Source organism: Prolixibacter denitrificans, from assembly GCF_003014495.1.
Lineage (GTDB): Bacteria > Bacteroidota > Bacteroidia > Bacteroidales > Prolixibacteraceae > Prolixibacter > Prolixibacter denitrificans.
In genome coordinates, this window is sequence record NZ_PYGC01000012.1 from 1 (window position 1) to 57,671 (window position 57,671).

At 45.9% G+C, this 57,671-nt stretch carries 45 protein-coding genes (1 of these 45 running past the window's edge); 8 read left to right on the forward strand and 37 right to left on the reverse strand.

What is annotated here, in order from left to right; translation table 11 throughout:
* Positions 1 to 1,182: 1,182 nt before the first annotated feature.
* The 7 genes from CLV93_RS17285 to CLV93_RS17310 all read right to left on the reverse strand — a co-directional run bounded on the left by CLV93_RS17285 (position 1,183) and on the right by CLV93_RS17310 (position 9,800).
* Positions 1,183 to 2,196: an aldo/keto reductase gene (locus CLV93_RS17285; protein WP_106543477.1), complete on the reverse strand. Its 1,014-nt coding sequence runs from the start codon at positions 2,194 to 2,196 to the stop codon at positions 1,183 to 1,185.
* Between the two features lie 1,586 nt (positions 2,197 to 3,782).
* Positions 3,783 to 5,546: an ABC transporter ATP-binding protein gene (locus CLV93_RS17290; RefSeq protein WP_106543478.1), complete on the reverse strand. Its 1,764-nt coding sequence runs from the start codon at positions 5,544 to 5,546 to the stop codon at positions 3,783 to 3,785.
* A 126-nt stretch (positions 5,547 to 5,672) separates the two neighbouring features.
* The gene (locus tag CLV93_RS17295) at positions 5,673 to 7,433 is read right to left on the reverse strand and encodes an ABC transporter ATP-binding protein (protein WP_106543563.1); all 1,761 of its coding nucleotides are present in this window, start codon (positions 7,431 to 7,433) and stop codon (positions 5,673 to 5,675) included.
* A gap of 135 nt (positions 7,434 to 7,568) precedes the next feature.
* A complete protein-coding gene (locus CLV93_RS20295; RefSeq protein WP_153637043.1) occupies positions 7,569 to 7,724 on the reverse strand; it encodes a hypothetical protein in 156 nt (51 codons plus the stop codon).
* 20 nt (positions 7,725 to 7,744) lie between these two features.
* Positions 7,745 to 8,113 (reverse strand): hypothetical protein, encoded by a 369-nt coding sequence (locus tag CLV93_RS17300; RefSeq protein ID WP_106543479.1) that lies wholly within the window; start codon positions 8,111 to 8,113, stop codon positions 7,745 to 7,747.
* 12 nt (positions 8,114 to 8,125) lie between these two features.
* Positions 8,126 to 8,680: an RNA polymerase sigma factor gene (locus CLV93_RS17305; protein ID WP_106543480.1), complete on the reverse strand. Its 555-nt coding sequence runs from the start codon at positions 8,678 to 8,680 to the stop codon at positions 8,126 to 8,128.
* Between the two features lie 550 nt (positions 8,681 to 9,230).
* The gene (locus tag CLV93_RS17310; RefSeq protein ID WP_106543481.1) at positions 9,231 to 9,800 is read right to left on the reverse strand and encodes a hypothetical protein; all 570 of its coding nucleotides are present in this window, start codon (positions 9,798 to 9,800) and stop codon (positions 9,231 to 9,233) included.
* Between the two features lie 216 nt (positions 9,801 to 10,016).
* Here CLV93_RS17310 and CLV93_RS17315 point away from each other — a divergent pair, with 216 nt between their 5' ends.
* The 3 genes from CLV93_RS17315 (at position 10,017) to CLV93_RS17325 (ending at position 13,966) form a co-directional block, all read left to right on the forward strand.
* On the forward strand, positions 10,017 to 10,895 hold the full coding sequence (locus CLV93_RS17315) for a LytTR family DNA-binding domain-containing protein (protein WP_106543482.1): 879 nt from the start codon (positions 10,017 to 10,019) through the stop codon (positions 10,893 to 10,895).
* Positions 10,896 to 11,016: 121 nt separating this feature from the next.
* Positions 11,017 to 12,495, forward strand: a complete 1,479-nt coding sequence (locus CLV93_RS17320; RefSeq protein WP_106543483.1) for a B12-binding domain-containing radical SAM protein — start codon at positions 11,017 to 11,019, stop codon at positions 12,493 to 12,495.
* Positions 12,496 to 12,637: 142 nt separating this feature from the next.
* Entirely contained in the window at positions 12,638 to 13,966 is a 1,329-nt protein-coding gene (locus CLV93_RS17325) for an NAD(P)/FAD-dependent oxidoreductase (protein ID WP_106543484.1), read from the forward strand.
* A 41-nt stretch (positions 13,967 to 14,007) separates the two neighbouring features.
* Here the strand turns inward: CLV93_RS17325 and CLV93_RS17330 are convergent, their stop codons facing one another.
* Positions 14,008 to 14,685 (reverse strand): MarC family protein, encoded by a 678-nt coding sequence (locus tag CLV93_RS17330; RefSeq protein WP_211297897.1) that lies wholly within the window; start codon positions 14,683 to 14,685, stop codon positions 14,008 to 14,010.
* A 72-nt stretch (positions 14,686 to 14,757) separates the two neighbouring features.
* Here CLV93_RS17330 and CLV93_RS17335 point away from each other — a divergent pair, with 72 nt between their 5' ends.
* Positions 14,758 to 15,204, forward strand: coding sequence for a DMT family transporter (locus CLV93_RS17335; protein WP_106543485.1), 447 nt, complete (start codon positions 14,758 to 14,760; stop codon positions 15,202 to 15,204).
* A 232-nt stretch (positions 15,205 to 15,436) separates the two neighbouring features.
* Here CLV93_RS17335 and alr read toward each other — a convergent pair whose 3' ends face one another.
* The 14 genes from alr to CLV93_RS17405 all read right to left on the reverse strand — a co-directional run bounded on the left by alr (position 15,437) and on the right by CLV93_RS17405 (position 33,515).
* Positions 15,437 to 16,594 carry an alanine racemase gene (gene alr, locus CLV93_RS17340; protein WP_106543486.1) on the reverse strand — a complete coding sequence of 386 codons (1,158 nt, stop codon included), beginning with the start codon at positions 16,592 to 16,594 and terminating at the stop codon, positions 15,437 to 15,439.
* Positions 16,595 to 16,597: 3 nt separating this feature from the next.
* Positions 16,598 to 17,740: an amidohydrolase gene (locus CLV93_RS17345; RefSeq protein WP_106543487.1), complete on the reverse strand. Its 1,143-nt coding sequence runs from the start codon at positions 17,738 to 17,740 to the stop codon at positions 16,598 to 16,600.
* A 186-nt stretch (positions 17,741 to 17,926) separates the two neighbouring features.
* Positions 17,927 to 18,994, reverse strand: a complete 1,068-nt coding sequence (locus tag CLV93_RS17350) for an SDR family oxidoreductase (protein ID WP_106543488.1) — start codon at positions 18,992 to 18,994, stop codon at positions 17,927 to 17,929.
* Between the two features lie 108 nt (positions 18,995 to 19,102).
* Positions 19,103 to 19,966, reverse strand: a complete 864-nt coding sequence (locus CLV93_RS17355) for a pyruvate, water dikinase regulatory protein (RefSeq protein ID WP_106543489.1) — start codon at positions 19,964 to 19,966, stop codon at positions 19,103 to 19,105.
* Positions 19,967 to 20,152: 186 nt separating this feature from the next.
* Positions 20,153 to 22,081 (reverse strand): S9 family peptidase, encoded by a 1,929-nt coding sequence (locus CLV93_RS17360; RefSeq protein WP_106543490.1) that lies wholly within the window; start codon positions 22,079 to 22,081, stop codon positions 20,153 to 20,155.
* Positions 22,082 to 22,336: 255 nt separating this feature from the next.
* A complete protein-coding gene (locus tag CLV93_RS17365) occupies positions 22,337 to 22,858 on the reverse strand; it encodes a GNAT family N-acetyltransferase (RefSeq protein ID WP_106543491.1) in 522 nt (173 codons plus the stop codon).
* Entirely contained in the window at positions 22,855 to 23,160 is a 306-nt protein-coding gene (locus CLV93_RS17370) for a putative quinol monooxygenase (protein WP_106543492.1), read from the reverse strand. Before CLV93_RS17370 ends, CLV93_RS17365 begins: the two co-directional genes overlap by 4 nt.
* 168 nt (positions 23,161 to 23,328) lie before the next feature.
* The gene (locus CLV93_RS17375) at positions 23,329 to 23,880 is read right to left on the reverse strand and encodes a hypothetical protein (protein WP_146142060.1); all 552 of its coding nucleotides are present in this window, start codon (positions 23,878 to 23,880) and stop codon (positions 23,329 to 23,331) included.
* A gap of 364 nt (positions 23,881 to 24,244) precedes the next feature.
* On the reverse strand, positions 24,245 to 26,776 hold the full coding sequence (locus tag CLV93_RS17380; protein WP_106543494.1) for a TonB-dependent receptor: 2,532 nt from the start codon (positions 26,774 to 26,776) through the stop codon (positions 24,245 to 24,247).
* Between the two features lie 3 nt (positions 26,777 to 26,779).
* Positions 26,780 to 27,649 carry a FecR family protein gene (locus CLV93_RS17385; protein WP_106543495.1) on the reverse strand — a complete coding sequence of 290 codons (870 nt, stop codon included), beginning with the start codon at positions 27,647 to 27,649 and terminating at the stop codon, positions 26,780 to 26,782.
* Positions 27,650 to 28,141: an RNA polymerase sigma factor gene (locus CLV93_RS17390; protein ID WP_106543496.1), complete on the reverse strand. Its 492-nt coding sequence runs from the start codon at positions 28,139 to 28,141 to the stop codon at positions 27,650 to 27,652.
* A gap of 148 nt (positions 28,142 to 28,289) precedes the next feature.
* Entirely contained in the window at positions 28,290 to 29,231 is a 942-nt protein-coding gene (locus tag CLV93_RS17395; protein WP_146142061.1) for a KH domain-containing protein, read from the reverse strand.
* 130 nt (positions 29,232 to 29,361) lie between these two features.
* On the reverse strand, positions 29,362 to 30,552 hold the full coding sequence (locus tag CLV93_RS17400) for a hybrid sensor histidine kinase/response regulator (protein ID WP_106543498.1): 1,191 nt from the start codon (positions 30,550 to 30,552) through the stop codon (positions 29,362 to 29,364).
* Complete coding sequence (locus tag CLV93_RS17405) at positions 30,549 to 33,515, reverse strand: PAS domain-containing hybrid sensor histidine kinase/response regulator (RefSeq protein ID WP_106543499.1); 2,967 nt, start codon at positions 33,513 to 33,515, stop codon at positions 30,549 to 30,551. The genes CLV93_RS17400 and CLV93_RS17405 overlap by 4 nt, the downstream gene beginning before the upstream one ends.
* A 345-nt stretch (positions 33,516 to 33,860) precedes the next feature.
* Between CLV93_RS17405 and CLV93_RS17410 the strand changes: the two genes are divergently transcribed.
* The 3 genes from CLV93_RS17410 to CLV93_RS17420 all read left to right on the forward strand — a co-directional run bounded on the left by CLV93_RS17410 (position 33,861) and on the right by CLV93_RS17420 (position 37,968).
* Entirely contained in the window at positions 33,861 to 34,622 is a 762-nt protein-coding gene (locus CLV93_RS17410) for an MBL fold metallo-hydrolase (RefSeq protein WP_106543500.1), read from the forward strand.
* Positions 34,623 to 34,740: 118 nt separating this feature from the next.
* Positions 34,741 to 36,345: a fumarate hydratase gene (locus CLV93_RS17415; protein ID WP_106543501.1), complete on the forward strand. Its 1,605-nt coding sequence runs from the start codon at positions 34,741 to 34,743 to the stop codon at positions 36,343 to 36,345.
* A 243-nt stretch (positions 36,346 to 36,588) separates the two neighbouring features.
* Positions 36,589 to 37,968, forward strand: a complete 1,380-nt coding sequence (locus CLV93_RS17420; protein WP_106543502.1) for an MFS transporter — start codon at positions 36,589 to 36,591, stop codon at positions 37,966 to 37,968.
* A 110-nt stretch (positions 37,969 to 38,078) separates the two neighbouring features.
* Here CLV93_RS17420 and trhO read toward each other — a convergent pair whose 3' ends face one another.
* The 6 genes from trhO to CLV93_RS17450 form a co-directional block, all read right to left on the reverse strand.
* On the reverse strand, positions 38,079 to 39,140 hold the full coding sequence (gene trhO, locus CLV93_RS17425; protein WP_106543503.1) for an oxygen-dependent tRNA uridine(34) hydroxylase TrhO: 1,062 nt from the start codon (positions 39,138 to 39,140) through the stop codon (positions 38,079 to 38,081).
* Positions 39,141 to 39,304: 164 nt separating this feature from the next.
* Positions 39,305 to 40,648, reverse strand: a complete 1,344-nt coding sequence (locus CLV93_RS17430) for a TolC family protein (RefSeq protein WP_106543504.1) — start codon at positions 40,646 to 40,648, stop codon at positions 39,305 to 39,307.
* The gene (locus CLV93_RS17435) at positions 40,641 to 42,272 is read right to left on the reverse strand and encodes a DHA2 family efflux MFS transporter permease subunit (RefSeq protein WP_106543505.1); all 1,632 of its coding nucleotides are present in this window, start codon (positions 42,270 to 42,272) and stop codon (positions 40,641 to 40,643) included. Before CLV93_RS17435 ends, CLV93_RS17430 begins: the two co-directional genes overlap by 8 nt.
* Complete coding sequence (locus CLV93_RS17440; RefSeq protein ID WP_106543506.1) at positions 42,269 to 43,282, reverse strand: HlyD family secretion protein; 1,014 nt, start codon at positions 43,280 to 43,282, stop codon at positions 42,269 to 42,271. Before CLV93_RS17440 ends, CLV93_RS17435 begins: the two co-directional genes overlap by 4 nt.
* Positions 43,283 to 43,301: 19 nt before the next feature.
* A complete protein-coding gene (locus CLV93_RS17445) occupies positions 43,302 to 43,922 on the reverse strand; it encodes a TetR/AcrR family transcriptional regulator (RefSeq protein WP_106543507.1) in 621 nt (206 codons plus the stop codon).
* Positions 43,923 to 44,218: 296 nt separating this feature from the next.
* Positions 44,219 to 44,947, reverse strand: a complete 729-nt coding sequence (locus tag CLV93_RS17450; RefSeq protein ID WP_106543508.1) for a sulfite exporter TauE/SafE family protein — start codon at positions 44,945 to 44,947, stop codon at positions 44,219 to 44,221.
* Positions 44,948 to 45,486: 539 nt separating this feature from the next.
* Between CLV93_RS17450 and CLV93_RS17455 the strand changes: the two genes are divergently transcribed.
* Entirely contained in the window at positions 45,487 to 46,515 is a 1,029-nt protein-coding gene (locus tag CLV93_RS17455) for a YeiH family protein (protein WP_106543509.1), read from the forward strand.
* Positions 46,516 to 46,697: 182 nt separating this feature from the next.
* Here the strand turns inward: CLV93_RS17455 and CLV93_RS17460 are convergent, their stop codons facing one another.
* From CLV93_RS17460 to CLV93_RS17500, 9 genes are all read right to left on the reverse strand, one after another.
* Positions 46,698 to 47,591, reverse strand: coding sequence for a LysR family transcriptional regulator (locus tag CLV93_RS17460; RefSeq protein WP_106543510.1), 894 nt, complete (start codon positions 47,589 to 47,591; stop codon positions 46,698 to 46,700).
* A gap of 212 nt (positions 47,592 to 47,803) precedes the next feature.
* Positions 47,804 to 48,682 (reverse strand): glycine betaine ABC transporter substrate-binding protein, encoded by an 879-nt coding sequence (locus CLV93_RS17465; RefSeq protein WP_106543511.1) that lies wholly within the window; start codon positions 48,680 to 48,682, stop codon positions 47,804 to 47,806.
* Positions 48,683 to 48,691: 9 nt separating this feature from the next.
* Positions 48,692 to 49,507, reverse strand: coding sequence for an ABC transporter permease (locus CLV93_RS17470; protein WP_106543512.1), 816 nt, complete (start codon positions 49,505 to 49,507; stop codon positions 48,692 to 48,694).
* Positions 49,504 to 50,730 carry a quaternary amine ABC transporter ATP-binding protein gene (locus tag CLV93_RS17475; RefSeq protein WP_106543513.1) on the reverse strand — a complete coding sequence of 409 codons (1,227 nt, stop codon included), beginning with the start codon at positions 50,728 to 50,730 and terminating at the stop codon, positions 49,504 to 49,506. Before CLV93_RS17475 ends, CLV93_RS17470 begins: the two co-directional genes overlap by 4 nt.
* Before the next feature lie 10 nt (positions 50,731 to 50,740).
* Positions 50,741 to 51,889 (reverse strand): hypothetical protein, encoded by a 1,149-nt coding sequence (locus tag CLV93_RS17480; RefSeq protein ID WP_211297898.1) that lies wholly within the window; start codon positions 51,887 to 51,889, stop codon positions 50,741 to 50,743.
* 349 nt (positions 51,890 to 52,238) lie between these two features.
* Complete coding sequence (locus CLV93_RS17485; protein ID WP_106543514.1) at positions 52,239 to 52,721, reverse strand: MarR family winged helix-turn-helix transcriptional regulator; 483 nt, start codon at positions 52,719 to 52,721, stop codon at positions 52,239 to 52,241.
* A gap of 191 nt (positions 52,722 to 52,912) precedes the next feature.
* The gene (locus CLV93_RS17490) at positions 52,913 to 54,214 is read right to left on the reverse strand and encodes a carboxypeptidase-like regulatory domain-containing protein (protein ID WP_106543515.1); all 1,302 of its coding nucleotides are present in this window, start codon (positions 54,212 to 54,214) and stop codon (positions 52,913 to 52,915) included.
* A gap of 286 nt (positions 54,215 to 54,500) precedes the next feature.
* Entirely contained in the window at positions 54,501 to 56,666 is a 2,166-nt protein-coding gene (locus CLV93_RS17495; RefSeq protein ID WP_106543516.1) for a glycoside hydrolase family 3 C-terminal domain-containing protein, read from the reverse strand.
* A gap of 195 nt (positions 56,667 to 56,861) precedes the next feature.
* Positions 56,862 to 57,671, reverse strand: the 3' portion of a protein-coding gene (locus tag CLV93_RS17500) for an alpha-L-fucosidase (RefSeq protein WP_106543517.1). It continues 732 nt past the right edge of the window; only the last 810 of its 1,542 coding nucleotides appear in the window; its start codon lies off the right edge, out of view; it ends in the stop codon at positions 56,862 to 56,864.

Sequence of the window (57,671 nt, forward strand, 5' to 3'; positions counted from 1 at the left end):
ACTTCGTTAACGACTTGTTTTATAAACCTCTCGCTATACATACTAAATCCTGCCATAAGTTTACTTTTTGTGTAAACCTATTTCAGGACAAGACAGTGTCCTCCTCTGGAGGAGGTGGCCGCAGGCCGGAAGAGGATTGAGTATAAGTCTCAGATTAAACCAGATTCTGTGAGCTTTTTATCCATCCGATGGTTTTGATAATTGCTGTTATTCCGGAAATACCGCAGATAGTTATCATTGATATGGCCCATATTATTGGTTCCCGCGTGGTATTGTCGATGATTGATAAAAACGGTAGGAATATATTGACGAGCGTGATAATTATTCCAAATACCAATGTGATAATTTTGTAGATCTTCGAATTCACAATTAAGGGAATAGTAACGGGGACAAATGAAATTACCATCCATAGTGAGATCGTGTTTAATATTCCAAGAGTCATTTCTCCCGGAGCAATCATTAACCTTGTTTTATACAGCAAGAATCCAATTAATTGAATTAAGAATAGCAATGAAATATCAATCCGACTAGGTTTGGCATTGTTCATTTTGGTCTTGTTTAGTTAAGCGATTTAAATTTAAAAAAAGCGGCGAGGATTTTATTTACAGAATTGAATGTTCTTCAACCCAATTAATTGGTAAGGCTGTTGGGTGGCCTTGGATATTTATTCGGTGCAATGTCGTTGGCAAGCTGTCCTCCTCAGGAGGAGGTGGCCGACAGGCCGGAGGAGGATTTGTCCTGACCCTATTTATACCCAATTCAGGGTTTGTATTTGTGGCGCAGGAGCGTTGGTGTTTCAATGATGGCCTGAATGTGCGCCTCTGCTTTGTCGCGCGTATCCTGCCCCGGGGTTATCACCCCGGGCTACAATTATATCAGCCCTTCGGGCTTTGAATGGGGAACCGGAAATAATCCCGACGGGATGGCAGGATTGTAGAAAAGGAATCGGTTCATCGGAGAAAGTGCTCGCGGGGTAGATTTGATAAGAATGGTGTGGTTGTTTCGAGCGAAACAGAGTGAACGTCGATAAGAATCGAACAATAGTAACGACAGAAACAATAGAAACAATCGAAACGAGATAAACCGCGAAGCGAAACCAAATAAAACCCCGCCCGGGCGGAACCAGACGGGGATGAGATATATATAATCGTTTGGATATTGCGATTATGCAGAAGCGGCGGGTTATTTCCGGTCGGCTCCCTGGCGCTCGAGCATCCAGCCGGGATATTCGGGTGCCAGCTGGCTCACTTCGTCGAGTTGGGCGAGCTCGTCGTCGGATAGCTGTACGTTCACCGATGCGAGGTTGTCGGCCAGCTGCTGCGGTTTGTTGGCGCCCACAATCACGGTAGTGACGGCGGGTTGATGTAACAGCCAGGCAAGGGCAATCTGTGCCACGGTCACATCCTTGGCTGCGGCGATTTCGCGCATCACATCGATGATGTCGAAGGCTTTGTCCTTGTTCACCGGCGGGAAATCGAAGCTGGCACGTCGCCCTTCGCCCGATTCCACATCGCGGCCGTATTTACCGCTCAGCAAACCTCCGGCCAGCGGACTCCAGACCATCAATCCCAGTTTCTGGTCGAGGAGGAGTGGCACCAGTTCGCGCTCGAGGTCGCGTCCGGCAATGGTGTAATAGGCCTGCAGCGAAACAAACTTGCTGAGGTGCTCGCGGGCTGAGATGCCCAACGCTTTCATGATTTGCCATGCGGCGAGGTTGCTGCACCCGATGTGGCGCACCTTACCGGCTTTCACCAGCGAGTCAAGTGCGTCGAGGGTTTCTTCGAGCGGTGTCAATGCGTCGAAGCCGTGAATCTGGTACAGGTCGATGTAATCCATGTTGAGCCGTTGGAGGCTCTCGTCGGCCTGCTGCAGGATGTGTTTCCGGGATAAACCGGAATCGTTGGGACCTTCGCCCATCTTGCCGCGCACCTTGGTGGCAACCACCAGGTCGCTGCGGTTCAGTCCCAAATCGCGGATGGCTTGTCCGGTCATCTGCTCGCTGAGGCCTTCGCTGTACACGTTGGCTGTGTCGATGAAGTTAATGCCGCCGTCGACGGCCTGCTTCACCAGTGAGTTAACCTGGTCCTGTGGCAGGGTCCCGATGGCTGTCCACATGCCGCGTCCGCCAAAGGTCATCGTGCCGAGGCACAGTTCCGATACTTTTAATCCGGTATTTCCTAATAAGTTGTACTTCATGATACGTCTTTTTTGTTAGTTATCTTTTCAGCGTGGAATGCTGTTTTGGTGCTGTTCATTGGTGTAAACTGCCGGAAGGGCCGAAAGGTTGAATGAGGCAGGGATTGTTTTGATTCTTTAACGTTTTGGTTGTTCTTTTGGTGAAACTAAAGAGGACCGGTGCGATGTTGTACTGTGGAGGCGGGATTGAGATACAGATTACGCGAATTAAAGCTAATTACGCTAATTGTGCTTCGAGGTTGCTTTGAAGAAAGGATTCACACAGATTTGCTCCACTGATGGACACGGATTTTCTACTCTTAAACGGGATGTTTAATCAGCCCCAGCGGGGTGTAATCATAGTAGCCCGGGACAAGGAGGGCCGACGCCACCCCGGGATGAGAATGTGTGCGCATGAAGTGCTCGCGAGATAGATTTGATTGAAATGGTGGGTCTGTTTCGAGCGCAATGGTGGTGGAGTTCATTGCAGATCTTTTTGTTGGCGCTGACGTTGAGAATTTCGTCGGCGTGTAGGGTCAGGACATGTCCTGACCGCATTGGTACCCAAATCCGGGTTTGTATTTGCGGCGCAGGAGCGTTGGTGTTTCAATGATGGCCGGTGGGTGCGCCTCTGGTTTGTCGCGTGTATCCTGCCCCTTGGGGCGGCGTCATCCCGACATACGTCGCGGATTCCTTCCCCCAAGCTATGGGATTACAGGCCTTCAGCCTGACGGGCCGGTTTATTTCAGCCCAATGGCAACGCCCCACGACGTTGGTCGGGACAAGCTTGGGTAATGAGGTGATAGGTTGCCAGGCGCTCGCGAGATGGTTTTGATTGAAATGGTGGGTCTGTTTCGAGCGCAATGGTGGTGGTGTTCATTGCGGATCTTTTTGTTGGCGCCGACGTTGAGAATTTCGTCGGCGTGTAGGGTCAGGACATGTCCTGACCGCATTGGTACCCAAATCCGGGTTTGTATTTGCGGCGCAGGAGCGTTGGTGTTTCAATGATGGCCGGTGGGTGCGCCTCTGGTTTGTCGCGTATTTCTTGCCCCGGGGTTATCACCCCTGGCTACAATCATATCAGCCCTTCGGGCTTTGAATGGCGAACCGTTATCATCGGGTTGTTTGTGTGTGTGGTGCCTTCGTAAAATGAGGTCCATAATTTGGATTCTTAGCCATCATATGGGTATCGAAATAATCCCGTATATCTTTTAGCCCCCTCAATCCCCCACCCGGGGGACTTTGGGCCAGTGGTTGTGATGTGGGTTCGTGTTGTGTTGTTGCAACGAAATATTTATTAACCGATTCGCTTTGATGTGATTTTAGGGAAGACCTTCAGCCTGACGAATGTAGTAACTGCAAAGTGCAAACCTGACTATTGGATACAGCGCGGCCACTATATATCGTGGCCCTACAGCATTGGTGCAACCTGAAACTTTTTAATTTTACGCAAAGGCCATAAAGATTCTCGCTGAGAAGACAAAGAGTGCACATTTCATCGAAGCCGAACAACAGAAACGACAGAAACGACAGAAACAACAGAAACTATAGTAACGGCGAAGCCTAACCTGAAACCTGAAACCGCGCAGCGTAACCTGAAACTTCGCTCAGCTTGCCATTTTGCCTTCCTTCAGCATTTGTACGGCATCGGCGAGAGAGCCGGCGCGGGTGACTTCCCCGGAGTTGACGAAGTAAATCTCGTCGGCATTGGCAATGGTGTTCAAGCGGTGCGCGATGATTACCTTCGTGGTATGTGACGGCAGCTTTTGCAGGATTTCATCGAGGAGCTGTTCGGTCACCGTATCGATGTTGGCCGTGGCTTCGTCGAGGATGAGCAGGTCGGGTTGCCGCAACACGGCGCGCATGAAGGCGATGAGCTGCTTTTGTCCCAGACTGATGCCGTCACCGGAAACGTCGACTTTGGTCTCGAGCCCCTGGTCGAAGCGTTCCAGCAGTGATTCCAGTCCCGCGTCGTGGATGAGCCTGGTCAGTTCATCGTCCTTGTATTCCCGGTAGGCTTCGTTGCCATACAGAATGTTATCGCGAATGGTACCGCTGAAGAGGAAGGGTTCCTGCAGGATAAACCCAATTTTCCGGGTCCGTTCTTCAGGTGTGTAGGCTCCGATGTTTTTTCCGTCAAGACAAACCGTTCCACTGGTCGGATCGTAGAGGCGCGAAATGAGCGACGCCGTGGTGGTTTTTCCGCCACCGGTCGGTCCCACAAATGCGTACGTTTTCCCCTTCTCCAAATCGAAATTGATGTGGTGCAGTACTTCGGTTCCGTTCGGGTAAGTAAACGATACATCCCGGAAGGAGAGGAGTGCATTGGATTCAACGTTGGTTTCGGCTTCGAGCAGCGGCATGTTATTCTCCATGTTCAGGATTTTCCGGATACGGTCCCATGCCGCCAGTGCCACCTGGAAGCTGGCCCACAACGAAGCGAGTTGCCGCAACGGGTTGTAGAAGTTGGTGATGTATGCCAGGAAGCTGATGAGCAAACCGATGGTGAAGTGATTCGTTGCTATCAGGTAGATGCCGAAGGTGAGTACCACCAGCTGACCGATGTTGGAGAAGAAGGTGTAAACCGGCATGAACAGGTTGTTGGCAATACCTGCCTTCACAGATGTGTTGTAATTGTCCAGGTTAGCCTTGTCGAAGCGTTTCCGGAAATAGTCGCGGCGGTTGAAGGCCACAATCACCTTGAAATTGTTGAGACTTTCCTGCACTTCGGAGCTAAGGTTCCCCACGCTTTTCAGGTTAACGGCATTGCGCTTCTTCACCCACGGCGACGCAAAACGGATGATGAGCCAGATGATAACTGCCGGTGCGAGGGCTGCAGCTCCCAGCTCGAGGTTGATGGAGAGCAGGAAAATGCCGGCACCAATCATGATGAGGATGGAGCGGACAAATTGCATCAGCGACTGCGAGAAGAACTGGTTCACCTTGTCGGTGTCGTTGTTCAGACGCGATATGAGATCACCGGCTTTGTTCTGGTTGAAGAAATCGTAAGGCAGTTCCTGTATCTTGTTGAAGAGGGCGTTGCGCAGCGTGAAGAGCATGCGTTGCCCAACGGTTCCCATTAGCTTGGTTTGCAGATAGCCGGCAAAGAGCGAGATGATGTACATGACCAGCAAAATGCCGCTGAAAACGAGTACGCCGTGAAACTGCTTCGTCTGCACGTACGTGTCGATGGTGTGCCCGATGAGCAGCGGTCCCAGCAGGGTGAGGGCTGCGGCCACCTGCATGGCGATGAACGCGGTGATGAGCGTGCGTTTCTCTTCGACCATGTGAGCCACCAACGACTTCAGCGAGGCAAACGTTGATTTCTTTTTTCCGGTTTCGTCGGAGGATGTATAGAGGTTGTAATCCATGTAGTCTTTTTCTGTATGTTTTCTTTTACTCACCCCATCCTGACGGTGTCAGGATTTCCCCTCTCTACGAGTAAAGAGGGGCAGGGCCGTCAGTTTATTGTCGCGGCAGCGCCATGAATGAGCGTTTTATGATGATGTTGTTGTTTCATAGTGGCTGGTGCTTTTTTGCGACTGGTATATCTGCATGTACTCCGGTGAGGTTTCCAGTAGTGTTTCGTGTTTCCCGGCTGCGACGACTTCGCCTTCCATCAGGAGAATGATTTGCTCGTAATGTTTGACTGGCGCGATTTTCTGGGTAACCGAAATCAGCGTCAAATCGGGGTAATTATTCAGTACGTTTCCGATGATTTTCTGTTCGGTTTGCTGGTCAACCCTGGCGGTGAAGTCGTCGAGCAGCAGGATTTTCGGATTCAGCGCCAGTGCCCGGGCCAGCATGATGCGTTGCTTTTGTCCGCCGGAAAGGCTGGTTCCCCGTTCGGAAACTAATGTATCCAGTTTCTTCGGTAGCGTTTGAACAAACTCTTTCAGCTCGGCTGTTTCGATGGCTTTCTCCAGCGATTCGTCGTTCACGGTGTCGCTGAAGGCAATGTTTTCGCGTAAGCTCAGATTGAACATCACACTGTCCTGGAAGACAAAACCGATTTGGTTATGGAACGTTTCTTTCCGGTAATCTTCCAACGGAATATCGTCGAACAAGACTGTCCCTTCGTTGGGATGAATCAATCCCGTCAGGAGATACAGCAGTTGCGTTTTCCCGGCGGCTGTCGGGCCGATGATGGCGGTCTGCGAACCGGCTGTGATGTTTAGCGAAACATTTTTCAGGGCCGGCTTTCCTTCGTAGGATACGGTAACATTCTGCAGCTCGATATTGCCTTTCACCGGCTTTTCAATCGTTCCCTTGTCGACCGTTTCCGGGGCTTTCATCACTTTGTCAATTCGTTCGTAGGACGCAGTAGCCCTTGCAATCACATTGCTCATAAACCCAATCACGATGATGGGAAAGATGAGAATGGCTACATAACTGTTAAAGGCGGCAAAATTTCCCAGCGTCATACTTCCGTTGATGACGTAGTGGCCACCGAGTGCAAGAATGGTCAGGGTCGCTAAATTCGCCACGAAAGTGATGACCGGAATAAGGGTCGCAAACAGCGTCAGGATGGAGATACCCAAATCCTTTGCTTCGGTATTCGCCGAAAGGAATTTCCGGTATTCGGCCTGCTGTGCATTCACCACGCGAATGATAGCGGCTCCCAGAATGCTTTCATTGATGACCTTGTTGAGCCAGTCGACTACTTCCCGGCTGCGCCGGAACAATACCCGTACCCGTTTCAATACCATGTAAAAGGCAAAGCCGATGATGGGAATCATGGTAATGACCGGCAGGGCGAGTTTCCAGTCGATGGTGAGGAGGAGCACACAGGTTCCGATGATGACAAACACCGAGGAAACGATGGAAGCCACAGCCTGAGCCACGAATGTTTTCACTGAATCCATGTCGGATGTGAGATTCGTGAGCAGCTTTGACGGATTGCTTTCGCGGATAAAAGTAAAACTCTGCCGCGATATCTTGTCGGAGAGTTTTTTTCGCAGGTCGCGTGCTACCTTTTCCGAAGCGTACGTCTGGACAACTGCCTGCAGGTAGGTGAAGAAGAAGATGGCCAGCGTGGCAGCCAGAAACTCGATGGCTATGGTTCTGAAGACGTAGTGCCCGCTGTTGAACGTATCGATACCGTGTGAAATGATTTTCGGGATGATCAGGTTGGCTCCGTTTCCCAGCAGGGCAAAGAGTACCAGAAAAATGACCATTGTCCGGTACGGTTTTAGCAAAGCAAACAGGTTGACTTTCTTTTTGGGAGCCGTCTTATCTTGTTTTGTTCTTTTACGCATATCAGGAATCTCTTCGGTTGGCAAAGGAAACCTAAAAATCTGGTTTTCACGTTTCCTTATCGATAAATTAAGCCCTGAACAGGGGTGACAACCGAAATGTAATCTATAAGAATACGGCTGACAGGAAATTTTGTTTTACACCGGCAGAAAAAAGAATGACCAGTTGACTTCCAGGCTTTCCTGTGTCAGAATAAAGGTCAGGAAGGCGAAACTAAAGATGGTGGTGTGTTTCGTCGTTTCGCCTTCGTTGACCGGTGCGTTGAATTGTTTTCTAAAAATCATTCGTTCCATTTCCGGACATGTTACAGTGACTATTCCGCTTTATCTTTCTCTGATGACTTTTCTTTTTCGGGGCAGGGCCCCCAGTGGTGATAACGGCTGTGTATCCGGCGGAAATAACGTTCCCGTTCTTCGGGTGTCATCTCAGCCACCTTTTCCCGTAGTTTATTACGCCAACTGTGACTGGGCCAGCCTCCGTGGGGACGGAATCCGCCAAAGAACAGACGGGCGAGAATCTGTAGTCCGGCAGCCTGCCAGAAAGTGATTTCCGGTAAATTAAAAATGTCGGGCATCAAAGCGTTCCAAAGTAACATGGCGACGGCGCTCACTACAGCCAGCATCACAATAAAGAGTGGTGCAAACATGAACTTTCTTCTTCGGTATGACATGGTAGGCATCATGATCGTATGTTTTTAATCGTTTATTAATTCGTCGTATAAAATTTGTAATCGTTCTCTCAAATAGACCACAGCATAGCGTTTCCGCGATATCCAGGTATTGACCGGTTCACCGGTTTCTTGGGAAATTTCTTTGAAAGACTTTCCTTCGAATTCGGTCCACCGGAACACATCCCGCTGTTCGGGTGGAAGATCTTCCAGTGCATCTTCCAGTTCCTCCCAAACCAACGTCCGGATGTACTCATTCTCGGGCGAATCCTGATCGTCGGCCAGTATGGCTCCGAACTCTTCCACTACCTGTTCTTCCTCGTCGTCGGAATAGAACTCGGCGAACAGGTCCGGTTGCTTTTTCCGGTAACGGTCGGTAATCCGGTTCCGGGTAACGGTAAACAACCATGCTGTCAGTTGTTCGATCGGTTTCATCAACCGGTCGGCTTCAGCTAACTGGTAAAAAACTTCCTGAAGAATATCCTCAGCGTCCTCCGCATTTTCCACCCGCTTCCGGATGAAACCCGTCAGCCGGCTGCTGTATGATTTGACGATTTCAGATATATTCAGTTTTTGAGCCACGCGCGTTGCTTTGTTTTTTACTGTTGCTTTCTATTGGGATAGACGGATGAGGAGAATGGATATTTTAACGAAAACGTTTTTTTTCAGGTTACATGTTTCAGGTTTAGCTTTGAGGTTGCTATTGTTCCTGTTGTTGGAAAAAGACATCAGACTCCAGACATTAGACCCCGACGCACGGTCGGGATTTCGCTTTGCTCAACCTTAGATGATATAGAGTGGTCTTTCGATTGTTCATTACGAATTGTTTTCAGTGTGCGCCGGTGCCGTAGGGCCACGATATATCGTGGCTGCACAGACGAGACCTGACCATAGATTTTTGACTTGAAAATTACTACTGTTCGGCTTCGATGGTCGTTTTCTCTTCGTGAACTTTGTGGTTAGAGAAAAAAGGTTCCACGTCAAGGGCGCCAAGGTTTTTCGCAAAGCTCGCAGAGAACCCACGATGGCTATCGGGGCGGCGCTAATCCAGCCTTTGCCGTAACCTCGAAGCGCGATTCTCTCCCGATATTTCGGGACTCAATTTTTCACCCTCAATTGGTTTTTCTTCCTGTTATGGTTTGATGTCGAAAAGGTTAACGCCGGCCATGGTGAGCAAATGAGCCACCAGGTTGAGAATGGCTATCACCGCCAGGGTCGTCATCCAGAAGTGAGGGTTCGATTTCCAGCGCTTATGATACAACCATCCGCTAATGGTGGCAGTGATGATGGCCGTCAACCAGACTATGCCAATTTCCGGTTGGTTTTTTCCTATGATAAAGTCGGGAATAGGACGATCCGGATGACTCACTTCCATGTACAGGATATTGAAAATCCAGCTAAACACGACGAGGATAATCCCTAGCAGTACGCCGTCAGAGAACGGAGTGAGCGTATGCAGTCGCTTGAAATAGAGGTTTCGCGCCAGGATTAATATCAGTACAATGTTGAGAAGGTTGATGAGTGAGTAGTAGGTGACCAGGTCGCCGTTAGCCATGTACGACAAACCATGAATTTCGATGGTTGGGAAAACTTTCCAGAGTTCACAGGCAGTCACTCCGGCAATCAGGTTCACGATAATGGCTACACCTGTCATAAACAGGAGTTTCTTTCCGATACGAGAATTGGAAAAATGCTTACTCATCCGTTGGTCGTTGTTTGATTAGCAGCCCCTTATTTTGCCCTCATTTCATCATGTTTCAGCGTTTATCCGCTTACCGTAGCTAAAGTTACTTTTTTACCTGAACAGGAACAAATAATTCCTTTTGTTGATGGACGGTTTAAAAGTGGATTTTTAAACGCTTTCAAAAGCGTTCTCAAAGTCGTATATTTAATTGAATGAGCCATTTATTACCCTGCTATGCTTGACTACCTGAACAAACCGTATCCGTTTAACGACGATTTTAAGCATAACCTGCGCATCATCCTCGGCATTAGTCTGGTTGTATTTCTTTTCCTGTTATTGTACAAACCGCTCGATTTGTCGGCTCTCGATCTGTACGACAAAGTATATCTGTTGTTGGGATTTGCTTTGGTGACACTCTTCTCCTTGGGCATTAACCTGCTGGTGTTACCGGCTGTTTTTCCGGGTATTTTCCTTTCGGGTAAATGGAAACTTAAACATGAGATCCTCTGGAACCTATGGATGTTGCTGACCATCACGGTAGGTTACTTTTTTTATGCCCGGTTAACCGGTTTGTATGAACTGAACTTTTCCACGCTTATCCGGATTTTGCTGTTCGGGATCATTCCCGTGTCGTTGCTCATTGTCATTAACCAAAACCGGCGCCTGAAAATGACCATTCACTCGGTTGACGCTTTCTCTGAGGGGGTGAAGAACTCAGAGGATGTGATGATTAATTTTCCATCGAAATACAAAAGGGGGAATGCACAGGTGAACGCCCGGGATTTGGTGATGATCCATTCGGCTCAAAACTACATTGAGATATACTGGAAAGAAGGAGACGAGTTACAGAAGGTGATGGTGCGAAACACGTTGGGAAACGCCATGAAACAGGTGAAGCGATTCCCGCATATCATCCGATGCCACCGAACCTGCATTGTGAACATGAAGTATGTAACCCGGATGCGAAGCAGTCAGCATGGGTATCACATCCATTTGGACGGGGTTGCAGATGAGTTGCATGTTTCCCGATCGTTTGCTCCGCTTTTCCGCGAAATCTACGGCAAACTCCACGAACCGGAACTTTTCCAGGCCGGTTCATCCCTAAAGCGGTAGACCGGACACTTATCCCTGCCATTCGTCCCTGCCCACTTGAAGCCTTTCCCGTTTATCCCTAACTTCACAGAGGTTGGTTTTCGATCTCCTTTTATTTCCCGACAGGTAATTCCATTATCCAATGAAAGTACTATTAGTCAATCCGCAATGTGCCGACACATTCTGGAGCTTTAAGTATGCGCTCCGGTTTATTTCCCGAAAGGTGGCCAATCCGCCTTTGGGTTTACTGACGGTTTCAGCCTTGCTACCCGGGGCCTGGGAGAAGCGTGTGGTGGATATGAACGGTACTTCCTTGCGGGAAGACGATGTTGGTTGGGCCGATTTGGTATTTATCGGAGCTATGGATATTCAGCGTCATTCGGTGAAACATGTCATCCGGATGTGTCAGAAACAGAATAAGAAAATGGTTGCTGGCGGGCCGCTTTTTACCAGCGAACCCGAAGAGTGGGACATGATTGATTTCCTGGTGCTGAACGAAGCTGAAATTACGTTGCCATGGTTTCTGAACGATTGGGAACAGGGAACTCCAAAGCATTTGTACCAGACTGACGAGTTTCCTTCACTTGCACTTTCGCCGGTTCCCGATTATTACCTTTTGAACCTGAAGAAATATGCCACGCTGAGTCTGCAGTATTCGCGGGGCTGTCCGTTTGATTGTGAGTTCTGCGACATCACCGCTCTATTTGGACGAAAAGTACGTACCAAATCGGCGGAGCAGGTCCTGACAGAACTCGAAAGCCTTTATTCGCTTGGCTACCGGGGTAACATTTTTTTCGTGGATGATAACTTTATTGGGAATAAAGCCAAGCTGAAGAGAGAACTTCTTCCGAAGCTGATTGCATGGACGAAAGAACGGAATTATCCTTTCCGTTTCAATACCGAAGCAAGTATAAATCTGGCAGATGATGAAGAGTTGATGAGCTTAATGGTTCAGGCCGGATTTGAAAGTGTGTTCGTGGGAATTGAAACACCTGAGCAGGAGAGCCTGGCCGGATGTAACAAGATGCAGAATACCGCGCGGAACATGGTGGAGGATATCCGGAAAATGCAGCGTTTCGGACTGCAGGTTTCCGGTGGGTTTATTGTCGGTTTCGATCAGGATTCTCCTTCTGTTTTTCAGCGGCAAATCGAATTCATTCAGCAAAGTGGCATTGTGACGGCCATGGTCGGCTTGTTGAACGCGCAAAAGAAAACCAAACTATATCAGCGGCTCAAAGATGAGGAGCGCTTGCTGGATGTGAGTTCAGGAAACAATACGGACTTCAGCATGAATTTTATCCCCCGGATGAACCTCGATTTTCTGTTGGATGGCTACCGTCAGGTGCTGAAGGAAATATACAGTTACAAACCCTATTATCAACGGGTCCGCCACTTTTTGAGGAATTATAAGACAGGGCTGCACACCCGCCGGAAGATGACTTTTGCCAATGTAAAGGCGTTAATCCGTTCCATGTTTGTTTTGGGTGTGTTGAAACAAGGTCAGTTCTATTATTGGAGGCTCTTTGTCTGGACCATTTTTCATTGCCCTGAAAATTTCGCGGAGGCAATTACTCTTGCTATCTATGGTTATCATTTCCGCAAGATTTATTCTATCGCGTGACTACATCAATCCTTGCTCATTTCCCGTATAAAGCCGCGGGAACGTTAAATACATCTTAAAAATCGGATAGTCTTCGGGAATTTTCGCACTCGCTTTGTTGGTATTAAGTGAAGACACAAAACAAAAAATAATTCGACAAAATATGAGTGCAAATATTCCAAGCTACGACGGTAAGCGGTTGGTTATTCTGGGCGGTGGTTTTGCAGGGCTTACACTTGCGCGGAAACTGGCTAAAAGTAATTTACAGATCGTATTGGTCAACAAGCACAATTATCATCAGTTTCAACCTTTGTTCTATCAGGTGGCGACAGCGGGTCTGGAACCCAGTGCCATTGCTTTCCCGTTAAGGAAGGTTTTTCAGGACAATCAGAACGTTCATTTTCGCAAAGCGGAAATAGAGAGCGTTGACTTCGATGAGAAGGTGGTGCATACCAGCGTTGGAACCATTCATTACGATTACCTCGTGAATGCAATGGGAGCCGGAAGTAATTTCTTTGGTAATAAAGAGATTCAAAAGCGTGCCTGGGGCCTGAAGAGCATACCGGAATCACTGGCATTGCGTAACCACATCCTGATGAACTTTGAGCGGGCTTCCAGCATCGATGATGAAAAGAAGCGGCAGGAGTTGCTAACGATTGTGATTGTCGGTGGCGGTCCCACAGGTGTGGAAGTGGCCGGTGCATTGGCCGAAATGCGTAAATGGATTATTCCGCGCGACTATCATGAGATTGACCACCGGAAAGTGAAAATTGCGGTGGTAGAGGCTTCCGGTAAATTGCTGGGACACATGACTGAGAAATCGCACAAGGCTGCTGAGGATTTTCTGAAGTCGCTGGAAGTCGAAGTGTATAACGGCATTGCCGTGAAATCGTATGACGGCGAAGAGGTGACCTTGTCGAACGGTGAGAAGTTGCCCTGTAGTACGTTGGTTTGGGCAGCCGGTGTAAAAGGCATGCCGGTGGAAGGTATCCCGGAGGAACTGATTGACAAACGCGATCGCGTGATGGTTGATGAGTTTAGCCGGATTAAGGGATTTGAGCATGAATTTGCCATTGGTGACCTGGCTGCGATGGAAACGAAGGATTATCCGCACGGCCATCCGCAGGTGGCACAGGTGGCTATTCAGCAGGCACGGTTGCTGGCCAAAAACCTTTTACGATTGGAAAAAGGGGAAAAGCTCAAACCCTTCCGCTATAACGATAAGGGAACCATGGCTACCATTGGCCGCAACAAAGCCGTTGTCGACCTGCCCCAGTTTAGCTTCAAAGGATTCTGGGCATGGCTGGTTTGGATGATTGTCCACCTGATGTCGATTGTGGGCGTGAAAAACCGGCTCATTATTTTCATCAACTGGGTGTGGAACTACATCTTCTACGACCAGTCGCTGCGGTTGATTATTTCGCCTGCCAAACGGCCCAAGCACAAAGACGTGCCGGCCGGGCGTCAATTAGAGACATCTTCTTCGAAATAAAATAAATTCCCGGGAAACCGGGATTTTTTTTGCCTTGAATTTTAGGATGCACCACCCAGGTGAAAAGCAATCCGGACTCCTTCTGTCACCATGTTGGCCCCGATAATTCCAAGGATTAGTCCCATAATTTTACTCATCACCACGATGATTTTGTGGCCCACCAGTCGTAAGATGTAATCACTGTACACAAATGCGAGATAGGTGAGAAGAATCATCACACCAAAAATGACAGACGTGATGATCATGTGCCAGATGTTGCTTTGCGTGACGTAGTTCATGGCGGTTACGATGGTTCCCGGTCCTGCCAGAATAGGAATCGCCAGTGGCGAGATGGCCATCCCTTCGTCGATAACAATCTTATCGGAATGATGGATCGTTGATTTTTTGGACTGCAGCATCTCGAAACCGACATAAAAGACCAGAATGCCGCCGGCAATTTTGAATCCGGGAATCGTTAGGCCAAATGCCATGAAAATGTATTTCCCGATGATGATAAAAGCCAGCACGATGATGAGTGCCGTGAATGTTGCTGATTTCGCAATCCGTTTCCGGGTCGGGAAATCGGCCTCGTCCGTCAGGCTGAGGAAAATCGGGATGTTGGTGATGGGATTCATGATGGCAAAAAATCCCATAAATACGGTGAGCGAGAAGCTGAGAAGATGATTCATATTGTTATTTTTAACCGAATAGTTATAGCCATTGAACAATTTATTCTGCATCTGGTTGGTTTAACCAGCCGTTTTTGATGGTTGAAACATATATTGAAGTATTCAGAAATAATTGCTAAACGAATGAATAAACTGCTGATAATCTTTTTAGTGATGATTGTGGGAAGCCTGGTTGCCTGGCAGGGAGCCATTAATGCCCAGCTGGGAAAAATGCTGTCGCATCCGTTGCAGGCCGCGTTTATATCCTTTCTTGGAGGAACGCTCGCGTTGGCTGCTGCTCTGATGTTAATGCAGGTTGGTTTTCCGTCTTTCCAGGTCATCAAAGGTGTCCCGCCATACCTGATGATTGGCGGCTTGCTGGGAGCCATATTTGTTACCAGCGTTATCCTGTTCGTCCCGAAAATTGGTGTGGCCAACGTGTTGATAGCCGCAGTGGCCGGGCAGCTTATTCTGTCGCTCATTATCGATAACTATGGTTTGCTGGGCGTGCCCAAACAGCATATTTCAGTAAGTCGGATTGCCGGAACGTTGCTGGTAATCGCCGGACTGTATCTGGTGAATCAGAAGTAGCCTTGTGTCTTTGGTACATTCGATTCTCTTGTTACGGATAAGTATTTTTCAATGTTCTGAATAGCTTGGTTTCAGCGGGTTTTAAAAGGCCGGAATTTTATGCTTATAGAATTTTTTTTTCACGGCATAAAAAAAAATTCTATAAGCATAGGATCCTAATCCTTTGCGCATCGGATTTAATTATTTACTGTTTACCCGATTTTTTGAACCGAAGCCAGGTTGTGTTTCGGGATTATTCCGCCGGAATTATTTTCCGTTCGATATTCATCGGAAGCCGCGAAAGTACTTCGTAGTTCAGGGCATTGCTGATATCACTGAAAGCCGAAACATTGATTTCTGCATCACCCTGCCGCCCGATGATGACCACCTGATCGCCTAGTTTCACTTCGGGAATGGCAGAGATGTCGACCACAACCATATTCATATTCACGATTCCAATTACGTTGCAACTACGGCCCCGAATGAGCACTCGCCCCTTGTTACTTAGCGAACGACTGTAGCCTGTTGCATAGCCTACCGGAATAAGCGCAGTAAGCGTATCTTGTTGTGCCAGAAAATGGTTGCCATATCCAACGAATTCTCCCGTCTTAATTAGTTTGATGGACATGACTTTGCTTTCCCAGCCCAAAATCCGGTGCAAAGGGTCGGTCCGGTTTTTTTTGTGATTGATATAATGAATAAAGGTTTCGGCACTCGACCAGAAGCCGTACTGCATAATACCGATACGAACCAAATCGAGGCGGGCGTTTGGATAAACGAAGGCAGCAGCGGAATTGGCCACATGACGATATGTGGGAGTAATTTCATTCTTTTCCAGGATGGCATTCATCTGCCGGTAACGTTTCAACTGCTTTTGTATGCGAACGTGGTTGGAAACGCTTTCCGCACCAGCGAGATGGGTACAGAAACCTCGCACCTGGAAATGCTCCGGCTGCATTTTTATTACGTCGATGGCCTCTATCAGCTCATTCATGTTCAGTCCGGTTCGGTTCATGCCGGTTTCTACCTCCAAGTGAATCTTGGCTGGTTTATTCAGTTCGCGGGCTTCTTCCAGCGCTAACTCCAATCGTTCCAGATTGAAAACAAAAAATTCAAAATTCTTTTCAATTGCTTCACGCAGATGTTCAGGGGCAATGTACCCCATTATGACAACAGTGCTTTTCTTCGTCAGGCTGCGGCAAACCCGTTGAGCTTCGTCGAAATTGAAGAAAGAGAAATGGTTGATACCGGCCTTTTCGAGCATGGGAACCATTTGCTCGATGCCATGACCATACGCATTGGCTTTAACAACCGATGAAATCTTGACGTTTTTACCCAGCTTTTTCTTTAAAAACTGGATATTGTTAATGAGGGCGCTTTCTTTTAGCGTAATGACAGAGGTTTCCTGCATGAATTATTTGTTTTCAATTAACAACTTCTCGTAAAGAGTTTGGAAGATGGCCATACCGTTGCCAAGTATATCATCCGGAAAATCAAAATCGGGATTGTGTAGTTGTGGCTGGTCCGGACCAGATCCTAATCCGAAGAAGCCACCTTTGTATTTTTGCGTGTAATAGGAAAAATCTTCCGACCATTTAAACGGTTGCTCCCGGTACGCATGATCGAATCCGTTTTTGCGGACAGCTTCTTCCAGTAGGTCGACACACTGGTCGTTGTTGACCAACGCCGGAAAATCTTCCACATAGGAAATGGCAAATTTCAATTGTTCGTTTTCGGCTGCTTTCTCAACAACCTGTTCGGCAAGACCGGTCATTTTTTGCATATCATCGTTTTCGTACGCACGAAGGGTAACCATTACTTCGGCGTCACCCGGCGTGGTGCCAAAGGTGACTTCGCCCATGCGAATGTGCACGATGGTGAGGAGGGCGAGGTCGGCAAATGCCGATTTATCTTCAACAATTTCCGACAGTCCCCGGATAATTTGTTCGATGGCTCTGACCGGACTGATGCCATTCTCCGGCTCGGCCGCGTGCGAAGTTTTTCCGGTTAACCGGATGATCATGCCTTTGGATGCAGCCGAAAAAGTTCCCCGTCGAAGTATGATTTTTCCTTTTGGGATGCCCGGTATGTTGTGCAGGGCAAAAATGTAATCCGGTTCTATTTCGGCGAAAGCCGGTGATTCGACAACATCACGGGCGCCTTGTTCGACTTCCTCGGCCGGTTGAAATAGCAAGACGGCTCTTCCTTTCTCCGGGCGATTTTCGGCGATGTAAGGAGCGAGACCGGCTACCATCGACATGTGTCCATCATGTCCGCACGAATGCGCCACGCCTGAATTTTCGGAGGCATAAGGGACGTTGGTGTGTTCCAAAATGGGCAGAGCATCGAGTTCGGCGCGGAACATCACGGTAGGACCGGGATTTTTCCCTTCAAAAATGAAGGCTTTTCCGGTATGACTGATGTCGATGGTTTTATCGGGTTGATATTGTTGAACAAAGTCGCTGATTCGGGCTGACGTTTGCTTTTCCCGGTTCGATACTTCGGGGTGTTGGTGTAACGTATGTCTTAGTTCGATAATTTTCTGAATGGTTGACATAAGCCCAGATTTTTAATTAGAAAACGAAAATTAAATAATTTAAGTGTTAAATAAGCCTAACTTTTGTAAAGGATTTGTTTTGTTTTCTTTCCTGGAGAGAAAAAACGAAACTCCGGCTAACTGGCAGGCAGTTGATTCCGGAGTTCTTGTCATTTTGCAAAAGTTCCTAAAGCATCTTGTGTTCGCCTATTTTTTCAGCAATCCTTCATTTATGATTTGTTCGGCGTGCTCTTCGATGGTTTGCTTCAGCGGAATGTACTGAATGCCCAAATGGTTAATACTTGGAGAGTTGTCAAATTTTACCGCATATCCGAGATTCCTTTTCAGGTATTTCCATTTGAATCCCATCATTGGGCCAACCAGGTAAAGCAACGCACGGGAAACAAGTTTTGACGGAATGGGGTAGTTCCCGTTATATTTTTCACGAAGAATCTGCGCTACTTCCAAGGCTGTTTTCGACTCGGAAACGGCAATGTAACGACCTTTGGCTGTAGGAGTCATCCCCGCTGCTATGTGAACTTTGGCCACATCGCGAACATCAACAAAGCCGAATGTGAGGTCGGGAACGCCGGTTTTGTATTTTCCGTTCAGGAACGAAAGCATGAAATCGATGCTGGTGGAATCGGTTCGTGGTGTGAGTGACGGTCCGAGCACGAATCCGGGATGCACAGTCACCAGTTCCCATTGGTCTTGCTCGCCTTCCATTTTCCACGCTTCTTTTTCGGCTACGGTTTTTGAGTAGGAGTAAGGCTGGTGAGTCAGCGAGCTGGTCTCGTTCCAGTCACGATCGGTAAACACTCCGTTGGGTGTGTTGGTCGATTCAATAGCATCGCCATACATGCTAGCCACGCTGGCCGTAAGCACAATGCGCTTCAGAGAAGGCGTAATGTTTGCCGACAGCAATACATTCCGCGTACCGCGAACGGCCGGATCGACCAAATCTTTTTGGGCGCTTTTAAAGCCGGCGATCTTGAAAGGAGAAGCGGTGTGAAACAGCAACTCACAACCTTTCATGGCTTCCAGGAAGGAGCCCTCTTTCAGTAGGTCGGCTTCGTAAACTTCCAGTTTCCCTTTCGAATTTTCAGCCATATCCAGCAGGTGCTGGTATTTGGCCGTATTTGATTTATTGCGAACAGTCGTTCTTACCTTGAAGCCGTCGTCGAGCAACTGCTTTACTATCCAGGAAGCCACATAACCTGAACCACCTGTGACCAAAACGGGTTTGGACGCATCGATTTGCACACTTGTTTTCATATCGTAGATTTTTGTATTCGTTTAACGAGGATGGTCGTCAAACCTATCCTGAACTATGTACTGATAACAACTGAGGAGAGAGCGATGTTCGGACGCATCCGGTCGGCGCTAATTTTCAGGAGGCTTTTGGTGCTTTCGTTCCAGTTCGCCAAACCGGTCGTAGATGTGTCCGATTATTTCGTTGGCACTGGTTTCAATGGGTTTGTTGGTGACGTTGATGACCGTAAAGCCGCCACGGTCGAAAATCATTTTTGCATAGTGTAATTCATCGGAGACATTACGTTTGTCGGTGTAGCTTGGATTGTCGCCGTAGCCCAGCTGCGAAAGCCGTTTATGCCGTTGCGCGACCAGGTAAGTAAGGTTAATGGAAAGACCGAAAACACGGCGTGGATCGACGTGGAACAACTCTTCGGGAGGTGCAATGCCCTTCACCAACGGAACATTGGCCACTTTCCATCCAAACATCGACATGTATACGGAAAGCGGCGTTTTGCCACTTCGGGAAACTCCGGTCAACACAATCTCCGCATCTTTCAATCGCCTTGGATTTAGGCCATCGTCCTGGTTCATGGCATACTCTATGGCTTCGATACGATCGTAGTACTGTGCGTTGATGCGACGATAAAGTCCGGGCACATTTACGCTTTTCAGGCCAATTTTATCTTCCAGGTAATTGGCTAGCGGTCCCATGAAGTCTATCTGTTTAACGTCTTCTTCACGGCAGGCTTTTAAGAGTTCGTGTCGTAACGCGGAATTGACCATGGTATGGGTAATCAGTGCGTTGGCTTTTTTTGCCCGCAAGACTGCCTCTTTTATTTTTTCATTGCTTTGGACATTGGGTATGATGATAACCTGAATTTTGTTATCAGGATACTGTATGAGGAGCGACTGAACCATGGTGTGACCTGCAACTCCGCGACCTCCCGAAACCACGAAAAGTTTATGTGCCGGTTCTTTTCTGTTATTTTCCATAAGTCCGTGTGGTTCGTTAGTAAGTAGATTCTGTTTGGAAAAGCTTGCTTTTGCGAACGCGCCGAAAATGTTTCCTTACTTAAAATACGAATAATTCCATGATTTACAGTAGAAGGTGGTCACCGTAAATCATGGAATTAAAATCAGCGTTGAAAAAAGAAATGAAACCCGCCTGCGCGGAATAACCTATTGTTTCATCTCAGTATTATTTTCGCCTGAACCTTTTAGATAGGTATCGAGGAAGGTCAGGATTTTTCCATAACCGTTAATTTCGTTTTCCTTTTTTCGAAAACCGTGTCCTTCGTCGGGAAAGACGACATATTCTACGGGCACGTTGTTCTGCTTCATCGCATTCACAATTTCGTCGGATTCGACCTGCAGCACACGCGGATCGTTTTTTCCTTGCAGTACCATCACCGGATTTTTAATCTGGTCGGCGTGGAACAGCGGCGAAATGTTGTAAAGACGGACTGAATCGGCTGTGAACGGATCGCCCATCTCGGCATACAGCGCTTTCCGGAAAGACTCCCAGTAAGGTGGGATTGATTTTAGCGTGCGCAACCAGTTGGTTACGCCAAATAAATCGACACCTACTTTGAATTCATCGGGATGGAAAGTCATGGCTGCCATGGTCATGTAGCCTCCGTAGGAACCACCGATGATACCAATTTTATCCGGATCGATGTAATCGAGCGTTTGCAGGTAATTTTTACCGTAGATGCAATCCATTAAATCCTTATCGCCATGATTCTGGTCATCCATTTTGTAAAAGGTTTTGCCATAGCCGCTGCTGCCCCGGTTATTCACCGCAAGGATAGCGTAGTTGTGGTTGACCAGATACTGAATCAAGGCAAAATAGCCGGTTCTGGATTGTCCCCCGGGACCTCCGTGAACCCACACCAGGGCTGGCACTTTGTTATCGGCGGAAGCATTAATCGGCTTATAGAAGATAGCCGGTATTTTCAGGCTGTCGAATGAATTGAATCGAACCACTTTAGCAGCTACCAAATCGTCAGGATTGATATCCGGGTTCAGCGAGTTGGTCAGTTTTTTCAGTTCTTCCGTGCCGAAGTTATAAACGTAAATGTTGGTCGGTGCTTTCGAAGTTCCCACCGAAAGGCGCATTTTATCTTCGTTATCGGAGATGGCAACGCTCAGGATGTTTCCGTCAGGTATATCGGGGAAGGCTACTTCCTGCCCGGTGGCATTGTCCAAAACGATGATCTTATTCCGGGCGTCTTCGTTTATGCCAATTACCCGGTATTTCTCATTCTCTGAATTGTAACTGAATGCTACATCCCAGTTGGTCTGATAAATCGGCTCACGACTGCCGTCAGCAATGTTGTATTTCACCAGGTACATGAATTCCGAATCGGCATCGGTCCGGTAGAAGAAGGAGTTACCGTCTTTGCTAAATCCGGAAGCCGTATAAATTCCGGGGAAATCGGGTTGTGATATCTCAGTACGCTGTCCGGTTTTCAAATCGACCAAGAAAAGTTTGGTTTCGCTGGTGGTGATATTTTGTGCCAGCGCCAGGTATTTCTCATCCCAGGAAATGCCATTAATCTCTAGGCCATCGTTGTTTTGATACAGCATTTCCGGCTTCCACTCGCCGATTTTCATTTTATACAGATCGAAGAAACGTGGATCACGCTTGTTCGACAGGTAGTACATGGCTGTTTTGTCTTTATTCCATCCGGCAAAACTGGCTTTTTCTTTTTCTCCCGGCGTTAGATCGACAACCGAGCTATCGGGCGAAAGCAGATATAGGTGGCTGATTTCGTTCCCTCCTTTATCGGCTGAATAGATGATTTGCTCGGTTCCGGGAACGTAATCAACCGGGAAAATGGACTCGACTTTGGAATCGGTAATTTGCTTTTTCGTTCCGTCATCGAGGTTGATTTCGTATAGGTTATAAATCCCCGATTCGTTGCTGCATATCAGTAGTTTGGATTCGTCGGAATTGAATTGTCCGCCAAAAATGTTTTTGTTCTTGTAAAACTGGTCAATGGAATACTGTTTCACCGTGCGTTGAGGTTCTGCCGGTTTTTGTTTACAGCTAAACATAGCTACCGCCAGGAGCAGGATGAAAGCATGAAAGGCTGTCTTTTTCATAAGTTACATTTTTAAATTATAAGTGCATATATGGTCTCATTATGAGGCATCCGGAGTTTTATGTGGGATAGCTTTTTTCCGGGCAGCAGCGATAGTGCTGCAACAGTTAGAGAGTTTTCGTGAGGTTAAATTAGTCTGAACGAAAAACCATAGTCATTTCTGTCTTGTGTTCAGTGTCTTATAAATTTACACTCTTTTCACGAAAATCAAAACAGGGAAGAAATAATGAACAAATTCCGGAAAGGAGGCTGTTAGCTAATCGGGATAACTAACATACAATAGTCCGTCGTTTTGGAAAACAGGATGCTTATGGAGGCCTTTATATTCCATGGCTAATCGTTGGGCTACGCGTTGACTTGCCTTGTTTTTTGGGTGCATATAAGCTCTTATTTCGGCTGCGTTTTTATTCTGAAAAAGGTATTGAAGCAGTCTTCGGGTTGCTTCGGTCGCGTAGCCGTGACCGGTCATTCCGGGAAACAAAGAGTAATAACATTCATACACACCTTGAGTTTCCAATGGCGATGCTCCAACAGATCCAATCATCTCGTTTCTGTCTTTTAAAGCAACGGTTAGGGCTAATACCGGTTCGTTGGATAAGTAACTGTTCAGGATGTAATCGAACAATCGGCGGGCACCCTTACGGGTTTTTTGCTCGTCTGTGAACATGAGATACCGGGTACATGCCCGGTTGGTCATGAAATTGATAAAAGGCTCTTTGTCTTTTGGTTGCATTTCCCGCAAAAACAGTCGCTCGGTATGTAATACCGGAACCGTCATGCTTGTGAAAGCTTGTTTAACATTGTTATTTGTATAGGGTACACAAGTATTTTATTTATTTCCTCCATAGCCGAATTGAACTCCGCTGAACTAATATATTTTTCCCAGGTTTTTTGATCTTGCCAGGTTTCCATTAAATAAAACTTTTCAGGTGTGTATGTATTTTGAAAGATCTCGAAACGTGGACATTTATACTCATCCCGGGCAATTTCACAAAGTACTTCTAGCAAACTGCGCAATCGCTCAACCAGGCTACTATTCGTTTCAAAAATGACCAGAATGGATACCGTTTCTTCTTTCATGAGATGCAGTTAGGCTTAGGTTATTTACAAGATAAGAATAGTTGGAAGATTTATCGGCATTGTGAAGCGTTAATCGGGCCTGAGAAAAGGGAAAGGTGGGAGGAAAAAAGAAACTGCAGATTCCGGAATGAACCTGCAGTTTTTTCAATAAAGTATATGTAGCCACATTTAAACATGTGGGAGAAAATTCCCTTTTTCATCGATGAAAAGGGTTTTGTGTTGATCTCCTTTTGACAGTTTGACCACATAATGTTTCACGTGCTCTTCTCCAACGGTTATCAGTTCCTTATCCTTGGAGATGTTCCAGTCTTTGTACTGGCTTTTCGCAATCGCGTCGTCAATTTTTATCGGTAGTTCAATGTTTTTCAGAACTTCCCGCATTCTTACCAGATTTCCATCTTTTCCGTAAACTGCATCGATGCGGCCACCATGGTTGGTTTTAATGTAGACCTCGTATTGATCCGGTTTCTTGTCTTTCTTGACTAGCTTCGGATTGATGACATTCCAGCCATATTTTTTAAATACATAAGGGAATGTATGCCACTGAACGGGCTGCCCATCTGCTACATCTTTTCTTACAGCTGTTTTCACAACCTGGGGTACCTGGCTTTGGTCAATGACCAGTTTCTCCATCGGTACCTGTACTTTCATGTCTTGCTGTGCAATGGCCTGCAGGGTAAAGGCCAACACAATCATACTTGCTAACATTAACTTTTTCATGACCCTGAAATTTTGAGTTTAACATCTTTATCCTTTAAATCACTGATTGTAGTGGGCCTGTCTTTTTGAGACAGGTAGCCGGAGGTTTATCTCTTCGTCATCCGGAAGAGAAAAATGCTTCCGGAAACTTTGTTTCGTTCGTCTTTTTGTCGATTCCAGACATTGTTATCTTCTTTTTGGCTTATCAAACAATGTTTCCTGAAATGGGTTGGCTTAGTGGTCTCATTTTTAGGATATTTTAGCTGATGGAGATGCGGTTTAACACTTGTTCAGGGAAAAATGATAAAAAGCAACATTTTGCAACACTTGACTGTGGGAATAGCGTTACAATCGATTGATTCGCAGATGTTAGCGAAAATGGGAGCTACAGTGTTAACCTAACGGAAAGTCGCGGAGAGAAGGGAACCGATTCGGTATTAATCTGAAGTGTGTTGGTGTCGTCGATTGGAACGGTTTCGAAAGAGGAATATTTGATGTTGTAATTGTCGAACAGGTTGAGGATAGAAAAGGCCACTTCACCGGTGATTTTTGCTGTTGAAAAGCGGTAGGTTGCTGCAACGTCTGTTCGCTGGTAGTCGGGTTCGGTATACGAATTGGGATCGGTCGGGTTGGTGTAAAGAGGGAATCCGCTACCATAAACATAGTTGGCTGACAAGTAAAACGGTTTGAGATTGATGATGCCGGCCAGTTTCAACTCATGTCGCTGATCTTGCGGTGCTCGTTGGTAATCCGCTGTTAGGAATTTTTCTTCGGCTTTGCCTAATGAATAGGAAAGCCAAACGGAATGCCCATGGAAATCCTTTTTCAGGAACAAATCGAGACCATAACTTCGTCCTTTTCCATGCACGTGGGTTTGAACCCCGGTTTCGGTATCGGTCCGGAATTGTGTTAAACCGTCGATGTCTTTGTAATATCCTTCCAGGCTGGCCAGAAAATTCTTACCGTGAAACGACCAGCCACTCACGTAATGCGTCGCTTTCAGGACCGGGACATCTGTGCCGTCGGAGCCGAACCACAGATATTGGTAATTACCGACCGCGTCAATTACGGTGCTTTTGCTGATGAACTGGTTATAAACTCCCCATGCCGCGTTGAATTTCACGGATTGACTAACGGGAATACTGGCTGAAACCCGCGGCTGTATAAACAACTTTTGCTGGTCGAATGGCAAATCGAACCGGAAGCCCGCCTTTAGCTGAACATTTCCCGGAAGGGCAATATGATCCTGCGCATAAAAGTTGAGGCGCTGCAGGTTCGTTTCCTGCGAAGAAAGATTGATTTCGGTTGTGTCGTTGACCAACTTCACCTGGTCGGCGATTAAACCGAATCCTGTTTCCAACGTGTTTATTTTATCGATGGCAAAACGGTTGGTGTTTTTTAAAGAAAACTGCGAAACCTGATTGTCGGTATTGGAATTGGTCCAGCTGGCCAGTCCTCTCCCCGGACCAAACCGGTTTTGGTAGTCACTGCGAATTTTATTGTCCAGGTTGGAATATTCGATGGTCAGACTTGAGGCATTTCCTTTGTTCCAGTTTTTCCCGTAGTAAACGGAGCCGCCTAGCTGTCGATTGTCTTCCTGTGTCGATTTCGAGATATCGAATTGAGTATTGGTTCGGTTGAGCGTGTATTTGAACTGGTCTTCACCTCCGAGTAAACTGATGTAAAAAAGGTCGCCATTGTCGCCGCGTGTCGAAAAGCGGAGGTTGGCATCATGAAACGTGTAGTCCGGACGTACATTGACACTGAGTGAATTTTGTCCCTGCCCACCTCCGGGGCCCGGTCCCTGGCCACCTGTTGTGGTCGTGGTCGTTCCTGTAAATTCTACGTCATCAGGATTGTAGAGATTGTAATAGGTCTGCCGGAAGGCCAATAAAATGGATGATTTTTTTGAAAGCGGAACTTCCAGCATTCCGTTGGCTGTAACATTATTCAGCGCCAGATTGAGCCCCGGCTTGTAAGTTGAACCGTTTTTCCCGGCAATGTTGACAATGCCACCGACCCGTTCACCATAGCGCGCATCGTAGCCTCCCTTCATCACTTGAATATCTTTTACTACCAGCGGGTTCACAGCGCTGATGTTGTCGTTGAAGTTTTTTAATCCCCACAACGTGAATCCATCGAAAAGTACCTCGCTGTGACCTTCGTAACTTCCCCAGATAATCAGTCCGTTAGATTGTTCGCCGGCAGCCAGAACACCCGGTTGAAGACGAAGAAGATTGAAAACTGAGTTGTCATCATTTCCCGGAAGGAATTGCACAATCTGGTGATTCAAACGCATTACCCCGGGCGCATTGCCAATTTGCGTGGCTTTTTCGATGACCTTGTTTTCTACCACAATTTCTTTTAGGCCGATGCTGGAAGGCGTGAGAATAAACCGGTAGTTGTTTCCTGGGGCACAAATGGTGTCGAGTATGTAGTGGCCCAGATGAGAAATCCGCAGGTGAAAAACGCTGTCCGTAGACGACAGGTAATGGAAGCTGCCTTTCAAATCGGTCGCCAGACCATGGTCGTTTATCAGGACGTTAGAGTAGGCGAGTGGCTCGTGGGTGATGGCTTCGAGCATTTGTCCCGAAAGGGAGAATGTCTTTGGTGCTTCCGGGTTTTTTTCTTCCGGAAGGATAATAAAAACGGTCCCCCTCTTTCGCCAGGTTAGAGGAAGACCTTTTAGTAGTGCTGAAATAGTTTCTTCGGGTGTATTGAACGAACCGGAAACGGATACGTGGTATTGTGATAAGGCGTTGTCGTTGAATGAAAGGTGGAGGTTGTATTTGTCGCGTAATCTGATGAGAACCTGGTTCAACGCCCTATTTTGTGCACTGATTTCGTATTTCTGAGCGGAGGCAGAGGTTCCAAAAGCAAGAAGAATGAAAATGACGACAACGATTTTTCGCTTCACGGTTTAGTGGCTTTGTTCGATCTGGTATACGTTTTTTGACTGTTTTACAAAGGTAAGCCCAAATGGCTCACAAACGTACTGCAGTACTTCAATAACCGGCATATTTCGTGTGAAATTTCCGCTGTAGGTGTAATCCAGGTTACTTTTTACCTTGATTTGAACATTGTACTGCCGTTCAATTTCCTGGAATACCAGTTTAATGGGCGTTCCGGTAAAGATGAACATATCGTGCATCCAGGCATTCGATTGTTTCACATCGTAGTGCTGCACAACTTTCAGGTTTCCGTTCTTTTCCAGGTAAGCGTGCTGGTCAGGATGAAGGATAATATTCTCGCGGGTAACGATGGACTCAACGCGAACCTTCCCGGTGAAACAGGTCACTTTGTAATCATCGCCGCGGGCATAAATGTTGAAACTGGTTCCCAAAACAGTCACTTCACCGTATTTCGAAACAACATCGAAGCGACTTCCTTTTTGTACTTCAAAGAAACCTTCACCATTGAGTTTGACGGTGCGGGCGATTTTCCACCAGTAGGGATGGTAGGTGATGGATGAACCGGCATTCAGATTGACCGTCGAACTGTCGGGAAGAAGTGCCAGTACGTGTTGGCCTGCCGGTGCATTGACCGTTTGGCTATAGAACCGGAGAAATGCTGTGGTGGCCAGTAAGACGATGATTACAGCGGCAGCAGCCAGCCTGTAAGGATTCATCCTTCTGACTTTCTTTTCCGGTTCTTTTCCGGCATTCATTTCCTTCGAAAGCGCTTCCCATACATCCTCTTTCGAGCGCGAATACGGATACTCGATTTTTGGATACTGGTCCGGCGAATTCTCGTGGAACTGGTTGTCGTTATATGGTAAATTCTTCTTCATTTAATTCTCCATCGTCTTTTTCAGGAATGCCAGGGCATTCTTCATTCTTTTCTCAACTGCTTTGACACTTAAGCCGAGGCTAGCGGCTATTTCGTGGTATTTTAATTCATCCATCCGGCTCATCAGAAAAACGGTTCGTTGTTTTTCCGGCATTCGCCGAAGTGCGGTTTCATAACGTTTCTCCAGTTCTTTGTACTGGAGTTGAGCTTCCGGACTTTCTTCCCGGTTACGGGAATTATGATGTTGTTTGATGGAAAAATTGACTGCCAGTTTGTGCCGGCGGTACGAGCTGACAAACAAGTCGCTGGCCATTTTATACAACAGACCTTTGATATTGTCTGGCTTTACCAGGTATTTCTTTTCCCATAACCGCATGAACGTATCCTGTGCAATATCGGTGGCTAATTCCGGGTCGCCCGAACGATAGTACACATAATTGCGAATAGCATCAAAATGAGCGTCGAATAATTCTTTAAATTCTTCTTGCGTCAAAGGAACCTTATTTAGTATAAGCGAATTTACAAAACGCTTTTCAATTGTTGCTCTTTAAAGCCCCCGGCGTTTCCGCCGGGAGCATGAAAAATGAACTCTGCTGTCCGCCTGAACTCCAAAATGGCGGTTTTTTAGTACGATGAACTTTTTAGCCAAGCTTTTGTGACAGGCAGAATTCCCGGATGGTCATGTCGGTAGTTCCATCGCTGGTAGTTACCGTTACTACGTTGTCACAGGTGCCATCACCGTAATCAACTACGGCGAAAACTTCACCGTTTTGCGAGTAGGTAATCTCCCCTTCGGTGATGAAACGACATTCACCTGTTTTAACCAGTGGACTGGTGATAACGTAGCTGTACTCATTTCCATCCGAATCAATCACCTGAACAGAACCGGTTATTTCGATTACGTCGTCCGTCGGATCGAGTTCGGTATCCAGACCGGCTACCCAGGTGCGGGTTTTGTCGGAGATACGCTGAATGGTGGTTCCGTCAGGCATGGTGAAAGTCAGGTCGCTGGTGCAGCTGAATACTTGCTCAGTCGTTCCGTCGCCAGTATAGACGCGGGTAATGGTACCATCAATGCCGATGGAATCGACGCTGAAGTTTTCGAAGGTAACCGTTCGGGTACTGCCGTCAGTAAACATCGGGGCCGAAATGGTAATGGTGATAGTTCCGCTTAGCACGCGACCATTTGCCAGGACTGTGCTATCGCCGTAATCGATGACAATGGTTTTTGGGAATGCCGAATCTCCCACCGCAATATTAACATTGGGACAAACACCATTGCGGTAGCGTTTGTGGAAACTATAGTAATATCCAAAGCCATGACCTTCGGTCAGATCGGCACTTTTGAGCGTGCTGGTGTAGTCGTCGATTGCAGACTCAGCCGTTGAAATGAAATCAACTTCATAATTTACTTCTTCTGAAACGGCTTCTATGGTACTTTCGTCGCTGATGATGGCGGAAACTGATTTGGTGAGCTGTGCATCAGTGATTTCCGGTGTGGATTCGAGGTCAGCCGATTTTTCACTACAACCAAATAATGCGGTGCCGGCTATTACGACCATTGCTAATACAAGTTTTCTCATGTCATTGATGTTTTGGTTAATTATTGATTTTTAACCCTACACCGAATGAGGCATGAGTTACCCTACCTTCTTTCGAAAAAAATATTCAGGAATAAAGAGAAGTGACTCAGTTTGGATAAATGAAATCGTATCAGGCATTTACCCTGGCTGACTCGGGATGAAAGATAAGTCTGGCGAAAGCACCGTGCGATTCGTTATTTCCAATTTGCAATTGCCCGTTGTGCGATTCCATGATTAACTCAGTCAAATGTAGCCCCAGTCCAAAATTGGCATCGTGACGTTGGTAAGCGGAAAACGGTTTGAACGGATGCTCAATGATTTTTTCCGGGAAACCGGCACCTTCATCGTTAATGGTGACTTGTAGCATCTGATTTTTATTACAGATATCGATGGAAATGGTTCCGTTAACCGGTGAATGCGAAATGGCATTTTCCAGCAGGTTAATCAGCGCCTTGCTAATGTATTTCCTATCGATCGTCAGAATCGTCTCCAATTTTGGTTTCTGGTGAAGAATTACTTTTAGGTTATGACTTCTGATTTTATCAGACAATTCGGCCAACGCCAGTTCAACAATTTCATCTAAATCTGCTTCTTCCCGATTCAACGCCAGTTTGCCCCGGGACCGAAGATTTGAGACGTCCAAAGCCATGAAAGAGAATCGTTCGAGCCGTTGCACCGATAGGTCCAGTATCTCAACCAGTTCCTTCGATTCACCAACCATTTGTATACTCTTGAGTAATGAGAGTGAGCCCAGAACGCCGTTGAGTGGTGTCCGGATTTCGTGGCTGAGTAGCTGAATGAATTCCGACTTGGCTTTATCCAACAGGTGCAGCTCTTCGTTGGCTTTCAGCAGCTGCTGATTGAGGCTTTCCAGCTCTTCCGTCCGGTTTCTCACTTCATCTTCCAGCCAGTGATTTACTTCTTTTAGCTTTTTGCGGCTTAGACTTAATTCCACCTGTGTTTCAACGCGGGCAAGCAGTTCATCGAAGGCAAACGGCTTGCTGATATAATCGACTCCGCCACTTTGAAACCCTTTTTTTATACTCTCCATGTCGGTTTTTGCCGTTAGAAATATCACCGGCGTTTCAGCATTGTTATTTGACTCCCTAATTTGCTGACAAACGGAGAAACCGTCCATGTCCGGCATCATCACGTCCAGCAATATCAGGTCGAAAATTTCCAGCGAGCACCATTCCAGCGCTTCTTCTCCGTTCATGGCGTATTCGGGTTGATAACCCTGTTCCGTTAGCAGCTTAGCTAAAATTTGGATGTTCCGTGGATTGTCGTCGACGATTAATATTCTTGCGTGATGGTTATTCATGGCTTTTCTGTTTTTAGCTTTTCAATAATTTCTGGAAATGCGCGGAAGAGCGTTTCTTCTTTCTCTATGTTGAATGTGTGAAACGCATGGTCCAACTCTTGTAAATAGCTCTTTATTTCCGGATGGTGAATTATTTCTGTGTTTGCAGAGATTTCTTCGATGAACTCTTTCATCATCTTTCGCGGCCTTATTCTCTGCATGCTATTCCATTTTTGCAGTAGTTCGTGTTCATTTTCCCCTGAAATGACTGAAGCGGATTCATTGCCATGTTGTAAACGGTGGTTGTTTTTTTCGTTAACCGGTGGTAGGCAATTGGCAACTGTTTGGAGAAATTTCTTTCGTTCTATCGGTTTCTTAAGCAGCGCTTTGAACAGATTGGGGTATTGCTCTTTTTCTTCGGCTGTCAGTTCGGAAGCGGTGTATGCGATAAGCGGAATATCCTGCCATTGAGGATTGCTTTTGATGCTTCGGGCTGTCTCGAAACCACTCATTCCGGGCATTCTCAAATCAACGATAATAAGCTGCGGTTTCAGCCTTCTCATTATTTCCAGCGCGTGAGCTCCGTTCTCTGCTTCTGATATTTTTACCTGGCTTCCGCCGAAAAATCCACGGGTAACTTTTCGGTTAGCGCGATTGTCATCAACGATTAACACGCAGGAGCCGGCCAGGAGTTGATTGTCGATATGTGATTTTTGCTGATAGTCTGTATCATCGGCGTCCTTCACAACAGCAATATCAGGCAGAGTGACATAGAAAGCGCTTCCCTGATTTAGTTTGCTTTCAAGCCTGATTTCGCCGCCCATTAGTTTAACCAGCCGGTGTGTGATGGCGAGTCCCAGGCCTGTTCCTCCGTATATTTTACTGTCCTGGTTATCGATCTGCTCAAAAGCTTCGAATATTTTTTCCTGTTCCTTATCGGCAATTCCGATCCCTGTATCTTCTACACGAAGAAGAATGGATGAAGAAGTTTCACTTTGATTTGTAGTTGAAACTTCAATCCGGATGTGTCCCTCGTCCGTAAATTTCAAAGCGTTGCTGATCAGGTTGAGCATGATTTGACGAAGCCGGAGTTCGTCCAATAGAAGTATCCGGGGCGTGCTTTCTGAAATCTCACTCAACATCCTGACTCCCTTTTGCGAAGCTTTTAACCGGAATGTATCGACGATTTCCTTCATGAGAAGACGAATATCAACCGGAGTCTCTTTTAGGTCCATTTTTCCGGCGTCAATCTTCGAGAAATCGAGAACGTCATTAATCAAGTTCATGAGCACTTTTCCGCTCGATTGCATCGAAGAAAGATAATCCCGGTGCGTAGGATCTGTGATGCTTTGACTCAGAATCTCGGCATAGCCCAAGATGGCGTTCATCGGGGTTCGTATTTCGTGCGACATGTTGGCCAGAAAGGCGCTTTTGATGCGAGTCGCTTCTTCTGCTTTTTCTTTGGACTGAATCAGTTCTTTTTGAATTTGTTTTCGCTCTGTGAAGTTGAGTAGAATGCAGTGCGAACGCAGGTAGTTTCCTTGTCTATCGTATTGGACACGTCCAGTGACAAGGACGGTTATCGATTGCCCATCTTTTCGTTCCAGTGTCAGCTCCAGATCATTGATGTAGCCTTCGGTGGCAAATTTTTGAAAAAGCCTGGGGAACGATTCTTTTGTTTCGTAACTGAATATTTTCCCAAACGGTTGTTCGATAATATCTTCCCGTGAATAGCCGGTGAGTTTGCTCCACTCTTGGTTGATACTCAAAAAGCAGCCACATTCGTCAAGCGACTGATAGGCAATAGGTGTATATTCAAATAAATTTCTGAAACGGTTTTCGCTTTCCATTAATGACTTCTCGGCCATGTACCTCTCCGTGATGTCGTCAATGCTCAGCAGGTACTTTCTCTCTCCCGAAGTTTGTATGGTTGCCGATGAAATCAACACATGCCGGGTGATGTTTGCATTACCGTGTTTGATCTGCATGGTTCCTTCGACCTTGTGTTCGCCTGTTCCGCTTTGAATGGTGCGATTGAGTGTTTGCCGAATGGCGCAATGCCCACAATTGGGAGAAGTTCCACAAACATTGGGATATGCATTTACACAATGAAGAATATCGCCAACTAATTTGCCCACAAGTTCAGAATCAGGAGCAAAGTGGCTGTGTTGGATTCCGGGCTTGTTCACCTTTTCAATCCGGGCCCTCTCGTCCACCAGCATCATGATAATAGGGGCCTGATCGAAAATGGTATCAAGAATATTAGTCTTTTCCCGTAGTTCCTGCCTTGTTTGTGTTTCGGGAGTTATATCGCGGTAGCTGAAAACCCGGCCAATGGTTTGCTCTTTCTCTATAACAGGAAGGGAAGTGCGTTCAATTGTTCTTCCGTCTTTTAAATAGAGTGTGTCAGTTTTTTTGTTCTTGCTAAACCTTTCCGGCTTCTCCGAATATCCTTTTATTGTCAGGGAAGAGTTGATAAGTTGACTTTTGGTGAAATCAGATAATTCGGCCGCTGAAGCATTTTTTTTGACAAGAGGCTCCAGGTTCCACATCTTGATTAGCTGACTATTGAAATGGATGATTTCTCCAGCAGTATTGAGTAGCAAAACCCCTTCATTATTGGCCTCCAGTGAAGTTTGCAGCATTTTTTTTAGTCCCTGAGCTGAGTCGCCGGAAGATGGAATTGAATGAATAGAGTCTTCGGAAATGGTTGTTAAGTCAGACTCAATCATCTCTTTTAGAGCTGTCAGCGGACGAATATCATGGGACTCGATTGCTCTTTCAATGGTCAGGTAACCGAAAGTTGAGTCGTCAGGCCATTGAATTTTGCAATAATCAGGAGTGTCTTCAGGGAACTTAATGTGGCGAGACGTAGAAGTTACCGTTAAATGAATAGACGTGTTGATATACAGGGATGTCAGCCGGAGAAGCTTTTGCCATCCTTGTTGAACAATCGAAGAGAGGTGCGGTTTGTCAGAGCTCATGTTCTGTTGTCGCAAACAATTCTAATGGTTCATACTATTGTCGTCCAGGTTTTGGAAAATGATTTTTGGGTGGTCTGGGAGGTCGGTTTATGATAAATTAACGTCTTTTTTTTCAGAATATTTCCGTTCCCGTGAAAATGTAATACAGACTAAATAAGTATAGCACAGTAAAATTCATTGATGTTTTTATAAATGAATATTTTAGTCGGTCAGAACCAGTCTTCGCATATAAGGATATGGATAAAATTTGTTTTCAGACTGATTTTAACGAAGTGATTTTTCAACAACAGCATGCACATTCGCACAGGCTGTTTTATCTTAGCACTTATTTTCAGAAAAGGTAAGATGATTGAAATATGTGCTATTGCTTCGGGAAGCAACGGAAACTGCTATTATGTAGGAAACGAGATGGAGGCTGTGCTCATTGATTTGGGAATTTCGACCAAACAAGCGGTGCAGCGAATAGCAGAAAAAGGACTGAATTTGCAGAAGATTAAAGCCGTTTTTGTTTCGCATGAACATGCCGACCATGTGCGTGGCGTCAGAGTGTTTTCCAAGCGATATAGCATCCCGGTTTATTTTACGGCGCAGACTTACCTGAAACTTTCGCGACGAGTGCAACCCAACAGTCCCCGGTTTTTCAAACCCGGCGAATCGGTTACCATTGGCTCCATTACGGTTCATTCCTTTCTGAAAAATCATGATGCCGTTGAACCCTGTAGTTTCCGTATTGAATTAAATAACAAGCATATTGGTGTGTTTACCGACATCGGTGAGCCATGTGAAAATTTGCAGCAGCATTTCACGCAATGCCAGGCGGTTTTTCTGGAAACCAACTACGACGAGCCGATGCTGTTGAATGGCCCCTATCCGTATTACTTAAAGCAGCGGGTGGGTTCGAAAAATGGTCACTTATCGAACGTACAGGCACTTAATTTGGTGCAGGAGCAGGCAGGAGAGGAGCTGGGGCTCATTTTTCTTTCTCATATCTCGGCCGAGAACAATACGCCCGAGTTGGCAATGGAGTCATTTGGTTTGATATCAGATAAATATGATGTTCGATTGACCTCGCGTCATGCACCGACTGATGTGGTGAGAATCGATTAGTTGAGATTCATTCTTCTCTGCATTATGTATATATTTGTTACGCTTTACAATGAACTATACGAATCTTCCGGCATAGCCGAAAGCATTCAGGATAAATAACAATATTTGGGATAAAATCATGGCTGAATTTAAGTACCAAAAACCTTTTCCTGTAAAGGAAGATAAGACGCAATACCGTCTTCTGACAAAAGATTACGTTTCGACCGTAGAGTTCGACGGCCGGAAAATTCTGAAAGTGGACCCGAAAGGATTGGAATTGCTCGCACAGGAAGCAATTGCTGATGTTTCGTTTTACCTTCGTCCGGCGCACCTCGAGAAGGTGGCTAAAATTCTGGACGATCCGGAGGCGACGGATAACGACCGTTTTGTAGCCTACACGCTGCTGAAAAACTCGGAAGTTTCGGCTAGTGGTGATTTACCGACTTGCCAGGATACCGGAACTGCCATTGTAATGGCGAAAAAAGGTGAGGATGTTTATACGGGTGTAGATGACGCTGAATTCCTGTCGAAAGGAATTTTTAATACCTACGGCGACCGGAACCTTCGCTACTCGCAGGTGGTGCCTTACACCATGTTCGAAGAGAAAAATACAGGAACTAACTTACCGGCGCAGATTGATGTTTACTCGAAGCCGGGTAATTCGTACGAATTTCTTTTCCTTACCAAAGGAGGTGGCTCAGCCAACAAAACGTATTTGTATCAGCAGACCAAGTCGTTGCTGAACGAAGAGTCGTTGACCAAATTCATTAAGGAGAAAATTCGCGAACTGGGAACGGCAGCATGTCCTCCGTATCACCTGGCGATTGTGATTGGTGGTACTTCTGCGGAAGGAAACCTGAAAACCGTGAAGTTAGCTTCAGCTGGTGATTTGGATAACTTACCTACCGAAGGAAATGATGGTGGACAGGCATTCCGTGATTTGGAATGGGAAGCGAAAGTGCAGAAAATGGCGGAAGAGTTTGGCATTGGCGCTCAGTTCGGCGGTAAATATTTCACCCACGACGTTCGGGTAATTCGCTTGCCACGTCATGCTGCTTCGTGTCCGGTAGGTGTGGGCGTTAGCTGTAGTGCCGACCGCAACATCAAAGCTAAAATTACAGAGGAAGGTATTTTTGTAGAGCAACTGGAAAAGAATCCGGCTCGTTTCCTTCCGGCGAAAGCCCCGGAACTAGCGCCTCCGGTTGAAATAGACTTGGATCAGCCAATGGCCGATGTGCTGAAGGAACTGACAAAATATCCGGTGAAAACCCGTTTGAATTTGAAAGGAACACTGATTGTTGCCCGCGATATCGCTCATGCGAAAATCAAAGAGATGGTCGACAAAGGTGAGCCGATGCCGGAATATTTCAAGAATCATCCGATTTATTACGCCGGACCGGCAAAAACTCCGGAAGGAATGCCGTCTGGTAGTTTTGGTCCGACCACAGCGAACCGTATGGACCCGTATGTGGACTTGTTCCAAAGCATGGGAGGATCGATGGTTATGCTGGCTAAAGGAAACCGTTCGAAAGTTGTAACCGATGCCTGTAAAAAGCATGGCGGTTTCTACCTGGGATCGATTGGTGGACCAGCCGCTATTCTGGCGAAGGATAACATTAAATCGGTTGAAGTGGTTGACTTCCCGGAACTGGGAATGGAAGCGGTTCGTAAGATTCGAGTTGAAAACTTCCCGGCGTTCATCATCGTCGATGATAAAGGAAACGATTTCTTTGAAATGTTGTAAATCGGTTTTACACGATATCACAGAAAGCTGCATCAAAAAGTGCAGCTTTTTTTATGTGTTTCTTAAGAAAAATAGTGTTGTCGGGTTGGTAACATATTGTTACTTTGCGGTCAACTCACATTTGTTGCTTTTTGGCTGAACGCACGTAAACATTCGGGCAACATTACGGTTATTCTCTAAGTTGTTTGCTGACCATTCCTAACTGGCGGAGTTTTGAAAATATTTTAAAAACGATTTTTCATTATGGAGCAAAATAAACGCAGTAACCGAAACATACTGCTAGTGCTTTTTGTGGGTGTTCTGATGGGAGCCCTTGACATTTCGATTGTAGGGCCGGCCATACCGTCCATCTCAAAGGACATTGCTGTCAGTCAGCGATTACTGGGATGGATTTTTTCCATCTATGTGTTGTTCAATCTCGTTGGAATCTCGCTGTTTGCCAAGCTTTCCGACCGATTTGGACGAAGAAGCATCTACATGCTTTCCGTCTTCTTGTTTGCCGTCGGCTCACTTATTGTCGCGCTTTCGCATACGTTCGATATGTTGATGGTGGGACGCGCTGTGCAGGGATTTGGTTCCAGCGGTATTTTTCCGGTAGCATCGGCCGTAGTGGGAGATGTATTCCCTCCTGAAAAAAGGGGACGGATTCTCGGCCTTATCGGTGCTGTTTTCGGACTGGCGTTCATTATAGGGCCGGTCATTGCCGGAACAATGCTGTCGTTCTTCTCCTGGAACTACCTTTTCTTGATCAATCTGCCAATTGCAGCTCTTATTATGTGGGGGAGTTTCCGCATTTTGCCCAATAAAAGAATCGAAAGCTCGACGGTGCTCGACTGGAAAGGAATCGTTTTGCTGGGGCTTTTACTCGGCGCCTTTGCGTTGGGAATTAACCGTACTAGCACATCGGGATTCTTCAGTAGTTTGGCTTCGATGCGGGTTTTGCCCTTTTTAGTGGCATCAGTAGCCTTGCTTTTTGTGTTCGTTCGTATTGAAAAAGACGCACAAAATCCGGTGGTTCGGGTGAACATGTTTCGAAGCCGGCAAATTCGCCTGGTAGCACTTATCGCTTTTGGTACAGGCGTTTTGCAGGCATCGTTTGTGTTTGTTCCCGATTTCGTGGTCGATGTATTCGGAGTCACTTCGGCGAAAGCCAGCTTTATGCTATTACCGGCTGTTCTGGCCATTGCAGTTGGCTCGCCTTTGTTTGGCCGCATGCTCGATGCCGTTGGTTCACGTGTGGTTATACTGATTGGTTTGGTCATTGCTATTGTGGGTTATTACCTGATGCACGAAGTGGAAGGCAGTCGTAGCTTCTTCTATTTGGCAGGTGCCTTAATTGGACTAGGACTTTCCGTTCCATCAGGTAGTTCGTTGCGTTACATCATGCTGAATGAAGTTTCGGCAGCGGAACGGGCAACAACGCAGGGATTGGTAACCATCTTCATCAGTATTGGACAGATGTTGGGCGGTGCTATCATTGGGGCAATAACTGCATCAGAAGAAGGTATCAAAGGTTATCAGAATTTGTTTTTCTACCTGGCGGTGATGATTCTGGTGATGACCTTATTTTCCGTTCGTTTAAAAAGCCGCAAAGTGGAACTGGCAACCAGCGTTCGGGAATAAGAAGAAGATTATTCAGCCGAAAGGCTGGTGAAAAATAAATAGCCCAACTTCCGATGAGGAAGTTGGGCTAAACTTTTATGATATGTTGGAAATCTAGGTGGTTTTCCTTTTTATTCTGAAACAGTTTCCTGTTCTATCTGCTCACTCTCCAGTTTCTTTTTCAAGCCGAGACTGACGCGATTTCGTTTCCGGTTTCCGAATTGATACTCTTTTTTCCGTGCACCGGTATTTTTATCCGGATCATGTTTCTCATCACGACATTCGTCTGAACAGCAACCATCGTATTGAGCAGCACATTCAGGGCACTGAATGAAGAGCAGGTGGCAGGCGTTATTGGCACAATTCGTATGCGTGTCGCACGGTTTTCCACACTGGTGGCAATGCGAAATGATTTGACCATCGACACTTTCGCCCAGACGTTCGTCGAACACAAAGTTCTTTCCGACAAAACGTGACGGAAGGTTCTCCGTTTTGATCTGCCGTGCATATTCCAAAATTCCGCCGTGCAACTGATTCACGTCGTTGAAACCAAAATGACGCAGATAAGCGCTTGCTTTTTCGCAGCGGATGCCTCCGGTACAGTACAGCAGAATCTTCTCGTCTTTTTTATCCTGCAATTGCTCAACTACCATCTCAATTTCCTCACGGAAAGTGTCGGCTTCCGGGCAAATAGCGCCTTCGAAATGACCAATCTCGCTTTCGTAGAAGTTGCGCATATCCACGATGATGGTATCGTCTTTACCAGCTAATTCGTGGAATTCCAGCGCACTCAAATGGTTACCTACATTGGTTACATCAAATGTGCGTTCGTCGAGGCCGTCGGCTACAATCTTCGGGCGCACCTTGATGGTGAGTTTGTAGAAGGATTTGCCGTCGTCTTCAATGGCATATTTGATAGGGATGTCTTTCAACAAATCGAATTTGGTCAGCGTTTTCAGGAAGGCTTCCATGTTGTGTTCAGGTACGCTCATTTGTGCGTTGATGCCTTCGCGCGCGACGTAAATACGACCGAAACATTCCAGGGGGAACCATTCACGATACAGTTGATCACGGATTTCACCCGGGTTGTCGATGTAATGATAACGGTAAAACGAAATGGTTTTCCGGTTAAACGTTTCCGCCATCAATTGCTTCTTCAGCTCTTCTTTGTTAATTCGATTGTAGAGAAACATCTTATTAAAATGTGGTCTAAATTAATATAGTGCAAAGGTAGTTTTTCCGCGAATTTTCACAAATAACTTTTTAGTCGTCAACGAGCTAATTGGACGCATAAAAAACCGTACCCTGAAGGATACGGTTCCGCTTACGTTGGTGGAGGACAATCTCCTCCGGAAAGTTACTCATACATGCGATCGCCAATGGATGCCTGTAGGTCGTATATGCTTAGTGCATAGTCAATTTCTGATTTTAGCAGCAATAACCGGCTGTTCGATACCGCAGTGGTGGCGTCGAGCAAATCGAGGTTGGTTATGGAGCCAGCCTTGAAACTGGTTTCAGCCAGTGAAAATGCGTCTCTTGCCTGCTTCAGCTGAAGTTTGAATTGCTGCACCTTATGAGCCGCAGTTTCGACGTTGGCGGAACTTTTAATTACATCGCTTGCCACTTCACGTTGCATTCGCTCCGTTTCGTAAACCGAACTTTGTATGCCCGATTTGGCAAGTAGTTGTTGGTTTTTATTCCGGTTGGCGTCAAAAATCGGGATATGCAAATCCAGGCCTACCGCATAATTGGGTTTGAGCTGATAAAGGCTTGGAATATAACCGTCTTTCGCGCCGGCTGAAACAAAAGCCCGCAGGTTCGGTGTATTCTTCGACTTGATCAGATTCAGGTTCAACTCGGCCAGGCGCGTTTTCTCGCGGGCAATTTTCATCTCGTCACGGTTACGGACCGCCATATTAATCATGGTGTCTGCCACCAGGTGCTGAGGATGATCGACTGTTAGTTTTTCTTTGACAAAGTGACGTTTGGTTTCCGGTTCACCCAACAGTGTGTTTAAGACCGCTTGTTGGATACGGATAGAGGCCAGAATATCAAGCTTTTGGCTTTTTACTCCTGATATTTTCACTTTCGTGGAAAGTGCTTCATATTGCGTTGCCGAACCAGTTTCCATCTTTTTGTTGATGAAATCGAGGTGACGTTGCAAATTGGCCAACTGCTCGTTTTTGATGTCGATGGCTTCCTGCAGGAAAAGCAAACTATAGTAAGTATGCACTGCCCGGATGGACAGTTGCTGCTTCACTTGCTCCAACGTTTGTTTACCCAGCTGCTTGCTCTCTTGCTGAAATGCTATATTCGCCGCTGTTTTACCAAAATCGGAGATGGACTGGCTGACATCGATGGTTGCCGAATAGTTATCGCTCGGATTCATCTGAATTTCACCCATTCCCGGAATGCTGAATTTGGTTACCGGCCCGATATGCGAGTAACTGGCATTGGCACTTACGTTGGGGTAATGTCCCGACCGAGCCAATTCAATCTGTGTATCGGCTCTTTTGATGGCTTCTTCTGCTTCTTTTACCGAAGGGTAACTGCTGACCACCCTGCTGATAATGCTGTCCAGCGAGAGTGAGTCGGCTGGTGAAGTTTCCATCGCAACCGTTTCAGTCTGTGCACTCAGTTGCTGCGAAAATGCCATCACTATGCCGATGAGCAATGGTAATATATGGTTTTTCTTAATCATGATTCACTCGATTTTTTGCTTCCAATTTTTTCCTTGTATGTAACCAGAAAACCGGTATTCCTCCTATCAAAGTAATGATAGCGGCTATTAAAAAGTCATCATCAATTCCCTGGACAAATGCTTCACTGCTCACATGACCTATCAGTACTGATTTGGCCTGCATGGCAGCGGTTCCGAGAGAACTTCCGGTGGTATGCTGAATATAGTTGGTCAGACCGTGAGTTACCTGCTTAAAAGTTTCCGAGTTTGCATTCAATGCTCCACCATAGATCGTAGTGTGAAATTTTATCCTGGAAGATAGAAGAGTTGCCAGAATTGCTACACCGAAACTACCTCCCAACTGTCGAATTACGTTGAACAGACCGGATGCTTGCGCCATTTGGTGCCTCGGAATCTCGAGCAGCGAAATAGCACTCAGCGGGGTAAAGATGATACCCATCGCCAGCCCACGGATATACAGTGAAGTCATAATGTAGTTGTGCTCTGTCAGCCTCGAAAACAAACTGTTTAGATAGAAGCTAAGAGCCAGCAGGATAATTCCCAGGACAACGGGAATTTTTGCGTTGTATTTGTCTGCGAAACTACCGGCAATTGGCGATGCTGCTCCCTGGATAAATCCGATAGGCAAGAAAACGGCTCCCGCCTGAATCGCTGTATACCCAAGGGAGTTTTGCAAAAACAGGGGCAACAGGAATGTACTACCGAACATCCCGATACCAAAAATGAACATGATCAGGTTGCTGATAGCAAAGTTGTAGTTCTTCAGTAGTTTCAGGTCCACCAACGGCTTATCCACTGTTAACTCAGTAATGATAAAGACGGTTAAAGCAATGGCTGAAATAGCAAAACAAATCAGAATAAACGGAGCATGCCAGCCTTCACTATTAGTCGCTGCATTTCCTTCTGACAGAGCGTAGAGCAGTACCGGAAGAAAAATACTGACGGACAGGAATCCTATTAAGTCGAACTTTCCCACCCGGTGATTGACGTATTCCTGTTGGATAATCATGGTGACAACCATACCGATAATTCCGACTGGCACGTTGACGTCGAACATGAGTTTCCAGCTGAAATTGTCAACCAGGTATCCTCCAATCAACGGACCGAAAGAAACGGATGCTGCGGCTGAAATAGCCCAGAATCCGAGGGCTGTTCCCCGTTGTTCCGGCGGAAATTCGCGGGTAATAATTGCCATCCCGATAGGCATTAGCGAACCTGCTCCCAATCCCTGAATAACCCGGGAAAAAATGAGCATATCCTCATTGCCCGACATTCCGCACATCATGGAACCAAAGGTGAACAGGAACAGGCCGAAGAAATACATGCGCTTGTGCCCAAAACGATCGGCAAACCATCCGGAGGTCGGAAGCATGACGGCCATGGCGAGCATGTAAGCTGTCAGTACCCATTCTATTTTATCGATGCTCACTCCGAACGAAGCCATGATTTTCGGTAACCCCACATTGACGATGGTGGCATCCAATACCGCCATAAAGGTTCCAATCATGACATTTCCCAAAACCCACCAACGATAAAATTCGCTCTTGGGATGATACGATGAGTCTCTGGTCCGGAGAATCCGCCTGATTCGGTGAGCAAGCGTTATTTTCCGTGGGTGGCTCATTGTCGAATAATTTTAATGACTGATGACATACCGGCCATCAGATTGAATTGACTGATTTTTTCGTTGTTGTCAGCTTTGTCAATTGATATTTTTACCGGAACACGCTGGGTTACTTTCGTGAAGTTTCCGGAAGCGTTGTTCGGCGGAATCAGCGCAAACTGCGAAGCGGTGTTCGAACCGATATAGAAAATCTTACCAAAGAAGGTGACTCCCGGATAGGCGTCGATGGTGAATTTGGCCGGTTGACCATCTTTTATTTCACCTACGCTGGTCTCTTCCAGGTAAACGGTAATCCAGTAGTCGTGGTTGTTCGAGATGGTAACAACCGATTGACCGGGTTGCGCCATATCTCCTTGCAATAACCAACGTTTGGCAATCACTCCACTGATAGGAGCGTAAAGTTTTGTATTATCCAATGAAGCCTCAATCACGCCCACTTGCGATTTGGCTGTATTGATGGCAGCTTTTGCACTTTTAATTTGCGATTGCGCTACCTGTAGTTGTTTTTGAGCTGCCTGGTAAGTTGCCGAAGCAGCTTCGTATGCTTTTTGCAGGTGTTCGAACTGTTCCTGCGGAATAACTCCACCTTTGAACTGTGTTTTCCCCCGTTCAAAGTCGTCTTTGCTTCGTTGCAGGTTCACTTTCAGTACTTTCAGATTTTCTTTGTTGTAGCTGTACTGTGCCTGCGCCTGAATCAATGCCGTTTGTGCCTGTTCAACAGCTGCTTCCGTCTGGTTTTTACGGGCAACCAAATCGGTGCTGTCCAGCTCAGCAAGCAGTGTTCCTTTTTCCACTGTGTCGCCTTCTTTTACGTACATTTTCTCAACGCGGCCCATCATTTTGGCGCTCACGGCCACTTTATCGGCATCAACATACGCATCATCTGTTTTAATGTAATGCGTATATTCTTTGTAATAGTGCCAACCAATACCCAGGACGGCAACAATAACAATGGCCAGGGGAAGGTATACCCTGACTTTCTTTTTCCTGTTTTTGTTCTCGCTTGTCATCTATTTTATTATTGTTTTTTTATTTCTGAATTCCACGTATAAAAACTTCGGTAAAACGGTTGGTCTTTTCCACCAAAACAGCATATTCCTCATCGTCGAGGAAGAAGTATTCCTTGTTTTTGATGAAAGTGGTTCGAAGCCCCCGAAGGATATCGATAAAAAGCTCTGCCAACTCATCCGGATGGTCCTCCTTGAAACTGCCATTTTCCATGCCCTGTTTCAGTACATCGCTCATGATCTGAATTTCCTTGGTTTTGGAACGAATCCAGGAATCATTCATGAGTGACTTGAATTCCCTGATGTTGCTCATCTTGAATCGGCTGAGATTTAAAAAGGTGCGGAACAGTTCCATGCGGGTTTTCACAAAGTTTCGGATCATCTGATCCGGAAACTCTGACTGTTCCATATTTCGCCGGAGATTTTTGATGAATTCATCGTGCTCCTTGTCAACAACATGAATATAGAGGTGTTCCTTGTCAGGGAAATAATAGTATAGCGAAGCTTTGGAAATCCCGAGGTCAGAAGCAATTTCACGCATTGACGTTTTTTCCAGTCCGTAAACTCCGAAACGTCGTTGTGCCGCCTCAGTTATTCTGTTGAGTTTCTCTGTATTTCCTCCAGTGTGCTTTACCTGAACCATTCTATTGTTCTCTTTGACCTTATTGTTAGAAGGGTCAAAAATAATACAAGTAAGTCGCAGTAATGTTTCTTAAATCTTAAATATTTAGCGGAGTATGTAAGAATTCACATAAACACTTTTTAACAACATTATGACAATAAGCAGGTAAGACAACCAAGCTTGGCGTTGAAATATTGGTTGTTATTTTGTTGGCCAGTGTTTGTGCTTACCTCCATTGAGTTGTTCTTTTTCGGTAGGCGGATGGGGAAGGGGAATATTTTATTCGGAAAGGTTTTTTAACAAAAGGCGGTGGTTTTTCAAAGCGGATGCAGAACGCTGAACAAGGTCATGAATCCCGAAAATAGTGTAATGAGGATACAGATTTTCTGAAACAGACTGACGGAAACAATCCGGCTGAGCTTTTGACCGATGAGAATTCCGAAAATCATGATGGGAAGCTGAAAGGCTGTTATTTTTAATGTCTCAACGGTAAGCATATGACTGAAGGCATATCCGATGATGGCCAGTGTAGCTGTTGCTATGTTGAAGTAGGCAAATTTCCCCCGAAAATCGTCGTTGGAAACATTCAGCGAAGTAAGGAAAAGGGCTAGGGGAGGACCACTGATGGACGTAAAACCTCCCAGAAAGCCGCTGGTCAAACCAGCCGTTACAGAACCGCGCAAAGGGTCTTTGATTTTAAAACGAAAACCCTTTAAAAAAGCAACGGAGACAATGATAAGCATTGCTCCCACAAATATTTTGAACGGACGGTCTTCGATGAAATTCAGCAATATCACACCGGGAACAGTTCCAATAACTCCCCAAATTGGGATCTTCAGGGTGTACCGGTTTAGTTTCAGGTTCGGTATTTTCAAGATAATCTGCGTGGAAGTAAGCAGGTTAAAGAGGGTTAGTACCGGAATGACCACTTTGGCCGGATAAAAAATGAGCAAGAAAGGCATAGCAAGCAGGGCAAAGCCAAAGCCTGTCAAACCTTTTAGTACTGATGCAAATAGTATGACTATTGCGATGAATACCCATTCCATATTTTTTGGTTAATTGAGAATCGGAATGGGGGCGATGGGAACAATGATCCGGAAGATCAGTTCCATCAGGACGGGCCGCCATCCCGCGGTTTTTATTTCATTTTTAGAAATTTCCGCTTCCATAAAGAAGAACGTCACCAGAAGACTTTTACCCCAACCGGTTTATATGTATATCTCCATTGAAGAATACGATGAGCAACAGTCATGGCTACTACAAATAACGGAATGAACAACGGAATGTTGATGCGATTATCACTTTTATTTTGTTAATACCGCGATAAAAGCGACTACTTCTTTTACCAAGCTAAATTAATGCAAATCTACACCTAAGCTATAGGGAAAACAAATAGCTAAATGTTATTGGTCATAACGATATGTTATTGTCGGGGGCAAAGAGGATAAAACATTTGAATTTTCCGGTTTTCGCGGGATGTAGAGTAGTGTCATAACCTGACGTTATTAGTCATAAAGAAATGGAAGCAAAAGGATAAACAGATATACCCTATTTTTGAGGCGTCTAACAAAAAGAATATAAAAATATGGTCCAGAGAAAAAGAAAAACGCACATAATTCATGGCGTTTTATTTGTGGTGTTGTTTGCTTGTTCCGCCTTCTATATATCCGAATTTAGAATAATACGGTACCTGTCATTCAGTCCTCTTATCATCGGTATTATTTTAGGAATGTTGTATGGTAATACCTTAAAAAAACATATGCCTGAAGAATGGCTGCCGGGTATAAACTTCAGCTCGAAAAAGATTTTGCGTCTGGCAATTATTTTATACGGTTTTAGATTGACTTTTCAGAATGTTCTGGATGTCGGTATTTCTGCTATTACTATTGATATTGTTATTATTGCTGTGACATTAGGGCTTGGAATACTGCTGGGCAAGTTGATGAAAATAGACAGGGAAATTACGCTGTTAACCAGCACCGGTAGTGCGATTTGTGGTGCTGCAGCGGTGCTGGGAATGGAGTCGGTGCTGAACAACAAACCGTATAAGACAGCTATTGCAGTATCCACCGTGATTATTTTTGGAACAACGGCTATGTTTTTGTATCCTGTGTTATATCGAAGTGGAATATTACATCTGACCAACGATCAATGGGGGCTTTATACCGGAGCTACAGTACATGAAGTCGCCCATGTGGTTGGAGCCGGGAATGCGATGAGTAAAGCCATATCAGGAACTGCTATTATCGTAAAAATGATACGTGTTATCTTCCTGGCTCCTGTATTGTTAATATTTGCGTTTATCGTTGCAAGATTTAAACGGACTGACGGTGATTCATCTAAAGCTGCTAAAATTACCATTCCCTGGTTTGCCTTTGGTTTTTTGGCTGTTATCGGATTCAATTCCTTCAACTTATTACCGAAAGATTTGGTTAAAGGAATTAATTATATTGACACATTTTTACTGACCATTGCAATGACGGCTTTGGGAATGGAAACACACTTTAAACAGTTTAAAGAAGCTGGTATCAAACCCTTCCTGCTGGCGCTTATACTATTTATATGGTTAATTATCGGAGGACATTTTGTGGTTAAATATTTATCCGTATTGTAGCATGGTTTCTTGAGTGAGTAGAACGCCATATCATAACAAATCGTTATGGACTGAAGAAGAATGTTGATGCCATTTTGGGCCTGGCCTTTAGGGTCAGGCCTTTAAACTAATAATGGCTTTGCAATTGATTTCTGAGGTCAACCGGTTATTCATTTTGCAACTCAATTAAGATAGCTGTTTTCTCACATCGACGGGGTGTAATTCTGCGTAAAATCGACAAAGTACTTTACGTTTCCTGTTAAGGGACCTTTGGGATAAGCAAAACGAAATTTCCGGCTGATATTTAATCCTTTTACGGGAATAATTTTCAGAGTGTTCAGTTGTATCTCTTTCTTAATGGCATTTACCGAAACCAGTCCGATTCCGTTGAAGCGGGGAAGAAAGTTTTTGATGGCCTCGGTACTTCCCAGGTGAAGAATGACGTTCAGACGGTCGAGTGGATAACCGGCATTTTTCAGGTCTTGCTCGATGACTTCCAGTGTTCCGGAGCCTCTTTCCCGGACAACCAGCGGAATGTGCTGAAGTTCGGCAAGCGAGCCGTTTGCACTGCGGCCGAATTTGCAGGTATGTCCGGCGATGACCACAATTTCATCATCGGCAAAATCGACGTACTGCAAATCGGTTTTGCTGGAATAATTTTCAACCATTGCCAAATCGATACGGTTTTCCTGTAGCTTTTGCTCCATTTCGAAGGAGTTGCCATTAATCAGGCTGACTTCAATGTCGGGGTAGCGGGTATGGAATGCTGCGATAACTTCGGGTATTACGTATTGCGAGATGGTAGAACTGGCCCCCAATCGCAACGATCCGGAGAAGGTTTGCTTAAGGCTACCGAGCTCATATTGCAGCTCATCGTAGAGGACGTGCGTTTTCTGGGCAAAACGGTACACGATTTCGCCTGCCGCTGTCAACGTAATGCGGTTTCCCTTCCGGTTGAAGAGCGCGAGGCCCAATGTATTTTCCAATTCGCGAATATGACGGGTAACAGCAGGTTGGCTGATGTACAGCTCCTGTGCGGCCTTGGTAAAACTCAAATTATTGGCGACAGCCAGAAAAACCTGGTAGCGGTAATCCATGCGATTGTTTTAAAACGTCCACATCAAAAATAGAACGAATTTTGGGTGAATAGTCTTTTTTATTAAAAAATCCTGAACAGGATTGCTTGGCAACTACCTGTCCAGGATTTAAAATGATAATAGAGTTCGTCTTTACTCAGTATCGTTTATTCATATACCGAAAAAGCATCAGAGTCTTTCGGCTATTAACGTTTGTTTCGTCGAGTAAAAACTTAGTTGGCTTGCTTCTTGAACCAGCCATCGACCAGTTCCTTATGTTCGTCGTACCATTTTTTTGCAGCCTGATCTTCCTTACCGGGAGCGGCTTCAACGGCTAACATCAATGAACCGAGGAGGTCGTCATTCATCTTGAAGTTGCTAAAGAAAGTGGCAGCTTCCGGATTTTTAGCAGCCCATCCTTTGGTTGCATACGTCGAGATGTTTTCTGCTTCACCCATTACTTTTTTGGGATCCTTCAATATTTTCAGTTTCCATTTGGCAAACATGGTGTGAGGCTTCCAGCCGGTAACCACAATCCACTCTTTTTGGTCGTATGCTTTCTTCAAGGAGGCAAGCATTCCGGCTTCACTCGAAGTAACCAGTTCGTAATTCAGATTGTAATCTTTAATTACTTTCTGAGTTATTTTCATGATACCAGCACCCGGGTTAATTCCGATAATTTTGCCGTCGAATTTGTCTTTGTATTCATTCAACTGGTCGATGGAATTGATGGTAACGTAATCAGGAACAACTAATCCCAGACGACCATCTTTGTAGATGGTTCCCAGTTTTTCAATTTTATCGCCAAATTTATCGAGGTAAGGCTTGTGCGTAATCGGGCTCCAAACTTCCATGAAAACGTTGGCATCGCCTTTGGCAACAGCTGCAAAGACAGGTGCTACGTCGGCGTTAATCAAATCAACTTTGTACCCATGTGCTTCCAGAGCTACTTTGGCCAGGTGTGTATCAGCGATACATTCTGCCCAGTTCACCATCGCAATGGTTACTTTCTTCTTAGCGCTTTTTTCAGAGTTATTCTTCTTTGAACCACCGCAGGAAGTCAGCATCAATGCAGCAGCTGAAATGATTGTAAGTTTTCGTAATAAATTCATATTCTTTTATTATTTAGATTTTCCAAGATGTTGTGTTATGCGGTCGAGGATAATGGCCAGCAGTACAACGGCCAAACCACCTTCGAATCCCATTCCGATGCGTAACTGGCTGATTCCCTGAAGGACAATTTCGCCCAGTCCTTTGGCACCAATCATGCTGGCAATTACGACCATGGACAGAGCCATCATAATGGTTTGGTTAACACCTGCTAAAATGGATGGCATTGCCAGCGGCACCTGAACTTTTAACAGCAACTGCCGCGAAGTAGCACCAAATGCTTTCGTCGCCTCGACAATGTCTTCGGGTACCTGTTGGATACCTAAAGAGGTAAGCCGGACAACCGGCGGCATGGCAAAAATGATGGTTGCAAAAGCTCCGGGGACGGTTCCCAAACCGAAAAACAATACGGCCGGTATCAGGTAAACAAAGGCCGGCATCGTCTGCATAAAGTCCAGAATCGGTCGGATGATCCGATTGGCTGTCTGGCTTCTGGCGGACCAGATTCCAAGGGGAATTCCCAGTGCAAGTGCCAGGACAGTTGATGAGAGCACCAGTGCAAAAGTTTGCATGGTTTGGTCCCAATAGCCCATCGCGTAGATGAACAGCAGGCCAAGGAGAGTCAGGAATCCGTTGCCGATTCCGGCACGCCAGAAGGCTAAGCCAGCCATCAACGCAATAGTGACATAAAACGGCATCCATACCCAGAAGGCTTCAACTCCGCCAATGAAGTTGGTCATTCCATAGTTAACGCCGTCGAAAAAACCGGAGAAATTGGCTGTCAGCCAATTAATAAAATGTTCTATATAGGTTCCAACGTCGATCATAAGTCAATGGCATTTTGAATGATTCCTTGTATTTCCTCTTTATCTTTACCCGTCATTTCCACAATGATGGAAGTTTGCGATACCAGTCCTAACAGGAAGTTCTCCTCGTTCACTACCGGAATGGGAAGATCGGTTTCCGTTAATATCGGCAGCATGTCTTCCACAGTTGTATCGGGATAGACCGAATGGACTTCGGTATTGACAATCTCTTCGATGCTCTTGGCGCCTTTTTTCTTCGCTTCGATAACATCTTCCAATTGAACAAAGCCGATAAAAGTCCGGTTGGTGCGGATAACCGGAATAGTCTTCAGACCAGCGTCCCGCATTTTGCGAATGACCACTTCCGGACCGTCTTTTTTAAGGCGGGCGACTGTGGGTTTTTCGAACATGACGGAGGAAGCCGTTACAATTTTACCTCGTTCGACTTTTTCAACGAACGATTTAACGTAATCATCGGCCGGTGCCGTCAGAATATCTTCTGAGGTACCTACCTGAACGATCTCGCCGTCTTTCATGATGGCAATACGGTCACCGAGTTTGATCGCTTCATCCAGATCGTGCGTAATGAACACGATGGTTTTCTGCATTTTCTCCTGCAAGATCAGAAGTTCATCCTGCATTTGGTTGCGAATCAGGGGATCGAGCGCCGAAAATGCCTCATCCATCAGCAGTACTTCGGGGTCGTTGGCCAGTCCCCTTGCCAGACCTACACGCTGCTGCATCCCACCGGAGAGTTCCGAGACTTTCATGTCCTCATAACCTTCCAGTCCAACCAATGCGATTGTTTCGCGGGCTTTCTGTTCGCGTTCTTCTTTTGGAATCCCTTGAATTTCAAGGCCAAATGCAACGTTGCTCAGAACAGTCCGGTGCGGAAGCAAGCCAAAATGCTGAAATACCATCGCAAATTCTTTCCTTCTGATATTCAGCAACTCCTTGTCGGTCGACCGGGTAATATCCTGGTTGTTGACAAGTATTTTGCCTGCTGTAGGTTCGATCAGCCGGTTGATGCACCTAAGGAGCGTGGATTTTCCACTTCCCGAAAGGCCCATGATTACAAAAATTTCACCCTCTTCGATGTTCAGACTGGCGTTGGTAACCGCCACAGTACATCCGGTAGACGATAAAACCTCGGCTTTGCTTTTCCCTTCACGAGATTGTTTCAAAGCCTTTTCCCTGTGTTTTCCAAAAATCAGGTAAAGGTCTTCAATGAGAATTTTCGTCATACGCTTCTAATTAAAAGTAGTAACCAATGTTGATGTTGAACCATGAGTGCCACTCGTTGTCAGAACCCCGACCAAGTCCGTGTCCCCATGGGCCAAACCAGTCCTGGTTTTTACCTGATGCGTAATCAACGTAGGTGTACAATCCTGCTTTCGTCGAAATCAATGATCCAACTACGTTCATCTGGGTATCAAGGAAACCATCAACATTTTTATTCATGTAGTTATAATCTTCGTAGAACTGAATGCTGGTAAACGGTCCCCAATTCATTGGAATCGTATACGCAACACCGGCCGTGTAAACCTGGCCTTCTTTGGCAACCTGGTATGTGTAGTTGTATGCGGCCATGGTCACCGTGTTCGTGTTTGCATCTGAATTATACGCGTAAGTAAGTGCTTCCAGTTTCACATTTAGCTGCTGTTTCGGAAGGAAATTTCCGTCGAAGTGAGCGGCAAAGGCGTAGTGGTCTCCGTTACCTTTGGTTACATGGTTGAATAACCGACCGTATTCAGCCGAAACACCTACTTCGCTGTGACCAAATTTACGGGCAATCCGGCCGTTCCATTGACCACGTTCTTCATCGTCGCCGGCTACATCGTAAGAGTAACGGGCAGGGTCAACACCGTAACCGCTTGAACCATCGGAAAAGGTATTCCAGGTTTTTCCGCCTTCTGCATTTTTATAGAAGGCCATCATAAAGTCCCAGTCGTCGGTTGAGTGAACCAGTTTGATACCGGTATCATAGTCATCTTCCAGACCTATATAGTAAGGCAGGTTAAAGAACCATGAGTGACTGGCGTAAGGCAAATCGCCAAAAGGTACCTGGTTGACACCCACCTGAAGTTGAGTGTTCTTAGAGAAATCGTATCCAACAAAACCTTGTTTCAACATTCCACCGCCGAAGTCTGACGGATAGAAGCGGTACTCTGCATTCAGGAATAATTTGCCATAACGTGCTTTGGCGTTGATTCTGAACATGTCGAGCACCCAGTCACCACCGACATCGGTGTTGGCCTTGTCCCAGGATTTGTAGCGGTAGTTGAAACGGAGTGCTCCGCCAATCTGTACGCTTTTTTCTTTTTTTTCGTTTTGAGAGAATAGGGGGGTAATTAAAAACAATAGTAATCCGGTAATTAAAATTTTCCTTTTACTAATAACCATAATTTAATTGTTTGATTTAAAATGATGTCTTCAAATTTTAAGGCATCAGCTTCAGCTAAGAACTACTGAAGTGTTAGATATGTTCTGTGCGACAAAAGTATTCCTTTTGGGGGGGATTAACAAATATTAGTCTGAATTAACGATTGTTTAGGATTCTGTTTTTGGTTTTAAATAGCTGAAAGTCAGTGTGGGCGTGTGGTTTTTGCTTGAGGGGGCCAAAATGTCTGGGATTCAGGCTGCAAATTAGGTTCTGCAGAACATATATAAAATTTCTGTTAAGTCTTTGACTCAATTTTGACAATTGAGTAGGTTGTAAATTGTAAACAGTTAGTTCGAAGAGGAATTGTCGTCAGAAATCGCGTACATTTTCCTCTCCTCCGGTGAGGACAGGGGAGGCGTCGATGTCTTCGATTTCCAGCATATCAATGAGGGTGTCGAGGGCACTGTTGATTTTATTGATTTCCTCGTCGGAAAGACTGCGCAGCTTTACATCCAGTCTTTTCTGCATCAGGTCGGGTGTGTGTGTCAATATCCGTTCACCGCTGGAAGTAAGTGCTATATTAGTGACTCGCTTATCGCCCGATTTTGGAAGTCGGGCAACATATCCTTTTTTCTCCAACCGGTTAATAATTCCCGTCATCGTTGAAGAATTCAGCCGCAGGTGGTCACGGATCATACGTTGTGTCGCCTGATAGTTCGGAGCTTCCTTCAGGTATTCGAGGCATAGCAGTTGGGGGATGCTCACGCCATATTCCTTCTGCACTTTCTTCGACTCCAGGTTAATGGAGCGAACAATCCTTCTGATTTTAATAATGACGGGTGTGAAATCCATAATTCGAAATGAGTCATTTTCACCTCAAAATTGCAAACTTTTCGCGAAAACTCTACATCTTCCGTCAGGCTTTTCCCTCATTTGACTGCTACGGGACAAAAAAAACTCCCGTCGCAAACCGACGGGAGTATTACTGGAATCGAATAACAGGAATTAAGTAGTTAATTGTTTGTTAAGCTTACTGTTTGATATTAATTCCTTCTCAGTTTTCGCTGTATTTTTCTGATGGCCTGATCGATGGATTTTTCCGGCTCGATGACGTTGTACTTACCCCAGAATTCAGGGTCGGAGAAACCTGATACAGCGTCGCTCATGATGACATTCATCTTCATTCGATCGGATGAGCGGAACGGTTTATCCTCAGTTTTCTGCCAATCGGTAACGGCCATCTCGATAGTCGATACATAGTGGGAGTTGAAAAGTTTCTTGTCCCAATTGATTTTAAACGTTACCTGGCCGCGGGAATATCCGAAGTACCATTTGCCGTTCTTTTCACGGTAGTTGACCATATAAGCTGCTTCAGTCGGGTATACTCTTGCCCCGATTGGTTTTCTCTTGATGAGAATGTCTGCAGCTTTCAGTTCGTCGGATGTATCCATATTGAACGTGGCGCTGGTGATGGCAAGTGATTCGGTATCGATGAATAATTTGCCGTAGAAGAGCGCGTCGATGGCACCGGGCCTGGGTTTAAATTCGAGAACGTAAACAAGTTTTTCGTCGATACGCGTTACGCTTGCCAGGTTGAACTCATAGTTTCCAATCATGTCATCGGTGAAGATGATGTAAGGATTTTTCATGATGTCCATCAACAGGTTGGTGTACGGACCTCCCTGGAGTTTGAATACCAGTGTATCCAGTTTCGAGTAATCGGTGCTTTTCCGACCTTTGAATAACCTGACTTTGTCGGCTCTGGCCGAAGAATAAGGCTGTTTGTAGACATCAACTACGGCCTCGGCAAGCGATACATAACTCCATCCTTTTTTTATGGTTTCACGATAGAAAGCTGTCATTTCCAAAGGTTCTTCAACATAGTTGTCCTTTTTCTTATACATGACAGTCCGAATGAGCAGATCGGGATCTGTCGGGAAAACCTTGATTTCGCTGAGAGATACGGCTAAAACATCGAGCTCAATTTTGTTCCGCTCGGGTTTCAGACTGGAAACAGGTACCTGCTTGTTCTTGTAACCAATGTAAGAAACGGTGATACTTTTGTTCAATTGGTCTTCAGGTACCTTCAAAATGAATTCACCATCGGAGTTACTCACTGTGGCAATGTTGGTTCCATCAATGGAAAGTGTGGCAAAAACCAGCGGATTGCCCGATTCACTATCTTTAACCTCACCTTTGAAGGTCTTGTAGTTTTGATTGTCTTCCGGCTGGCTACGGGGATACGAGTCGGCTGCTGCGGCTGCTCCCGAAATGAAAACAAAGAGAAGTAAGGTAACCCATACTTTCATGTTTTCGAAACTGATGATTGACTGTTTTGTTTTCATGGCTTAAGTTATTTAGCGTTTCTAGCTTTGCGCTTTCTACTCTAAAGACAAGCCGACTTTAAAATGCCCCTAATCATTTTATATTTTTTTCTTCAATTCATTTATTTTGTTGAAATTGAAGAGTGCTAATATCAGAAAATATTATGCTTGGTTAACTTGAAATGACAACTGTTTGGGAAGTATCCGGATCGTGTTTTAGTAGAGGAGAAATTTAGAATCGGAGAAATAAAAAAGGGGAGAATATTCAGTTATTCTCCCCTTGGCATCAATATTTGATGGTGATTATTTACAAGGTCACTGTTCCGGTTTGACGAATATCGCGGGAGGAACTTCCTACCAGGATATCGAACTTGCCGGGTTCGAGCACCCACTGATGTTTCTGGTCGTTGTAGTATTCGAAGGCGCTTGACGGAAGTGTCAGTTCTACTTCTTTTGATTCGCCGGGCTTCAGGAATACTTTGCTGAAGGCTTTTAATTCCTTTTCAGGACGCTTCAATTCCGACTTTTCCTGGTGAACGTAAACTTCTACCACTTCGCCACCTGCCATATCGCCGGTGTTGGTCAGCTTAACTTTTACAGTTGCCTGCTTGTCGCCAGGCGTAACCTGCAGACTGTCGTATTTGAAAGTGGTGTACGAAAGTCCGTGACCAAAGCAAAACTCTGGAGCTACATTGTAGGAATCGTAGTAGCGGTAGCCAACATAAATACCTTCCTTATAGACTTCTTTTCCGTTTTTGCCTGGGTAGTCGCCCATCGCTTCAGCCGGAACGTCAGCCAGCTTTTTCGGGAAAGTTACCGGCAGTTTTCCGGAAGGATTGACCTTACCGAAAATGATTTCAGCCAAGGCTTTTCCACCTTCCATTCCCGGATACCAGGCTTCGAGAATTCCTTTGGCATTGCCAACCCAGCTGGTCATATCCATTGGGCCACCGCCCATCATCACGATGATGGTGTTGGGATTGGCTTTTAATACAGCCTGAATCAATTCGTTCTGACCGAACGGAAGTTGCATGTTCGGTTTGTCGATACCTTCAGAGTCGAAAGCGTTGTCAGACCACTGACCGCCGTAGCCGTGAATCCAGCCGCCAACCAAAATCGTTGCATCAGCTGATTTGGCTGCTTTTACTGCCTGAGCAATCAATTTTGGATCGGCTTTTTCGCCGCGGGCTACTTTATAACCTTCAGCGTAGCTGACTTTCACTTTGTCGCCTAAATATTGCTGAATACCCTGCAGCGGCGTGATTTCGAACGGTGGACGTACCTGTGAGCTTCCTCCGCCCATGGCATTTTTGCGATCGGCATTGGCGCCGATAACAGCTACACTCTTCAAACCATCTTCCTTCAGTGGGAGCACGTGGTCCTGGTTTTTCAGCAGCACAATGCCTTCCTCAGCTACTTTCAAAGCAACAGCCTGATGTTCGGGAGTATTGATTTCGCCTTTCTTGCGGCCGCCACCCATTACGTGGGTTTCGTACATCACACGCAAAATGCGGTGTACTTTGTCGTTCACGACGGATTCGGGAACTTTTCCACTTTTCACGAGTCCGATAACGGTATCACCCATGAAGAATTTGCCGTAATCTGGTGTCTTTTGTGTCAAGTCAGTACCCATTTCCAGGTCTGTTCCGTTCATCAGTGCGTCCATCGTATTGTGGACAGCGCCCCAGTCACTCATGACAACTCCTTTGAAACCGAATTCACCTTTCAGAATATCTTTTACCAGGTATTTATTTTCGGTACAAAACTGTCCGCGGAATTTATTGTAAGCCCCCATCAGGGTGTACACGTTACCTTCTTCAACCGCTGCTTTGAAAGCCGGAAGATAGATTTCGCGAAGGGCACGTTCACTCATCTCCACGTCGATGGTGTTACGCTCGGTTTCCTGGTTGTTGGCCAGATAGTGTTTTACACAGGCAGCCACATCTTGGCTTTGCACGCCTTTGATGTAACCCACAGCCATTTGACCTGCCAGATAAGGATCTTCACTTAGGTATTCGAAGTTGCGGCCGTTTAACGGCGTACGGATGATGCAGACTCCGGGGCCCAGAATGTTGTCTTTTCCGCGGGCGTTCGCCTCACTACCAAGTACGGTTCCGAATTTGTAACCCAGCTCTTTGTTCCAGGTCGAAGCCAGGGTTATGCCGGTTGGCAAATAGGTTGATGAATCTTTACCGTTGTTCAGTAATGTCCATCCGCGGCCATGTTCGGGGCGTACTCCGTGCGGGCCGTCTGACATCACCCATTCGGGAATACCCAGGCGAGGAACCCCGGCAGAAGTAAATGACGAGTTCGCATGGATCATTCCTACTTTCTCCTTCAAAGTCATTTGACTAATCAGGGAGTCAATTTTTTTCTCGTAAGCGGGTGCATTGTTTTTCTTGGGTTGTGAGCAGGACAGCACACCCAAAATCAACACACTCAGCACAGGAAGTGCAATCGATTTTCGTTTCATGTATAAATCTGTTGTTTTAGTGGTCACATTTAAAATCTATTGTGGGTAAGGCAATTGTGCACATGACGGGGACTGAAAGAATTCTTTCATCTTGGCTCTGTTTATTGTCAATATTACAAAATAACCTAATGCATTCGAAATCGCTTTGGTGTTAATAAATGTGAAATTCAACTTACTGGTCACATTATTTGCGACTTACATAATGTGTTTTAATATAGCTTTTCCCGATGTTTTGATTTTGAAAACGGTAGCAATGGAATTTGGTATTTGAGCCGGCATGACAATATGGAGGCCGTCTTTTTTCCATTTCCAGTTAATGGAATCGTTTTTTCCCGGGACAGAAATGCTTTCAATTTTCAGGTTTCCTCCCATTTTGCTTTTCGCGAAAGCAGTCAGAACCATTTCTTTATTGGCTCCGGGCCAGCCCAACACGGTCGCGTAAATGGTATTTGGACGGGTGGTGTAGCGAACATCTCTGGAAGTATATTCTACTTTTGATTGAAATGCTCCCCCTTTTTTCAATCGTGTCGGGCCTTCACCGAAAACAATCCACGGACGGGTGTCATAAACGGCTTCTCCATATTGATGCAGCCAATTACCGATATCGAGCAATACTTTTTGTTGGTTATCCGGAATAACACCATCCGCTCTGGGGGAGATGTTCAGCATCATCACGCCGTTTTTACTGACGATGTCGAGCAGTTCGTGGATGATTTCGGCAGCGGGTTTAATGGCCAGCCCCTTCACGTAACTCCAGCTACCAATGCCAACGGTTTCGTCGCACATCCAGGTGTAAGGTAGTAGCTTGTTGGGACGGCCCCGTTCGAAATCCCGGGCACTAACCTGGTCGGGCAAATCTTCGTCTTTATGTGTGATAACTACCTGCTGGTGATTTTTTGCAGCACTTTTCAGGTAATAGTTGATGAAATCCTGACGATAACTCTGTGGAATTTTGGTTAGCAAACCGTCGAAATAAATGAGGTCAGGATGATAGTTGCTGATTAC

Bases quoted from the DNA above. Each gene is read 5' to 3' on its own strand.
- CLV93_RS17490 (WP_106543515.1), bottom strand. From the start codon at position 54,214: ATGAAAACAAAACAGTCAATCATCAGTTTCGAAAACATGAAAGTATGG.
- CLV93_RS17325 (WP_106543484.1), top strand. From the start codon at position 12,638: ATGAGTGCAAATATTCCAAGCTACGACGGTAAGCGGTTGGTTATTCTG.
- trhO (WP_106543503.1), bottom strand. From the start codon at position 39,140: ATGTTTCTCTACAATCGAATTAACAAAGAAGAGCTGAAGAAGCAATTG.
- CLV93_RS17430 (WP_106543504.1), bottom strand. From the start codon at position 40,648: ATGATTAAGAAAAACCATATATTACCATTGCTCATCGGCATAGTGATG.
- CLV93_RS17320 (WP_106543483.1), top strand. From the start codon at position 11,017: ATGAAAGTACTATTAGTCAATCCGCAATGTGCCGACACATTCTGGAGC.
- CLV93_RS17335 (WP_106543485.1), top strand. From the start codon at position 14,758: ATGAATAAACTGCTGATAATCTTTTTAGTGATGATTGTGGGAAGCCTG.
- CLV93_RS17370 (WP_106543492.1), bottom strand. From the start codon at position 23,160: ATGAAAGAAGAAACGGTATCCATTCTGGTCATTTTTGAAACGAATAGT.
- CLV93_RS20295 (WP_153637043.1), bottom strand. From the start codon at position 7,724: ATGGAACGAATGATTTTTAGAAAACAATTCAACGCACCGGTCAACGAA.
- CLV93_RS17460 (WP_106543510.1), bottom strand. From the start codon at position 47,591: ATGGATTACCGCTACCAGGTTTTTCTGGCTGTCGCCAATAATTTGAGT.
- CLV93_RS17485 (WP_106543514.1), bottom strand. From the start codon at position 52,721: ATGGATTTCACACCCGTCATTATTAAAATCAGAAGGATTGTTCGCTCC.
- CLV93_RS17415 (WP_106543501.1), top strand. From the start codon at position 34,741: ATGGCTGAATTTAAGTACCAAAAACCTTTTCCTGTAAAGGAAGATAAG.
- CLV93_RS17315 (WP_106543482.1), top strand. From the start codon at position 10,017: ATGCTTGACTACCTGAACAAACCGTATCCGTTTAACGACGATTTTAAG.
- CLV93_RS17375 (WP_146142060.1), bottom strand. From the start codon at position 23,880: ATGAAAAAGTTAATGTTAGCAAGTATGATTGTGTTGGCCTTTACCCTG.
- CLV93_RS17475 (WP_106543513.1), bottom strand. From the start codon at position 50,730: ATGACGAAAATTCTCATTGAAGACCTTTACCTGATTTTTGGAAAACAC.
- CLV93_RS17410 (WP_106543500.1), top strand. From the start codon at position 33,861: ATGATTGAAATATGTGCTATTGCTTCGGGAAGCAACGGAAACTGCTAT.
- CLV93_RS17360 (WP_106543490.1), bottom strand. From the start codon at position 22,081: ATGAAAAAGACAGCCTTTCATGCTTTCATCCTGCTCCTGGCGGTAGCT.
- CLV93_RS17450 (WP_106543508.1), bottom strand. From the start codon at position 44,947: ATGGAATGGGTATTCATCGCAATAGTCATACTATTTGCATCAGTACTA.
- CLV93_RS17345 (WP_106543487.1), bottom strand. From the start codon at position 17,740: ATGTCAACCATTCAGAAAATTATCGAACTAAGACATACGTTACACCAA.
- CLV93_RS17405 (WP_106543499.1), bottom strand. From the start codon at position 33,515: ATGAGCTCTGACAAACCGCACCTCTCTTCGATTGTTCAACAAGGATGG.
- CLV93_RS17395 (WP_146142061.1), bottom strand. From the start codon at position 29,231: ATGAGAAAACTTGTATTAGCAATGGTCGTAATAGCCGGCACCGCATTA.
- CLV93_RS17495 (WP_106543516.1), bottom strand. From the start codon at position 56,666: ATGAAACGAAAATCGATTGCACTTCCTGTGCTGAGTGTGTTGATTTTG.
- CLV93_RS17310 (WP_106543481.1), bottom strand. From the start codon at position 9,800: ATGAGTAAGCATTTTTCCAATTCTCGTATCGGAAAGAAACTCCTGTTT.
- CLV93_RS17435 (WP_106543505.1), bottom strand. From the start codon at position 42,272: ATGAGCCACCCACGGAAAATAACGCTTGCTCACCGAATCAGGCGGATT.
- CLV93_RS17440 (WP_106543506.1), bottom strand. From the start codon at position 43,282: ATGACAAGCGAGAACAAAAACAGGAAAAAGAAAGTCAGGGTATACCTT.
- CLV93_RS17480 (WP_211297898.1), bottom strand. From the start codon at position 51,889: ATGGTTATTAGTAAAAGGAAAATTTTAATTACCGGATTACTATTGTTT.
- CLV93_RS17295 (WP_106543563.1), bottom strand. From the start codon at position 7,433: ATGCGTAAAAGAACAAAACAAGATAAGACGGCTCCCAAAAAGAAAGTC.
- CLV93_RS17290 (WP_106543478.1), bottom strand. From the start codon at position 5,546: ATGGATTACAACCTCTATACATCCTCCGACGAAACCGGAAAAAAGAAA.
- CLV93_RS17445 (WP_106543507.1), bottom strand. From the start codon at position 43,922: ATGGTTCAGGTAAAGCACACTGGAGGAAATACAGAGAAACTCAACAGA.
- CLV93_RS17470 (WP_106543512.1), bottom strand. From the start codon at position 49,507: ATGATCGACGTTGGAACCTATATAGAACATTTTATTAATTGGCTGACA.
- CLV93_RS17355 (WP_106543489.1), bottom strand. From the start codon at position 19,966: ATGGAAAATAACAGAAAAGAACCGGCACATAAACTTTTCGTGGTTTCG.
- CLV93_RS17330 (WP_211297897.1), bottom strand. From the start codon at position 14,685: ATGCAGAATAAATTGTTCAATGGCTATAACTATTCGGTTAAAAATAAC.
- CLV93_RS17385 (WP_106543495.1), bottom strand. From the start codon at position 27,649: ATGAAGAAGAATTTACCATATAACGACAACCAGTTCCACGAGAATTCG.
- CLV93_RS17350 (WP_106543488.1), bottom strand. From the start codon at position 18,994: ATGAAAACAAGTGTGCAAATCGATGCGTCCAAACCCGTTTTGGTCACA.
- CLV93_RS17455 (WP_106543509.1), top strand. From the start codon at position 45,487: ATGGTCCAGAGAAAAAGAAAAACGCACATAATTCATGGCGTTTTATTT.
- CLV93_RS17285 (WP_106543477.1), bottom strand. From the start codon at position 2,196: ATGAAGTACAACTTATTAGGAAATACCGGATTAAAAGTATCGGAACTG.
- CLV93_RS17400 (WP_106543498.1), bottom strand. From the start codon at position 30,552: ATGAATAACCATCACGCAAGAATATTAATCGTCGACGACAATCCACGG.
- CLV93_RS17420 (WP_106543502.1), top strand. From the start codon at position 36,589: ATGGAGCAAAATAAACGCAGTAACCGAAACATACTGCTAGTGCTTTTT.
- CLV93_RS17465 (WP_106543511.1), bottom strand. From the start codon at position 48,682: ATGAATTTATTACGAAAACTTACAATCATTTCAGCTGCTGCATTGATG.
- CLV93_RS17300 (WP_106543479.1), bottom strand. From the start codon at position 8,113: ATGATGCCTACCATGTCATACCGAAGAAGAAAGTTCATGTTTGCACCA.
- CLV93_RS17365 (WP_106543491.1), bottom strand. From the start codon at position 22,858: ATGACGGTTCCGGTATTACATACCGAGCGACTGTTTTTGCGGGAAATG.
- alr (WP_106543486.1), bottom strand. From the start codon at position 16,594: ATGCAGGAAACCTCTGTCATTACGCTAAAAGAAAGCGCCCTCATTAAC.